Annotated in this window: 60 protein-coding genes (1 of these 60 running past the window's edge); 35 read left to right on the forward strand and 25 right to left on the reverse strand. The window is 38.1% G+C overall.

Annotated elements, in window-relative coordinates; translation table 11 throughout:
- Positions 1-354 precede the first annotated feature (354 nt).
- The 14 genes from mioC to OW492_RS15260 all read left to right on the forward strand — a co-directional run bounded on the left by mioC (position 355) and on the right by OW492_RS15260 (position 12,583).
- Entirely contained in the window at positions 355-819 is a 465-nt protein-coding gene (gene mioC / locus OW492_RS15195; RefSeq protein ID WP_290041223.1) for an FMN-binding protein MioC, read from the forward strand.
- A 371-nt stretch (positions 820-1,190) separates the two neighbouring features.
- Positions 1,191-3,080, forward strand: a complete 1,890-nt coding sequence (mnmG, locus tag OW492_RS15200) for a tRNA uridine-5-carboxymethylaminomethyl(34) synthesis enzyme MnmG (RefSeq protein ID WP_290041225.1) — start codon at positions 1,191-1,193, stop codon at positions 3,078-3,080.
- Positions 3,080-3,706, forward strand: a complete 627-nt coding sequence (rsmG, locus tag OW492_RS15205; RefSeq protein WP_290041227.1) for a 16S rRNA (guanine(527)-N(7))-methyltransferase RsmG — start codon at positions 3,080-3,082, stop codon at positions 3,704-3,706. The genes mnmG and rsmG overlap by 1 nt, the downstream gene beginning before the upstream one ends.
- 27 nt (positions 3,707-3,733) lie before the next feature.
- Positions 3,734-4,540 carry a ParA family protein gene (locus tag OW492_RS15210; RefSeq protein ID WP_113819599.1) on the forward strand — a complete coding sequence of 269 codons (807 nt, stop codon included), beginning with the start codon at positions 3,734-3,736 and terminating at the stop codon, positions 4,538-4,540.
- The gene (locus tag OW492_RS15215; RefSeq protein WP_290041230.1) at positions 4,530-5,438 is read left to right on the forward strand and encodes a ParB/RepB/Spo0J family partition protein; all 909 of its coding nucleotides are present in this window, start codon (positions 4,530-4,532) and stop codon (positions 5,436-5,438) included. Before OW492_RS15210 ends, OW492_RS15215 begins: the two co-directional genes overlap by 11 nt.
- A 219-nt stretch (positions 5,439-5,657) precedes the next feature.
- Positions 5,658-6,068, forward strand: a complete 411-nt coding sequence (locus tag OW492_RS15220) for an ATP synthase subunit I (protein ID WP_290041231.1) — start codon at positions 5,658-5,660, stop codon at positions 6,066-6,068.
- A complete protein-coding gene (atpB, locus tag OW492_RS15225; RefSeq protein ID WP_290041233.1) occupies positions 6,052-6,852 on the forward strand; it encodes a F0F1 ATP synthase subunit A in 801 nt (266 codons plus the stop codon). The genes OW492_RS15220 and atpB overlap by 17 nt, the downstream gene beginning before the upstream one ends.
- An 86-nt stretch (positions 6,853-6,938) precedes the next feature.
- Positions 6,939-7,196, forward strand: a complete 258-nt coding sequence (gene atpE / locus OW492_RS15230; RefSeq protein WP_025565310.1) for a F0F1 ATP synthase subunit C — start codon at positions 6,939-6,941, stop codon at positions 7,194-7,196.
- 39 nt (positions 7,197-7,235) lie between these two features.
- Positions 7,236-7,706 (forward strand): F0F1 ATP synthase subunit B, encoded by a 471-nt coding sequence (gene atpF, locus OW492_RS15235; protein WP_290041234.1) that lies wholly within the window; start codon positions 7,236-7,238, stop codon positions 7,704-7,706.
- An 11-nt stretch (positions 7,707-7,717) separates the two neighbouring features.
- Complete coding sequence (gene atpH, locus OW492_RS15240) at positions 7,718-8,251, forward strand: F0F1 ATP synthase subunit delta (protein ID WP_290041235.1); 534 nt, start codon at positions 7,718-7,720, stop codon at positions 8,249-8,251.
- A 12-nt stretch (positions 8,252-8,263) separates the two neighbouring features.
- Positions 8,264-9,805, forward strand: coding sequence for a F0F1 ATP synthase subunit alpha (atpA, locus tag OW492_RS15245; protein ID WP_290041236.1), 1,542 nt, complete (start codon positions 8,264-8,266; stop codon positions 9,803-9,805).
- Between the two features lie 48 nt (positions 9,806-9,853).
- Positions 9,854-10,720, forward strand: a complete 867-nt coding sequence (gene atpG, locus OW492_RS15250) for a F0F1 ATP synthase subunit gamma (RefSeq protein WP_290041238.1) — start codon at positions 9,854-9,856, stop codon at positions 10,718-10,720.
- Positions 10,721-10,750: 30 nt separating this feature from the next.
- On the forward strand, positions 10,751-12,148 hold the full coding sequence (atpD, locus tag OW492_RS15255; RefSeq protein ID WP_290041239.1) for a F0F1 ATP synthase subunit beta: 1,398 nt from the start codon (positions 10,751-10,753) through the stop codon (positions 12,146-12,148).
- Between the two features lie 15 nt (positions 12,149-12,163).
- The gene (locus OW492_RS15260) at positions 12,164-12,583 is read left to right on the forward strand and encodes a F0F1 ATP synthase subunit epsilon (protein ID WP_290041241.1); all 420 of its coding nucleotides are present in this window, start codon (positions 12,164-12,166) and stop codon (positions 12,581-12,583) included.
- Between the two features lie 287 nt (positions 12,584-12,870).
- On the opposite strand, the gene OW492_RS15265 is transcribed toward OW492_RS15260, so the two are convergent.
- Both OW492_RS15265 and OW492_RS15270 read right to left on the reverse strand, forming a co-directional pair.
- A complete protein-coding gene (locus OW492_RS15265; protein WP_113819609.1) occupies positions 12,871-13,029 on the reverse strand; it encodes a DUF4223 family protein in 159 nt (52 codons plus the stop codon).
- Positions 13,030-13,140: 111 nt separating this feature from the next.
- Complete coding sequence (locus tag OW492_RS15270; protein WP_290041244.1) at positions 13,141-13,833, reverse strand: DUF2161 family putative PD-(D/E)XK-type phosphodiesterase; 693 nt, start codon at positions 13,831-13,833, stop codon at positions 13,141-13,143.
- Positions 13,834-14,075: 242 nt separating this feature from the next.
- Between OW492_RS15270 and glyQ the strand changes: the two genes are divergently transcribed.
- The 3 genes from glyQ to OW492_RS15285 all read left to right on the forward strand — a co-directional run bounded on the left by glyQ (position 14,076) and on the right by OW492_RS15285 (position 18,674).
- Positions 14,076-14,984, forward strand: coding sequence for a glycine--tRNA ligase subunit alpha (gene glyQ / locus OW492_RS15275; RefSeq protein ID WP_290041245.1), 909 nt, complete (start codon positions 14,076-14,078; stop codon positions 14,982-14,984).
- Between the two features lie 11 nt (positions 14,985-14,995).
- Positions 14,996-17,062: a glycine--tRNA ligase subunit beta gene (gene glyS / locus OW492_RS15280; protein WP_290041246.1), complete on the forward strand. Its 2,067-nt coding sequence runs from the start codon at positions 14,996-14,998 to the stop codon at positions 17,060-17,062.
- A 355-nt stretch (positions 17,063-17,417) separates the two neighbouring features.
- Positions 17,418-18,674: a valine--pyruvate transaminase gene (locus tag OW492_RS15285; protein WP_290041247.1), complete on the forward strand. Its 1,257-nt coding sequence runs from the start codon at positions 17,418-17,420 to the stop codon at positions 18,672-18,674.
- 76 nt (positions 18,675-18,750) lie between these two features.
- On the opposite strand, the gene OW492_RS15290 is transcribed toward OW492_RS15285, so the two are convergent.
- The 5 genes from OW492_RS15290 to dnaA all read right to left on the reverse strand — a co-directional run bounded on the left by OW492_RS15290 (position 18,751) and on the right by dnaA (position 26,945).
- Positions 18,751-20,691: a methyl-accepting chemotaxis protein gene (locus OW492_RS15290; RefSeq protein WP_290041248.1), complete on the reverse strand. Its 1,941-nt coding sequence runs from the start codon at positions 20,689-20,691 to the stop codon at positions 18,751-18,753.
- A gap of 159 nt (positions 20,692-20,850) precedes the next feature.
- Positions 20,851-23,280, reverse strand: a complete 2,430-nt coding sequence (gyrB, locus tag OW492_RS15295; RefSeq protein WP_290041249.1) for a DNA topoisomerase (ATP-hydrolyzing) subunit B — start codon at positions 23,278-23,280, stop codon at positions 20,851-20,853.
- A gap of 7 nt (positions 23,281-23,287) precedes the next feature.
- Positions 23,288-24,367, reverse strand: coding sequence for a DNA replication/repair protein RecF (gene recF / locus OW492_RS15300; RefSeq protein ID WP_290041250.1), 1,080 nt, complete (start codon positions 24,365-24,367; stop codon positions 23,288-23,290).
- Between the two features lie 83 nt (positions 24,368-24,450).
- Entirely contained in the window at positions 24,451-25,554 is a 1,104-nt protein-coding gene (dnaN, locus tag OW492_RS15305) for a DNA polymerase III subunit beta (protein ID WP_290041251.1), read from the reverse strand.
- A 14-nt stretch (positions 25,555-25,568) separates the two neighbouring features.
- Positions 25,569-26,945, reverse strand: a complete 1,377-nt coding sequence (gene dnaA, locus OW492_RS15310; RefSeq protein WP_290041252.1) for a chromosomal replication initiator protein DnaA — start codon at positions 26,943-26,945, stop codon at positions 25,569-25,571.
- A gap of 516 nt (positions 26,946-27,461) precedes the next feature.
- Between dnaA and rpmH the strand changes: the two genes are divergently transcribed.
- From rpmH to OW492_RS15340, 6 genes are all read left to right on the forward strand, one after another.
- Positions 27,462-27,596 (forward strand): 50S ribosomal protein L34, encoded by a 135-nt coding sequence (gene rpmH / locus OW492_RS15315; RefSeq protein ID WP_084605455.1) that lies wholly within the window; start codon positions 27,462-27,464, stop codon positions 27,594-27,596.
- A 10-nt stretch (positions 27,597-27,606) separates the two neighbouring features.
- Positions 27,607-27,963 (forward strand): ribonuclease P protein component, encoded by a 357-nt coding sequence (gene rnpA, locus OW492_RS15320; protein WP_290041254.1) that lies wholly within the window; start codon positions 27,607-27,609, stop codon positions 27,961-27,963.
- Positions 27,930-28,193: a membrane protein insertion efficiency factor YidD gene (yidD, locus tag OW492_RS15325; protein WP_113819718.1), complete on the forward strand. Its 264-nt coding sequence runs from the start codon at positions 27,930-27,932 to the stop codon at positions 28,191-28,193. Before rnpA ends, yidD begins: the two co-directional genes overlap by 34 nt.
- Before the next feature lie 14 nt (positions 28,194-28,207).
- On the forward strand, positions 28,208-29,878 hold the full coding sequence (yidC, locus tag OW492_RS15330; protein ID WP_290041257.1) for a membrane protein insertase YidC: 1,671 nt from the start codon (positions 28,208-28,210) through the stop codon (positions 29,876-29,878).
- An 82-nt stretch (positions 29,879-29,960) separates the two neighbouring features.
- Positions 29,961-31,328 (forward strand): tRNA uridine-5-carboxymethylaminomethyl(34) synthesis GTPase MnmE, encoded by a 1,368-nt coding sequence (mnmE, locus tag OW492_RS15335; protein ID WP_290041258.1) that lies wholly within the window; start codon positions 29,961-29,963, stop codon positions 31,326-31,328.
- 224 nt (positions 31,329-31,552) lie between these two features.
- Positions 31,553-32,467, forward strand: a complete 915-nt coding sequence (locus OW492_RS15340) for a porin (RefSeq protein ID WP_290041261.1) — start codon at positions 31,553-31,555, stop codon at positions 32,465-32,467.
- Positions 32,468-33,279: 812 nt separating this feature from the next.
- Here the strand turns inward: OW492_RS15340 and OW492_RS15345 are convergent.
- Positions 33,280-34,194: a TIGR01777 family oxidoreductase gene (locus tag OW492_RS15345; protein ID WP_290041263.1), complete on the reverse strand. Its 915-nt coding sequence runs from the start codon at positions 34,192-34,194 to the stop codon at positions 33,280-33,282.
- 79 nt (positions 34,195-34,273) lie between these two features.
- Between OW492_RS15345 and OW492_RS15350 the strand changes: the two genes are divergently transcribed.
- From OW492_RS15350 to glpX, 3 genes are all read left to right on the forward strand, one after another.
- Positions 34,274-34,858, forward strand: a complete 585-nt coding sequence (locus OW492_RS15350; protein ID WP_290041265.1) for an aminodeoxychorismate/anthranilate synthase component II — start codon at positions 34,274-34,276, stop codon at positions 34,856-34,858.
- A gap of 65 nt (positions 34,859-34,923) precedes the next feature.
- A complete protein-coding gene (locus OW492_RS15355) occupies positions 34,924-36,144 on the forward strand; it encodes an aspartate aminotransferase family protein (protein ID WP_290041267.1) in 1,221 nt (406 codons plus the stop codon).
- Between the two features lie 71 nt (positions 36,145-36,215).
- Positions 36,216-37,226, forward strand: coding sequence for a class II fructose-bisphosphatase (glpX, locus tag OW492_RS15360; RefSeq protein ID WP_290041269.1), 1,011 nt, complete (start codon positions 36,216-36,218; stop codon positions 37,224-37,226).
- Positions 37,227-37,274: 48 nt separating this feature from the next.
- On the opposite strand, the gene coaA is transcribed toward glpX, so the two are convergent.
- The 5 genes from coaA to OW492_RS15385 form a co-directional block, all read right to left on the reverse strand.
- The gene (gene coaA / locus OW492_RS15365; protein WP_290041271.1) at positions 37,275-38,240 is read right to left on the reverse strand and encodes a type I pantothenate kinase; all 966 of its coding nucleotides are present in this window, start codon (positions 38,238-38,240) and stop codon (positions 37,275-37,277) included.
- Positions 38,233-38,874, reverse strand: coding sequence for a uridine kinase (locus OW492_RS15370; protein WP_290041360.1), 642 nt, complete (start codon positions 38,872-38,874; stop codon positions 38,233-38,235). Before OW492_RS15370 ends, coaA begins: the two co-directional genes overlap by 8 nt.
- A 109-nt stretch (positions 38,875-38,983) precedes the next feature.
- Entirely contained in the window at positions 38,984-39,592 is a 609-nt protein-coding gene (locus OW492_RS15375; protein WP_290041272.1) for a thiol:disulfide interchange protein DsbA/DsbL, read from the reverse strand.
- Positions 39,593-39,637: 45 nt separating this feature from the next.
- Positions 39,638-40,627 (reverse strand): serine/threonine protein kinase, encoded by a 990-nt coding sequence (locus tag OW492_RS15380; RefSeq protein ID WP_290041274.1) that lies wholly within the window; start codon positions 40,625-40,627, stop codon positions 39,638-39,640.
- Between the two features lie 239 nt (positions 40,628-40,866).
- The gene (locus tag OW492_RS15385; protein ID WP_290041275.1) at positions 40,867-41,214 is read right to left on the reverse strand and encodes a hypothetical protein; all 348 of its coding nucleotides are present in this window, start codon (positions 41,212-41,214) and stop codon (positions 40,867-40,869) included.
- Positions 41,215-41,375: 161 nt separating this feature from the next.
- Between OW492_RS15385 and OW492_RS15390 the strand changes: the two genes are divergently transcribed.
- The 4 genes from OW492_RS15390 to OW492_RS15405 all read left to right on the forward strand — a co-directional run bounded on the left by OW492_RS15390 (position 41,376) and on the right by OW492_RS15405 (position 44,923).
- On the forward strand, positions 41,376-42,272 hold the full coding sequence (locus tag OW492_RS15390; RefSeq protein WP_354669238.1) for a metal ABC transporter substrate-binding protein: 897 nt from the start codon (positions 41,376-41,378) through the stop codon (positions 42,270-42,272).
- Positions 42,262-43,134 (forward strand): manganese/iron ABC transporter ATP-binding protein, encoded by an 873-nt coding sequence (locus tag OW492_RS15395; RefSeq protein ID WP_290041277.1) that lies wholly within the window; start codon positions 42,262-42,264, stop codon positions 43,132-43,134. The genes OW492_RS15390 and OW492_RS15395 overlap by 11 nt, the downstream gene beginning before the upstream one ends.
- Positions 43,135-43,143: 9 nt before the next feature.
- A complete protein-coding gene (locus OW492_RS15400) occupies positions 43,144-44,004 on the forward strand; it encodes a metal ABC transporter permease (RefSeq protein ID WP_290041278.1) in 861 nt (286 codons plus the stop codon).
- A gap of 70 nt (positions 44,005-44,074) precedes the next feature.
- Positions 44,075-44,923 (forward strand): metal ABC transporter permease, encoded by an 849-nt coding sequence (locus OW492_RS15405; RefSeq protein WP_290041279.1) that lies wholly within the window; start codon positions 44,075-44,077, stop codon positions 44,921-44,923.
- A 28-nt stretch (positions 44,924-44,951) separates the two neighbouring features.
- Here the strand turns inward: OW492_RS15405 and OW492_RS15410 are convergent, their stop codons facing one another.
- From OW492_RS15410 to OW492_RS15430, 5 genes are all read right to left on the reverse strand, one after another.
- Positions 44,952-45,149, reverse strand: a complete 198-nt coding sequence (locus OW492_RS15410; RefSeq protein ID WP_290041281.1) for a DUF4250 domain-containing protein — start codon at positions 45,147-45,149, stop codon at positions 44,952-44,954.
- Between the two features lie 69 nt (positions 45,150-45,218).
- Positions 45,219-45,482, reverse strand: a complete 264-nt coding sequence (locus OW492_RS15415) for a YihD family protein (protein WP_290041282.1) — start codon at positions 45,480-45,482, stop codon at positions 45,219-45,221.
- Between the two features lie 23 nt (positions 45,483-45,505).
- Positions 45,506-45,787, reverse strand: coding sequence for a DUF1488 domain-containing protein (locus tag OW492_RS15420; RefSeq protein WP_290041284.1), 282 nt, complete (start codon positions 45,785-45,787; stop codon positions 45,506-45,508).
- A 6-nt stretch (positions 45,788-45,793) separates the two neighbouring features.
- Positions 45,794-46,612 carry a shikimate dehydrogenase gene (aroE, locus tag OW492_RS15425; protein WP_290041285.1) on the reverse strand — a complete coding sequence of 273 codons (819 nt, stop codon included), beginning with the start codon at positions 46,610-46,612 and terminating at the stop codon, positions 45,794-45,796.
- Between the two features lie 98 nt (positions 46,613-46,710).
- Positions 46,711-47,592 (reverse strand): LysR family transcriptional regulator, encoded by an 882-nt coding sequence (locus tag OW492_RS15430; RefSeq protein ID WP_290041287.1) that lies wholly within the window; start codon positions 47,590-47,592, stop codon positions 46,711-46,713.
- A 201-nt stretch (positions 47,593-47,793) separates the two neighbouring features.
- Between OW492_RS15430 and OW492_RS15435 the strand changes: the two genes are divergently transcribed.
- On the forward strand, positions 47,794-48,993 hold the full coding sequence (locus OW492_RS15435; RefSeq protein ID WP_290041288.1) for an MFS transporter: 1,200 nt from the start codon (positions 47,794-47,796) through the stop codon (positions 48,991-48,993).
- 148 nt (positions 48,994-49,141) lie between these two features.
- Entirely contained in the window at positions 49,142-50,155 is a 1,014-nt protein-coding gene (locus tag OW492_RS15440) for a class I SAM-dependent methyltransferase (protein ID WP_290041289.1), read from the forward strand.
- Positions 50,156-50,210: 55 nt separating this feature from the next.
- Here OW492_RS15440 and OW492_RS15445 read toward each other — a convergent pair whose 3' ends face one another.
- From OW492_RS15445 to OW492_RS15475, 7 genes are all read right to left on the reverse strand, one after another.
- Positions 50,211-51,359, reverse strand: coding sequence for a 5-(carboxyamino)imidazole ribonucleotide synthase (locus tag OW492_RS15445; RefSeq protein WP_290041290.1), 1,149 nt, complete (start codon positions 51,357-51,359; stop codon positions 50,211-50,213).
- A gap of 1 nt (position 51,360) precedes the next feature.
- A complete protein-coding gene (gene purE / locus OW492_RS15450; RefSeq protein ID WP_290041291.1) occupies positions 51,361-51,843 on the reverse strand; it encodes a 5-(carboxyamino)imidazole ribonucleotide mutase in 483 nt (160 codons plus the stop codon).
- A 176-nt stretch (positions 51,844-52,019) separates the two neighbouring features.
- Positions 52,020-52,589 (reverse strand): Sua5/YciO/YrdC/YwlC family protein, encoded by a 570-nt coding sequence (locus tag OW492_RS15455; protein WP_290041292.1) that lies wholly within the window; start codon positions 52,587-52,589, stop codon positions 52,020-52,022.
- A 54-nt stretch (positions 52,590-52,643) separates the two neighbouring features.
- Positions 52,644-53,198, reverse strand: a complete 555-nt coding sequence (locus OW492_RS15460; protein WP_290041293.1) for a topoisomerase DNA-binding C4 zinc finger domain-containing protein — start codon at positions 53,196-53,198, stop codon at positions 52,644-52,646.
- Positions 53,199-53,672, reverse strand: coding sequence for a DUF494 domain-containing protein (locus OW492_RS15465; RefSeq protein ID WP_290041295.1), 474 nt, complete (start codon positions 53,670-53,672; stop codon positions 53,199-53,201).
- A gap of 2 nt (positions 53,673-53,674) precedes the next feature.
- On the reverse strand, positions 53,675-54,589 hold the full coding sequence (gene dprA, locus OW492_RS15470) for a DNA-processing protein DprA (protein ID WP_290041297.1): 915 nt from the start codon (positions 54,587-54,589) through the stop codon (positions 53,675-53,677).
- A 219-nt stretch (positions 54,590-54,808) separates the two neighbouring features.
- On the reverse strand, positions 54,809-55,885 hold the full coding sequence (locus OW492_RS15475; protein ID WP_290041298.1) for a LysM domain-containing protein: 1,077 nt from the start codon (positions 55,883-55,885) through the stop codon (positions 54,809-54,811).
- A 94-nt stretch (positions 55,886-55,979) separates the two neighbouring features.
- Between OW492_RS15475 and def the strand changes: the two genes are divergently transcribed.
- The 3 genes in view from def to rsmB are tightly spaced (at most 29 nt apart) and all read left to right on the forward strand, a layout consistent with a single transcriptional unit that may run on beyond the window.
- Positions 55,980-56,492: a peptide deformylase gene (gene def, locus OW492_RS15480; protein ID WP_290041300.1), complete on the forward strand. Its 513-nt coding sequence runs from the start codon at positions 55,980-55,982 to the stop codon at positions 56,490-56,492.
- A gap of 29 nt (positions 56,493-56,521) precedes the next feature.
- Complete coding sequence (gene fmt / locus OW492_RS15485) at positions 56,522-57,475, forward strand: methionyl-tRNA formyltransferase (protein ID WP_290041302.1); 954 nt, start codon at positions 56,522-56,524, stop codon at positions 57,473-57,475.
- A 5-nt stretch (positions 57,476-57,480) separates the two neighbouring features.
- Positions 57,481-57,671: the 5' portion of a 16S rRNA (cytosine(967)-C(5))-methyltransferase RsmB gene (gene rsmB / locus OW492_RS15490; protein ID WP_290041303.1), read on the forward strand. 1,108 nt of this gene lie beyond the right edge of the window; only the first 191 of its 1,299 coding nucleotides appear in the window; its start codon is at positions 57,481-57,483; its stop codon lies off the right edge, out of view.

Below are 57,671 nucleotides of genomic sequence, written 5' to 3' on the forward strand. Positions count from 1 at the left end.
AGAGCGTGCCTTTCGGCTAGGCGGCGTATATTACGCGCCTTTCAAACAATGTCAACGTTAATTTTCAACTTTATTTCGAAGCGAACTTCGAAGCGTTTACTGCGTTTATTTTGTTCTCAAACTCGCTGGGTAACTTGCGTTCCGTCCCGTGTCTGTGGGGTCGCATTATAGGGATTAAGATCACATTGGCAAGCGTTTATTAACGTTTTTTTTGAATTTAAGTTTGAATGATTATTTAGCGAACAACTTGGGGGATTTTCATACTAATTTATCCATTTTTATGGTCTTTAACTGGTTATAATGATGCCTTTCATAATTGGGTTCATTTTTGTTTATATAGTGGAGACTTACATAATGAGTAATATCGATATATTAGTAGGAAGTACGTTAGGCGCTACTGAGTATGTTGCAGAGGCAACGCAACCTATTTTGGAAAAGGCTGGATTTACCACAGAAATACACTTTATACCTAATATAGAAGTATTAGATGTTACTTCTGAACAATTATGGTTAATTTGCATTTCTACACATGGTGCAGGAGATTATCCAGATAACTTTAAAGTATTTGCAAACCAAATAGACCAATTAGATAAACAGGCGCTTACTAATATACGTTTTGGTTTAGTTGGTGTTGGTGATTCGAATTACGATACTTATTGTTATGCAGCAAAAAAATTGGATCTATTATTAATAGCAAAAGGAGCATCGCGTATTGGAGAGTTATTCACCATTGATGTAGTTGAATCTCCTATTCCAGAAGATAAGGTCATAGACTGGATCCCAACTTGGATAAAAGATCTTAATAATTCTGCAAATTAATTTGTAAGTTACCCACAAGCTTCTGTGCATAATCCATTTATAACTCTTGAATTAGTTTTGTGTAATCGCTTTATAATAATGTGTATAAAAAGGCCTGTGTATAAAGGCTTTTTCTATACTCAGGTTGATCGCATTAAGATCCCTTATTATGCACACGATCGGATCTCTTTTAAGATCCTGATCTTTAATCAGATATAAGTGTTTTACACAGATCTTGCTTTGCTTAATAAGTGTAGTAATAAAAGATCTTTAAAGATCTATATATAATACTAATACTATTCTTTTGCTATTAAATCCGCTCTTCGCTTTCCTTTATTTTTTAAAAGAGTAAAATCCTGCTTTAAATTTTATATAGCTGTATTTGGAATATTATGATTTACCATGAACATTTTGACGTTATCGTAGTTGGCGGTGGCCATGCAGGCACAGAAGCTGCTGCTGCACCTGCTAGAATGGGATTAAAAACCCTATTATTAACTCACAATATTGAAACGTTAGGTCAGATGTCATGTAACCCTGCCATCGGTGGTATCGGTAAAGGACATCTTGTAAAAGAGATTGATGCTTTAGGTGGCTTAATGGCTTCGGCTATCGATAAGGGTGGTATTCAATTCAGAACACTTAATTCAAGTAAGGGACCTGCTGTTCGTGCTACAAGAGCACAAGCGGATCGTCTTCTGTACAAAGCAGCTATTCGTGAAAAATTAGAGAACCAAGAAAACCTCAAGATTTTCCAACAAGAAGTGGAAGATCTAATTATTGAAAATGATCGCGTTACTGGTGTAATCACTAAAATGGGTGTGCGTTTTTCAGCTAAAACTGTTGTTTTGACTGTGGGTACATTCTTAAATGGTTTGATTCATATTGGTATGAAGAATTATAGCGGTGGTCGAGCGGGTGATCCTGCTTCAGTTACTTTATCTGATCGTTTAAAAGAAATGCCTTTACGTATGGGACGTCTTAAAACTGGTACACCTGCTCGTATTGATGCTCGTAGCATCGATTTTTCTGAACTAGAAGTGCAACATGGTGATAATCCTACTCCTGTATTCTCTTTCCTAGGGAGTCGTGAAGAACACCCACGTCAAATACCATGTTATATCACCCATACCAATGAGAAAACACATGATATTATTCGTGAAAATCTTGATCGTAGCCCTATGTACTCAGGTGTTATTGAAGGTGTTGGACCACGTTATTGCCCTTCTATCGAAGATAAAATTATGCGTTTCGCAGATAAAAACTCTCATCAAATATTTGTTGAGCCTGAAGGGTTAACAACACATGAAGTTTATCCGAACGGTATTTCTACAAGCTTGCCTTTTGATGTTCAACTTAAGTTTATTCAATCGATGAAAGGTTTTGAAAACGCGTTTGTTACTCGTCCAGGTTACGCTATTGAATATGATTATTTTGATCCTCGAGATCTAAAATCAACCTTAGAAAGCAAATATATCAATGGTTTATTCTTTGCAGGTCAGATTAACGGTACAACCGGTTATGAAGAAGCTGGTGCGCAAGGTTTATTAGCCGGTATGAATGCAGGCTTACAAGTACAAGATAAAGAAGCTTGGGCACCCCGTCGTGATCAAGCATACATAGGGGTTTTAGTTGATGACCTATCTACTTTAGGTACTAAAGAACCTTACCGTATGTTCACTAGTCGTGCTGAATATCGTTTATTGTTACGTGAAGATAATGCCGATACTCGTTTAACTGAAAAAGGCCGTGAATTAGGCCTCGTTGATGACGTCCGTTGGAAAGCTTTCAGTGAAAAGCAAGAATCGGTAGAAAAAGAGTTACAACGTTTAAAAACGCATTGGGTAAACCCAGGTTCAACCAATGCAGAGCAAATTAATTCACTTTTGAAGACTCCAATGCAACGTGAAAGCACGTTAGAAGCAATGATACGTCGTCCTGAAGTGGATTATGAAACATTAATGAAAGTAGAAGGCCTTGGTCCTGCTATCGAAGATCCAATTGCAGCAGAGCAAGTTGAGATTAAGATCAAATATCAAGGTTATATTGATCGCCAGCTAGATGAAATTGCTAAGCTGAAGCGCCATGAAGATACGGTATTACCACGTGATCTTGATTATTCAGAGATCAAAGGCTTATCAAATGAAGTTACAGCTAAGTTGAATGATATTAAACCTGAAAGTATTGGCCAGGCATCTCGAGTATCAGGCATAACGCCTGCGGCTATTTCAATTTTGCTTATTCATCTGAAAAAGAGCGGCGTGCGTCGTAAGGCAGTCTAATGAGTTTACGTACTGAATTAGATGCTTTATTGGCACAAACAAGTTTAAATATCAGTGAACAACAAACAACACAATTAGTGCAACTAGTAGAACTATTAGCAAAGTGGAATAAAGCTTATAACCTGACTTCGGTGCGCGATCCTTCACAAATGTTAGTGAAACATATTATGGACAGCATTGTCGTATCTCCGCATCTATCGGGTAATAGTTTTATTGATGTTGGAACGGGTCCTGGTTTACCGGGTCTACCTCTGGCGATTTTAAATCCAGATAAACAGTTTGTGTTATTAGATAGTTTAGGTAAAAGATTACGTTTTATAAGACAAGCTATTTTAAGCTTAGGTCTAAAAAACGTTGAAATAGTACAAAGTCGTGTTGAAGAGTTTCAACCAGAGCAAGGGTTTGACTGTGTGTTAAGTCGTGCTTTTGCTTCATTAGAAGATATGTTGTCTTGGTGTCATCATTTACCCAACGAAAATGGGCATTTTTTAGCACTAAAAGGACAATATCCTGAATCTGAGATCACTCATTTAGATTCTAAATTTGAATTTATAGAGTCAGTTACCTTACAAGTCCCACAATTAGATGGTGAACGCTGTTTAGTAAAAGTTAAGCGTGTATCGTAGTGACTATAATTTTTTAGGTAGGTATTTGTGGGTAAAATAATAGCAATTGCAAATCAAAAAGGTGGCGTAGGTAAAACAACTACGTGCGTCAATTTAGCTGCTTCAATGGCGGCGACGAAACGTAAAGTATTAATTATTGATCTTGACCCGCAAGGCAATGCAACCATGGGTAGTGGTATCGATAAATATGAAGTTGCCCATACTGCCTATGATCTATTGATCGACGAACTACCGCTTGCTGATGTTGTAGAAACTGAAACCAGTGGTGGTTTTCACTTAGTTGCTGCAAATAGTGATGTAACAGCTGCTGAAGTTAAGTTAATGACTTTTTTCGCTCGTGAAACACGGTTAAGAACTGCTTTAGAAGGCGCTAGAGACGTTTATGATTATATTTTCATAGACTGCCCTCCTTCGTTAAATATGTTAACTGTTAATGCGATGACAGCAGCTGATTCAGTATTAGTGCCTATGCAGTGCGAGTACTACGCTCTAGAAGGCCTAACTGCGCTTATTGATACGATCAGCAAATTAACAGCCGTGGTTAATGCGGATCTTAAGGTTGAAGGGATCTTACGTACTATGTACGATCCACGTAATCGCTTATCAAGTGATGTATCAGATCAGCTTAAAAAGCATTTTGGCGACAAAGTTTACAGAACAATTATCCCACGTAATATTCGTTTAGCTGAAGCACCAAGTTTTAGTAAGCCTGTTATGTTTTATGATAAAAGCTCAACAGGAGCAAGAGCTTACCTATCTTTAGCTGGGGAAATATTGAGACGAGAAGAGCAATCTATTAGTACAGATCAGGAAGTCATTGAAGATGCTAAGTAAAAAAAGAGGGTTAGGTAAAGGGTTAGATTCTTTGTTAAGTAGCAGTACTGTTACGCGTAATAAACAAGTTTCACACGATATCCATGCTGAAAAGACACAGCAACTGGTGAGTAATGAGCAAGGCGCTTTACAGGATCTTGATATTAATCAGTTGCAAGTGGGAAAATATCAACCTCGTCGAGATATGGCTTCTGATGCTTTGCAAGAATTAGCAAATTCTATTCATGCTCAAGGCATTATTCAACCCTTAGTAGTTCGTGAGACCGGTCATCAAAAATATGAGATTATAGCAGGTGAACGTCGTTGGCGTGCTGCTAAAATTGTCGGCTTATCGTCTATTCCTTGTTTGATTAAAAACGTTGAAGATGATGCAGCAATCGCGATTGCTCTTATCGAAAACATTCAACGTGAAAACCTTAATGCCATGGAAGAAGCTATCGCATTAAAACGTATTGTTGATGAGTTTGAATTAACCCATCAAGAAGTCGCGAAAGCAGTCGGTAAATCACGCACTGCAGTGAGCAATTTGTTACGTCTAAATCACCTTAATCAAGATGTGCAATTATTGCTAGAGCATGGTGACTTAGAAATGGGCCACGCTAGAGCATTATTAGCTTGTGAAGGTGAGTTACAATCAGAGCTTGCAAAAAGTGTGGTAAGCAAAGCATTGAGCGTACGTGATACTGAAAAATTAGTAAAACAAGCGCAAGCGCCAGAGAAAGTGAAAACTCCCCCTTCAGTTTGTCCAAAAACTGAGTCATTAGTTACAACTTTAGAAAATAAATTCGGCCTCAAAGTTACTGCTAAAAATAGTCAAAATGGTCGAGGAAAATTGGTTATAGATTACACTTCTATTACTGACTTAGATGCATTGATCACATTAATTGAAAAAAGTTAATCGATCTTAGCCATTATTAATCTGAATCAAATTCGAATTAAGCCATTTACTAGTAATATAACCAAATAAACTAGCAGACCTGTTGTCTTCTAATTCAATGGTTATATTGCATTGAATGGCTTTGTCGGTATAATTTGCGCAGGTTTTAGCTTGTAGGAAAAGTCTGGTTGAATAAATCATTTTTCTATACTTCAAGTTAGCTAGTAAAGGGAAATCAAAGTGGTTGATAAACTAGCAAAAAAAAGTCAGGTTTCTGGATTGAAATTGGTGGCTTTTCAATTTTTATTAGTGCTATTTTTTGCATTGATTTCAACAGTGTTTTTTTCGAATAAAGCTGGGTATTCAGCATTATTTGGAGGGATCACTTTTTTACTTCCTAATCTCATTTTTGTACTGTTAGCATTCGCTCATGCGGGGGCTAGGCAGGCTAAAAAGGTGCTTAGGGGGTTTTACGCAGGGGAGGCTATAAAACTCTTTTTAACTGTGTTGTTACTCGTGGTGTTTTTGAAATATGGAGCGTTATCATTGACTGCTTATTATATCTCTTTCTCATTATTAGTAGTGTCGCAGTGGTTAGCGCCTTTCTTTTTTTATAACAACGATGGGATAAAACATGGCTGGTCAAGGTGAAGCTCTAACATCATCAAGTTATATTCAACATCATTTAACAAACCTTACGTGGAGTGTTGATGGTGGTTGGAATGCACATGATGCTGGTTTTTGGACTTTTCACGTCGATTCTCTACTGGTTGCAGTAGGCCTCGGTGTATTATTTCTTTGGTTGTTTCGTAGTGTTGCAAAACGTTCGACTGTTGGTGTACCTGGTAAGTTACAGTGTTTCATCGAAATGGTTATCGATTTTGTAGATGAGAATGTAAAGGATACTTTTCATGGCAAGAATGCCCTGATAGCACCCTTAGCATTGACTATTTTTGTCTGGGTTTTCTTAATGAACCTGATGGATTTAGTCCCTGTTGATTTACTGCCTCACGCTGCGCAAACCATCGGGATACCTTATCTTAAAGTTGTACCTACAACTGATTTAAACGTTACACTTGGTATGTCATTAAGTGTGTTCGCTTTAATCATTTATTACACTGTCAAAGTTAAAGGTGTAGGCGGTTTTGTTAAAGAACTAACTATGCAACCATTTAACCATTGGGCATTTATTCCAGTAAACTTCCTTCTTGAAGCTGTAACGCTATTAGCGAAACCTGTTTCATTAGGTCTACGTTTATTCGGAAACTTATATGCTGGTGAGTTAATCTTTATATTGATAGCTTTATTGGGTTACTGGCAATTACCACTGTACTTCCCGTGGGCCGTATTCCATATTTTAATTATTGTTCTACAAGCCTTCATCTTTATGATGTTGACGATTGTATATCTCAGCATGGCGCATGAAGATCATTAATTATTTGGGTATAACATTAATATTTACTTTTTAAGTAATTACTTTTAAACATTAAAACAATTTATTTTATTTTTGGAGAATTTTTCATGGAAACAGTATTAGGTTTTACTGCAATCGCTGTAGCACTTCTAATTGGTTTAGGCGCTGCTGGTACAGCTATCGGTTTTGGTATCTTAGGTGGTAAATTCCTAGAAGGTGCTGCACGTCAACCTGAAATGGCACCTATGTTACAAGTTAAAATGTTCATCGTTGCTGGTCTTATCGATGCAATCGCGATGATCGGTGTTGGTATTGCATTATTCTTCACTTTTGCAAACCCATTTGTAGCTCAACTAGCGGGCTAATAACGGATCCTAATTAACTTAATTAACTAAGGAGCTGTTATGAATATAAATGCAACCCTAATTGGCCAAGCAATCGCATTTGCGATATTTGTTTGGTTCTGCATGAAGTACGTGTGGCCACCACTTTTAGATGCGATTGAAGCGCGTCAAAAGAAAATTGCGGATGGTTTAACTCAAGCTGAACGTGCAGGAAAAGATCTAGAACTTGCGCAAGCTAAAGCAGCTGAAAAGCTGAAAGAAGCTAAAGCACAAGCAGCAGAAATAATTGATCAAGCTAATAAGCGTCGTACACAAATTGTTGAAGAAGCTAAAAGCGAAGGTGAAGCTGAGCGCAGTAAAATTATTGCTCAAGGTGAAGCTGAAGTAGAAGCTGAGCGTAACCGTGCTCGTGAAGAGTTACGTCAACAAGTTGCTACGTTAGCGATAGCTGGTGCTGAGAAAATCATTAAGCGTTCTATCGATAAAGAAGCGAACAGCGATATTATTGATAAATTAGTTGCTGAACTATAAGGAGCTAGCTTATGTCTGAATTGACTACTGTAGCTCGTCCTTATTCAAGAGCCGCTTTTGAATTTGCTGTGAGTAATAACAACATTGAAGCTTGGTCTGCAATGCTGTTTTTTGCCTCTGAAGTTGCACAAAATGCAACCATGGCAAATGTATTAACACGCGATAAAGCACCACAAGAGTTAGCTGAACTGTTTATTAATGTTTGTGGCGACCAACTCGATGAGAATGGTCAAAACTTTATTAAAGTATTAGCTGAAAATGGACGTTTGAGTGTTTTGCCTCGCGTTGCACAACTTTTTGCTGATTTAGAAACAGAGTATAAAAAAGAGGTCGACGCTGATGTCGTTTCTGCTTATGCCCTTTCTAAAGAACAACAAAAAGAATTAAGTGTTTCGCTAGAAAAACGTCTCGCACGAAAAGTAAACCTAAATTGTAGTATTGATAAGTCATTAATTGCCGGAATGGTAATTACTGCTGGAGATTTAGTGATTGATAGCACAGCTAGCGGTCAACTAACTCGTTTATCACATACTTTACAATCTTAATGGGAAGTTAGCATGCAACTGAATTCCACTGAAATTAGCGATCTTATCAAGCAACGAATTGGACAATTCGAAGCGGTAAGCGAAGCGCGAAATGAAGGTACAATCGTTTCTGTAAGCGATGGTATTATTCGCATCAACGGCCTTGCTGAATGTATGCAAGGTGAGATGATCGAACTGCCAAATGGTAGCTTTGCTATGGCACTTAACCTTGAGCGTGACTCGGTAGGTGCGGTAGTAATGGGACCTTACCGTAACCTTAAAGAAGGTGAAAAGGTAAAATCAACTGGTCGTATTCTTGAAGTACCAGTAGGTAAAGGTCTTCTTGGTCGTGTTGTAAACACAATGGGTGAGCCAATTGATGGGAAAGGACCAATCGAAAACGATGGTTACTCTCCAATTGAAGTAATTGCACCAGGTGTAATCGATCGTAAATCAGTTGATCAACCAGTTCAAACTGGTTGGAAATCAATCGATTCAATGATTCCAATCGGTCGTGGTCAACGTGAACTTATCATTGGTGACCGTCAAGTAGGTAAAACTGCTATTGCAATCGATGCAATCATTAACCAAAAATCAACAGGTTTATACTCAATCTACGTAGCAATTGGCCAAAAAGCGTCAACTATCGCTAACGTAGTACGTAAACTTGAAGAGCATGGCGCATTAGAAAATACTATCGTTGTTGTTGCATCTGCTTCTGAAGCTGCTGCACTACAATACCTAGCACCATATGCTGGTTGTTCAATGGGTGAATACTTCCGTGATCGCGGTGAAGATGCACTGATTGTATATGATGACCTTTCTAAGCAAGCTGTTGCTTACCGTCAAATTTCACTACTGCTTAAACGTCCACCTGGTCGTGAAGCATACCCTGGTGACGTTTTCTACCTTCACTCACGTCTACTTGAGCGTGCTTCTCGTGTAAGCGAGCACTACGTTGAAACATTTACTAAAGGCGCAGTGAAAGGTAAAACTGGTTCATTAACAGCATTACCAATCATTGAGACACAAGCGGGCGATGTATCTGCATTCGTACCGACTAACGTAATCTCTATTACTGATGGTCAGATCTTCTTAACAACTGAACTATTTAATAATGGTGTTCGTCCAGCTGTTGATCCAGGTATCTCTGTATCGCGTGTTGGTGGTTCTGCTCAGTGTAAAGTGATTAAGAAACTTTCTGGTGGTATCCGTACTGCACTAGCGCAATACCGTGAATTAGCGGCGTTTGCACAGTTCGCATCTGACTTAGATGAAGCAACTCGTAAACAGCTTGACCATGGTAAAAAAGTAACTGAATTAATGAAGCAGAAACAATATGCTCCAATGTCAGTTGTTGAACAAGCGTTGTCATTATTTGCTGCAGAGAAAGGCTTCTTAAATGATGTCGATGTTGAAAAAGTATTAGACTTTGAAGCATCTTTAATCTCTTACGCTAAAAATGAGCATGCTGAGTTCTATGCTCAAATTAATGAAACTGGCGCTTACAGCAAAGAAATCGAAGGGCAATTCAAGGCTATCTTGGAATCTTTCGTTGCGACGCAAACCTGGTAATTAATTAACAACAATTGTTGTTAATTAAGCATTAATTAGGAGTAAGAAATGGCCGGCGATAAAGAAATTAGAAATAAGATCGCGAGTGTTAAAAACACTCAAAAGATCACTGGTGCGATGGAAATGGTAGCTGCATCTAAGATGCGTCGTGCGCAACAGCGCATGGAAAGCAGTCTTTCTTATGCATCTACTATGCGCAAAGTGATCGGTCATATCGCACTAGGTAACTTGGAATACCATCACCCTTATCTTCAAGAACGTGAAGTTAAGCGTGTTGGTTACATTGTCATTTCAAGTGATCGTGGTTTATGTGGTGGTTTAAACATTAATTTGTTTAAACCGGTTATCCAAGAAATGAAAAAACACAGCGAAGCTGGTGTTGAAGTTGATTTAGCCGTTATTGGTTCTAAAGCAGCTAGTTTCTTTGGTGGCTTAGGCGCTAATATTGTTGCACAAGCAACAAGCTTAGGTGATGCACCAACCGTTGATGATTTAATCGGTTCGGTAAAAATCATGTTAGACGCTTACGACGCAGGAAAACTTGATCGCTTGTATATAGTGAACAATAAATTCGTTAGTACCATGGTACAAGAACCTACTGTCAGTCAATTATTACCTCTGCCTAAAGCAGAAAACGATGATGAAGTAGCTGCCCATCACTGGGATTACATTTACGAAGGTGACGCTAAAGATATTTTAGACTCGTTATTAGTTCGTTATGTTGAATCTCAAGTGTATCAAGCGGTAGTTGAAAACTTAGCGTGTGAACAAGTTTCACGTATGGTTGCAATGAAAGCTGCAACAGATAACGCAAGTGACTTGATTGATGATTTACAACTTGTTGCCAATAAAGCACGTCAAGCTGCAATTACTCAGGAGCTTTCTGAGATTTGTGGTGGTGCGGCTGCGGTATAATTTTAAAATAAAGATTTTAGAGGATCAGAAATGAGTTCAGGTAAAATCGTACAGATTATCGGTGCTGTTGTGGATGTTGAATTCCCACAAGATAGCGTACCGAATATATACAGTGCACTGATCGTGACTGAAAAGAACCTTACAATGGAAGTACAGCAACAAATTGGCGGCGGCGTAGTACGTTGTATCGCAATGGGTGCTTCAGAAGGTTTAAGTCGTGGTTTAGAAGTTACTGATACTAAACATGCAATCACAGTACCTGTTGGTACGGCTACATTAGGCCGTATTATGAATGTATTGGGTGAGCCAATTGATGAATGTGGTCCAGTTGTATCTGAAGAGCAATATGAGATTCACCGTGCAGCACCTTCTTATGAAGAGCAGTCGGCATCAGCTGAAACACTAGAAGTTGGTATTAAAGTTATCGACTTAATCTGCCCATTCGCAAAAGGTGGTAAAATCGGCCTATTCGGTGGTGCTGGTGTTGGTAAAACAGTAAACATGATGGAACTTATCAATAACATCGCACTTAAACATTCAGGTTTGTCTGTTTTTGCTGGTGTTGGTGAGCGTACTCGTGAAGGTAACGATTTCTACCATGAGATGCAGGAAGCAGGCGTTGTAAACGTTGAAAAACCTGAAGAATCAAAAGTAGCAATGGTTTACGGTCAAATGAATGAGCCACCAGGAAACCGTTTACGTGTTGCCCTAACTGGTCTTACTATGGCTGAGCGTTTCCGTGATGAAGGTAAAGACGTACTATTATTTGTTGATAACATCTACCGTTATACTCTAGCGGGAACAGAAGTATCTGCACTATTAGGCCGTATGCCATCAGCCGTTGGTTACCAACCAACTCTTGCTGAAGAGATGGGTGTATTACAAGAGCGTATTACATCGACTAAAGTAGGTTCGATTACATCTATCCAAGCGGTATACGTACCTGCCGATGATTTAACGGATCCATCTCCAGCAACAACCTTTGCTCACTTAGACGCAACTGTTGTACTTAACCGTAATATCGCATCTATGGGTCTTTACCCTGCGATTGACCCGTTAGATTCGACTTCTCGTCAACTTGATCCATTAGTTGTTGGTCAAGAACATTACGATATTGCTCGTGGTGTTCAAGGTATTTTACAGCGTTATAAAGAGCTGAAAGATATCATTGCTATTCTAGGTATGGATGAGCTTTCTGAAGAAGATAAGCAAATCGTATCTCGTGCACGTAAAGTTGAGAAATTCTTAACTCAGCCTTACCACGTAGCAGAAGTATTTACAGGTGACCCTGGTATTTATGTACCACTTAAAGACACATTAGCTGGCTTTAAAGGTCTAATTGCTGGTGAATACGACGACATTCCTGAGCAAGCGTTCCTATACGTAGGTGCAATTGAAGAAGCTGTCGAAAACGCTAAAAAAATGTAATAGCTGGAGGTAACTATGGCTAAGGCAATGACCACACATTTAGATGTTGTAAGTGCAGAAAAATCACTCTTTTCAGGGTTGGTTGCTCACTTATCAGTATCTGGTCAAGAAGGTGAACTAGGCATTATGCATGGTCACACACCATTATTGACACCGATTAAGCCAGGAATGGTTCAATTAGTGAAACAAGATGGTGGCGAAGAAGTCATTTATATCTCAGGTGGTTTTCTTGAAGTACAGCCTGGTGGCGTTACTGTTTTAGCTGATACTGCAATTCGTGGTCAAGATCTTGACCAAGCGAAAGCAGAAGAAGCTAAACGTGCTGCTGAAGCGCAAATGTCTAACCCTAATAAGGATATCGACTTTGCATTAGTAACGGCTCAACTTGCGCAAGCAGTTGCTCAGTTACGTGCTATTAAGTTAACACGTAAGTAGATATTTACACTTTCATTAAAAAGGCGGCCTATGGGTCGCCTTTTTTTTGCTTATTTTTCGGCTAAATAAATGTAAGTTATTTATTTTAAGACAGAAAACTTAGGTAATTTTATCTAATCAAACTTAGTTTTTTTAAAATAGAGATTGAATTGAGGTTTTAAAATAAGTCGTGAGGGATATGTAAAAAGAGATTAATTATTAGAGTAGAAAAAGAAGCAGTAACTTATAAAATTAAAGCGCACTCTAGGAGTTACGCTTTATTTTTAATATCAGAAAGATATTAAATATTATTCACCACATGCACCGATAGCAGCAGGAATAGATAGTTGTGGAACTAGTAGGTAGTCCATAGAACAATCTTTAGCACTGTTGTAAGTAGTACCAGTACAACCAGCAAGAAGAACAACGGCAACAGCAGCAACGGCGAATTTAGCGATAGATTTCATAATGAGTCCTTATATTATATATGTATATTAACAATCAATGTATTGTCAACTGGACGCAAGATATCACAAAAAAAACCTCAATTAAATAATTAATTTATTTTTATTAATTATTTAATTGATTGATATTTTTTGTTTTTTCTTCCAATCAATTAATTCCAATTTCCCCTTTTCAGATAGGGTATATAGACCACGTTGTATTTTATCAAACCAAGCATAATGATTATTATATAGAAATTGTGTTGCTTGTGGTTCATCAATAGCTTTATTGATTGAAGCACCTGAGGTTGGTGGTGATTGTAATAAGTATTCAGCGATTCGAATGGCACGTTGTCTATAGGCTGTTAGTCCTGCCGCGCTATTAGTTGAACCGCCCTTTTGAGTATCACCTTGACGTAAATTAAACTCTTTTAACAGGGCTTTTTGTTTACGTTTATTCTTTTTTGGAGTGTAGTCTTTAGGATCATTGATCACTTCTACATATTGTTGTGTTTTTTGTATATCTACGACAATTAAGCCCAATCCTAAACGAGCAATTAATTTTTTAAGTTGTTTCTGCTTATTTTTATAAATAGTGGCTTGTTTAGGAATTGCAATATAGACGTTATCAGCAAGTGTAAAACGCTCTACAGCTTGTAATAAAAGAGTAATGTTAAGTGTTAATTTTAATTCAATAATTAACATCTCTTGGTCTTTGATTGCCACGATATCGCAGTTTTTTACTTCCCCTTTCACCTGATAGCCTAAATTGCTTAAAAAATGCTTTATAGGTAAATACAGGTCAGATTCTTGTAGTTTTATAGGCATATGTATTCATTAATAGCTGATGGTGTTACTAGGGAATAGATAAAATATAACATATTCATTTGTCTGTTTTACTGATATTAACCTGTAAATCTCCAAGGTGTTTATAGTAGATATTTTATGCTGCTGATTATTTTAAGTATTGACTTGCCAAGTTAAGCGATGTAATTGATTGTCATTGGTATAATTGTCGCCAAATGGGTATAATAAATTTCATTTTTTCTAATTAACTCGAAGCCTAAATCATGCAAAAATTCGATACAAAAACATTCCAAGGGCTAATTCTTGCTTTGCAAGACTTCTGGGCTCGTCAAGGTTGTGCCATTGTACAACCACTCGATATGGAAGTTGGGGCTGGCACATTCCATCCTCAAACATTCTTACGTTCAATTGGTCCTGAGCCAATGAGCAGTGCTTATGTTCAACCATGTCGTCGTCCTACCGATGGCCGTTACGGTGAAAACCCTAATCGCTTACAACACTATTACCAATTCCAAGTTGTATTAAAGCCATCGCCTAAAAATATCCAAGAACTATATTTACAGTCGCTAGAAGAGATCGGTATCGATACATCGATTCATGATATTCGCTTTGTAGAAGATAACTGGGAATCGCCGACACTAGGTGCGTGGGGTTTAGGTTGGGAAATATGGTTAAATGGTATGGAAGTGACACAGTTTACTTACTTCCAACAAGTTGGTGGACTTGAATGTTCTCCTGTAACGGGTGAAATTACTTACGGTTTAGAGCGTTTAGCAATGTATATCCAAGGGGTCGATAGTATTTATGATCTTGTTTGGACTGATGGGCCAATGGGTAAAGTTACTTACGGTGATATTTTCCACCAAAATGAAGTTGAACAATCAACTTATAACTTTGAACATGCTGATGTTGATGCACTTTTTGTACAGTTTGATCAATGTGAAAAAGATAGTCAAAAGTTAATTGAAGCTGGTTTACCTTTACCTGCCTACGAGCAAGTAATGAAAGCATCGCATGTATTTAATTTGTTAGATGCGCGCCATGCGATCTCTGTGACAGAACGCCAACGTTATATATTACGTGTTCGTTCACTTTCAAAAGCAGTTGCAGAGGCTTATTACAGTGCACGTGAAACACTTGGTTTCCCACTTTGTAAAAATTTAGATAAATAGAGGCAAGTTTAATGTCACATGAAAATTTATTGATTGAGTTGGGTACAGAAGAGTTACCACCGAAATCACTTCGTAAACTTGCTGAATCATTTGCTAACAATGTTGAAGCAGAATTAGTTAAAGCTGAATTAGCTTTTGATAAAGTTGAATGGTTAGCTTCTCCAAGACGTTTAGCAGTAGTAGTTACTAACTTAGTAGCCGCACAAGCTGATAAAATTGTAGAAAAACGTGGACCAGCAGTTAATGTCGCATTTGATGATTCAGGTATAGCGACTAAAGCCGCGCAAGGTTGGGCTCGTTCAAACGGTATTAGTGTTGAACAAGCTGAGCGCCTAGTGACGGATAAAGGTGAATGGCTATTATTTAAGTCATCAGTTAAAGGCCAAGAAATTAGTCAGCTAATTCCTGAGATCGCGGCGACTGCATTAAGTAAACTACCAATCCCTAAACCAATGCGTTGGGGAAGTGAAAGCACACAGTTTATTCGTCCTGTGCATACAGTGACAATGTTATTTGGTAGCAAGCTAATCCAAGGTGAGTTGTTAGGTGTTGCTTCAGACAGAGTTATCCGAGGACATCGTTTCCTAGGTGAAGCTGAGTTAACGTTAAATCACGCAGACGATTACCAATCATTACTAGACGATTCTGGTAAAGTGATTGTTGATTATGAACGTCGAAAAGCAATCATTCGTGAGCAAGTAGAAGCTGTTGCTGCGCATGAAAACGGTGTTGCGGCTATTGATGAAGAATTATTAGAAGAAGTAACGTCATTAGTTGAATGGCCTGTTACGCTGGTGGGTTCTTTTGAAGAGAAATTCTTAGCCGTTCCTTCTGAAGCGCTTATCTACACAATGAAAGATAACCAAAAGTACTTTCCAGTACTAGATAAAGAAGGTAATTTATTACCTCGCTTCATCTTTGTTTCAAATATTGTTAGTCGTGATCCTAAACAAGTTATTTCAGGTAACGAGAAAGTAGTTCGTCCTCGTTTAGCAGATGCTGAGTTCTTCTTTGAAACAGATAAAAAGAAAACATTAGAAAGCCGTTTAGGCTCTCTATCAACTGTATTATTCCAAAAACAACTGGGTACATTAAAAGAGAAATCTGAGCGTATTAGTGAAGTTGCTGCAAAAGTTGCGGCTAAAATTGATGCTAATACTGAGCATGCACAACGTGCAGGCCTATTATCTAAAGCAGACTTAATGTCTGAGATGGTGATGGAATTCCCTGACGTTCAAGGTGTAATGGGGATGTATTACGCTCGTTTTGATGGTGAACATGAAGATGTTGCTGTTGCATTAAACGAGCAATACTTACCACGTTTTGCTGGTGATAAACTACCAACTTCTTTAGTTGCCTGTGCTGTGTCTTTAGCTGATAAGTTAGATACATTAGTGGGTATCTTTGGTATTGGTCAAGCTCCAAAAGGTGATAAAGACCCGTTTGCTTTACGTCGTGCGGCCATTGGTCTATTACGTATCATTACTGATAAACAGTTAGACTTAGATATCGTTGACCTGGTTGAAATCGCTAAAGTCCAATATGGCGATAAATTAACTAACGACAACGTAGTTAATGATGTTGTTGATTTCTTGTTCGGTCGTTTCCGTGCAACTTATCAAGCTGGTGGATATTCAGTTGAGCTTATTCAATCTGTTTTAGAGCGTCGTCCTACTAAACCTGTAGACTTCGAAAAACGTATTAAAGCAGTAGCTAAGTTCCAAACTTTACCAGAAGCTGCACCTATTGCTGCTGCAAATAAACGTATTAGTAATATTCTTGCTAAAGTAAATGATGAAATTAACAGTGAAGTTGATGCAAATTTACTCCAAGAAGACGCTGAAAAAGCACTTTCTGAAATTTTAGAGGCTCTAGAAAGCAAGCTAAGCCCTTTATTTGAAGAAGGAGACTACGAGTCAGCCTTGTTCGAGTTAGCTAGCTTAAAATCGCCTGTAGACGATTTTTTCGATAGCGTGATGGTAATGGCGGACGATTTGGCAGTAAAAAACAACCGTTTAGCCCTTTTAAACCGTTTACGTAACTTGTTCTTACGAGTTGCTGATGTTTCTGTTTTGTAATTTATCGTAATAATAAAACATTAATCTCAACAAAAAAGCTCAGTTTTTACTGAGCTTTTTTGTTTCACGTGAAACAGGTTTAGACTATTTTGGCTTGTTTAATTTGAACTTTTGATGTGAGTTTTTACCTATTTCATAATGGCCCTCATCATTAAAAACCTTATTTTTCTCCTTTATATTTATGAATATTCGCTCTGCTTATATTGATCAGTAGGATAAAATAAACAGGTAAAAATTTAAGATGAAGCTTTTTTATTGCTTATAAGATCAGTGGTAAAAGTACAAAATCAGGTTTCACGTGAAACAAATTATTTTGAAACTGCATAATTAAAATTTATATTTAGGATTGTTATAAATGCCCTATTCAACTTTTGGAAATAAATTTACACAGCATTCTGGCATCAATGAGCTAATGGACGACTTAAATAAAGGTGTAAAAGGTGGCGATGATATTTTAATGTTAGGTGGCGGAAACCCTGCTAGTATTCCGTCTATTCATCAACGACTCACTGATTTAATGCAGGAGTTATTAGACCAAGGGAAACTAATGGATACCCTTGGGAACTATGATGGACCACAAGGTAAAGATGCATTTATTAATGCATTAGTAGAATTGTTCAATGATCTATACGATTGGGATTTATCTACAGACAATATCATGTTAACAAATGGTAGCCAAAATGCGTTTTTCTACCTATTTAATTTATTAGCGGGTGATTTTTCACAGGGTAAAAAACGTAAAATTTTATTCCCTCTCGCCCCAGAATATATTGGCTATGCCGATGCCAGTGTCTCTGAAGATACTTTTGTCGCTGTTCGACCTAAGATAACAGAACTACCAAACCAACAATTTAAGTACCACGTTGATTTTGATGCATTGAATATAACAGATGATATTGGTGCTATTTGTGTTTCTAGACCAACTAACCCAACGGGCAATGTATTAACTGATGCAGAGATTGAAAAGTTAGATAAGCTAGCTAAACAACATAATATTCCACTGATTATCGATAATGCTTATGGCACTCCTTTTCCAAATATTATCTTTGAAGAGGTAAAACCTCACTTTAACCTTAATACTATTTTATGTTTAAGTTTATCTAAGTTTGGTTTACCAGGTGCACGTTGTGGGATAGTCATTGCTAATTCAGAAGTTATTAAAGCAATGTCTAATTTATCTGGCATTATGGCTTTATCACCAGGTGGTATCGGCCCTGAAATCGCACTACCATTAGTTAAAAGTAAAGAGATTATTGAATTGAGTGATCAGGTTATTAGGCCTTTTTATAAACAAAAATCTGAAGTTGCTATTAAACTATTATCTGAAAAAATACACAGTAAAAATTTCAGAATTCACAAATCAGAAGGTGCATTATTTCTTTGGCTTTGGTTTAAAGATTTACCTATCACTTCACATGAACTATACCAGCGCTTAAAAGAGAGAGGCTTGATTGTTGTTTCAGGTCATTACTTTTTCCCTGGTTTGGATCAAGGTTGGCAACACACCCAAGAATGTCTTCGACTTAATTACGCACAAGATAGCGACGTAGTAGAGCGTGGCATTAATATATTGGCTGATTTAGTCAATGAACTCTATACAGAAAACGTCTAATTTTTATTGAAATGTAAAGTGTGTTTCACGTGAAACACACTTTATTTAATACCTTCCTCTTTATTTTTTCTTACTTTTAACGCTTTAATTGCGTGATTAAATTATTCAATACTTCACTAATATCTTTGATGATGCTGCTGGATTGGTTAATCTCTTGGAGATTATCGCTGACTTGTTGTGCATGTTGTTTAATGGCATTGGTATTTATTACAACTTGCTCAATGGTTGCAGTCTGCTCTTCTGTTGTTGTTGCGATGGTATTATTGAATAGGTAAATATCATTAATTATATTCGATACTGATTTTAGTTGTTCTTGAGCTTCTAAACTATGGTTGGCGCAATCGATGGCTGCATCACTTTGCTGTAGGACAAATTCATTTGCTTGGTTTGCCGTATCAACTAATTGGTTAATGATATGTTGAATCTCTTCCGTTGAACTAGAGGTACGAATTGCTAATGCTCTTACTTCATCTGCAACTACTGCGAACCCCCTCCCTTGTTCACCAGCACGTGCAGCTTCAATGGCTGCATTAAGTGCGAGTAAATTGGTTTGGCTAGAGACGTTATTAATGACTTCTAATACATTATTAATTGAGTAAGTATCTGCCGTTAACTTTTTAACAATTTTACTGAGAGAAAGAATATTGTCTGATAATTGCTTGGTTTTTTGCACTTCACTGGCTAAAACAAAATCTGCTTTATTAACTAATTTAACCGCTTGATCTGTTTGTTTACTGGTATCCACTGCATTTTTTGTAATTTCAGTAAAGGAATCCGATAAAGCAATGATTGAAGTATTTACCAATTCGGTTTGTTGGTGCTGTTGCTGGCTGCTCTGTTGCGCCTGTATTGCTCGCTTTTGCAAAAGGTGACTAGCATTAAGAGCTTGTTCTGATTGCGATTGTAAGGAGGCTGTGAGCTCTTTTAAATAGGTTTGTAACCTAACACTCCTATTATTAACAATATTAAACTCAGAAAAGCGACTATTTACCTTAAGTGCTTGTCCAAAGTCCCCTGATGTTAATGCATCGAAAAAAGGCAGTAATCTGCGGATGAACTGTAATGTTTTAAATTGTAAGTTCGCTGATAATACGATCATTAATGTAAATAACAGCAATGTACATGAGCCGATTAAACGTACTTTTTCGGTTATTGATTGTTTTTGTCGATCAACAATAGTTGAATATTCAGTAAAGGTTTTTATTAAGGTAGATAATTGAACACTTAATTTAGTGCGGCTATCAATGACGGAAGACAACATAGTTCGAGTATTTGATAACTCTTTTGGGTAACGAATGGTTAAGCTTTTCAACTCCCCTATTACCTCTAACGTTAAATCGACAGTTTCCGGTTGATCAAAACTGAACTCATCTACTGTTTCTGTATAAAATAAATTAAGTGTAGGTAGTTCGCTGATGCTTTTTAAATGTTCCATAATAGTATTATTTTGTTCAATCAAATTATGTTTAATCGTATCGCTTTTTTGTTCTATATAACTTTGTCTCAATACCGCTATTTGGTGTAAATTTTGATTTATGTTTAATAACAGTCGGTAATAGTTTTGTCTTATATTTAAATTAACTTCTGATTTATTAATTAAACGGCCTAGATCAGTGATATAACCTTGTCGTTCTATCTCATTATTAATGAGCAGTAGATCAGGTGTTGCTGCTAATTTTCCTGCTTCTCTGGTACCTGCAATTGCCTTTTCTAATTTAACTATCTCTTTGGTTATTGACTCTGATTGTGTTGAGTTAAGCCAGTCAATTGGGGTCGTTTTTAATATTTCTAATTTATTTTCTGCATTTAATAATTTTTGAGTATCCCCATTTCCCAAGTATTGTTCCAATGAGATAGCAATGTCGTTTTCCAATGTGGATTTTATTGCATGATAAGACTGGTTTATTTGATAGGGTTTATCAACCTCTTGCCAAGCCCATATGATAAATCCTGAAATAAATAATAGTAAGGCAGCAATACAGCTACAAATAATTTTCGTAAGTAAGTTAATCGACATAATGCGCTCTTCATAATAGTGACAGGCGCATAGTAGCCATCAAATATGGCAATAATATTTCTTGATATCTATAATTAGGTATTAATTTCTAAAATTTTAATTAAAAAAAATCCAGCTTAAAAGCTGGATTTTTCAGATAATTCATCGATATTTATGTAATTAAATATCTATATTACCTACACGCAATGCATTCTTTTCAATAAACTCACGTCTAGGCTCTACATGGTCACCCATTAATGTAGTAAATAATTGATCTGCACCTACCGCATCTTCAACAGTCACTTGTAGCATGTGACGTGTATTAGGGTCCATGGTCGTTTCCCATAATTGACTTGGATTCATTTCACCTAGTCCTTTATAACGTTGGATATATAAACCACGTTTAGATTCATGCATTAACCAGTTAACTGCTTCAATAAAGTTATCAATTGGTTTAGTACGTTCACCACGTTGAATATAAGCACCTTCTTCCAATAGGTTTTGGATTTCTGTACCTAATGTCACCAATGCCTTGTATTCAACTGAACCAAAGAACTCTTCATCAAAAGTGTAAACAGTGTCAACACCATGTTTACGTACAGTGAAGATAATCTTGTTAGATATTTCATTATCTGATTTAGCAATCTCTGCTTTGTAGATCGTCCCTTCTAACTCTTCACGGTTTAACACTTCAACAATTTCTTCAACCCAAGGAGTTACTACATCTGTCTTAGCTAAGCCTCCAGCGGTTAATTCTGGACGATAAATTAATTTATCAAGGACAACGTTAGGGTAACGACGAGATAGTCTTACAATCGTATCCTGAGCGTTACGGTAGCGATCGATCATACCTTGTAACGCAACACCAGAAATACCTGGAGATTCATTATTCACATGTAAAGATGCACCATCCATAGCTAATGAGGTTAAGTAAGCTTGTAATGCTGGATCATCTTTAATGTAAGTTTCCTGCTTACCTCTTTTCACTTTGTATAAAGGAGGCTGAGCAATGTAGATGAAACCATTTTCGATCAGTTCAGGCATTTGGCGATAGAAGAAAGTTAACAACAGTGTACGGATGTGAGAACCATCCACGTCGGCATCGGTCATGATAATGATACGATGGTAACGCGTTTTCTCAGGGTTATATTCATCACGTCCAATACCACAACCAAGTGCGGTGATCAGTGTTGCTACTTCCTGTGAAGATAACATCTTATCAAAACGCGCTTTTTCAACGTTTAGGATTTTACCTTTAAGTGGCAAGATAGCTTGGTTTTTACGAGATCGGCCTTGTTTCGCACTTCCGCCAGCCGAGTCCCCTTCCACTATGTATAGTTCAGAAAGCGCTGGGTCTTTCTCTTGGCAATCTGCTAGTTTACCTGGCAAACCTGCTAAATCTAATGCACCTTTACGACGCGTCATATCACGGGCTTTACGCGCCGCTTCACGTGCTCTTGCTGCATCAACAATTTTGTTAACAATGATTTTAGCTTCGGTAGGATTCTCTAATAAGAAATCCTGTAGGCGTTCATTCATTGCACCTTCAACAATCGGACGTACTTCTGATGACACTAAACGGTCTTTTGTTTGTGAAGAGAATTTTGGATCAGGTACTTTTACTGAAATAACCGCCGTTAAACCTTCTCGAGAGTCTCCACCTTCAGTTGTCGTTTTGTTTTTATTATTTTTGACTTTAGCCAATTCTTTTTCAATATAAGAGTTTAAAGTACGGGTTAGAGCACCACGGAAACCTGTTAAGTGGGAGCCACCATCTCGTTGTGGAATATTGTTTGTGAAACAATAGATGTTTTCTTGGAAACCATCATTCCACTGCATTGCAACTTCAACTGCTGTGCCATCTTCATGTTCTGTATTAAAATGAAATACTTTATTATGAATAGGTGTTTTGTTTTGATTTAAGTATTCAACAAATGCTTGTATACCACCTTCATAATGAAAGTGGTCAGATTTATCGTCTTCACGTTTGTCAATTAACTTTATTGAAACACCTGAGTTTAAGAAAGATAGTTCACGTAGACGTTTTGCTAAAATGTCGTAATTAAACGTCGTTTTAGAGAAAGTAGATGGGCTTGGCCAAAAACGAATTTCTGTTCCTGTTTGGTCAGTATCACCAATAACCGCTACTGGTGCATCTGGTTCACCAAGTGAGTATGATTGTTGATGAATGTGTCCACTACGTTTAATAGTTAAACGTAACTTATCTGATAAGGCATTTACTACTGAAACACCAACACCGTGTAAACCACCTGATACTTTATAAGAGTTATCATCAAATTTACCACCTGCGTGCAGAACAGTCATAATAACTTCTGCTGCCGATACACCTTCTTCTTCATGAATATCTACTGGGATACCACGGCCATCATCTCGTACTGATACACTACCATCGCTATGAATAGTACAAATAATATCGTTACAGTGACCTGCCAAAGCTTCATCGATTGAGTTATCTAAAACTTCGAAAACCATGTGGTGTAGACCGGTACCATCATCGGTATCACCGATATACATGCCAGGGCGTTTTCGAACGGCATCTAACCCTTTTAGTACTTTAATACTTGACGAATCATAACTATTCTCAGCCATAAAACTTTCACCTTTCTACTGTAATTTTCCCCTGTTTCACGTGAAACAGGTTGCATTCTGTAAATAAATCATCAATTCCATTTTCACTAATGGCACTGATAAATACTTGAGCACTAGACTCTTTAATATGTTTTGCTAATACCACTTGTTTGTTTTTATCTAGCTCTGAACTAAAGTCATCTATTAAAAAAACACATTGCTTATGATCCACTGCGTTTAAAAATAAACCTTGTGCTAATCGTAATGCGTAAACAAGTAACTTTAATTGTCCTCTTGATAACACATCATCAACAGGTAAGCTTTTGATTTTTAATTTTAAGTCGGCTTTTTGTGGACCAATACTCGTATAACCTAATTGCTTATCTCGATGAAAATTATCGGATAAATATTCAGCTAACGATTTGTTATTTTTATCCCATCCACAAAAGAATTTACTTTCGATAGTAAACTCAGGCAAAAAATCTTTAATAGTTTGTGTTATTAAAGGCTGTAATTTTGCAAAATAATCAGCCCTCTGAGCGCTTATCTGCTCACTCAAGACACAAAGTTCATTATCCCATACTTGAAGCTCTTTGTAAGCGTTACATTGCTTTAAAGCGGCATTCCTTTGTTTTAAAAGTCGCTTTATGCGAGCCCAGTTACTGTAAAACATCGGATCATGGTAAAAAACACCCCAATCTAAGTAGGCGCGACGATTCTTAGGGCTACCAGACAATAAAGTATAACTTTCTGGAGTGATTAATTGCATCGGAATATATTGGGTTAGAGATGCTAATTTCTTGACTATTTGACCATCAATTTTAAGAGTAGTTTCACCGCCTTTAGACTTTTGTAGTCCAATCGGAAATACACGATCTTGATGATTAATTTCACTGTAAATTGTGAAATGAGTTTGTTCGTATTGAATGACTCTATTAGTAAGATGGGTGCGAAAAGAACGCCCTAGTCCAAGAAAGTAAATTGCTTCTAATAGAGAAGATTTACCACTGCCATTATCACCAATGATCAGGTTTACTTTTGCATCAAAAGTAAGAGAAGCAGTCTCGATATTACGGAACTGATTAATGATTAATTTCTGTAACGACATTAATCAGTTTCCTGAGTGAAGTAGCATGCAGTAATTGTTATCGCCATCTTGTCGATATCATCAGTAGATAAGATATTAGACTGCTATAAACGCATTGGCATTAATACATATAGTGAGTCATCACTATCAAGCGACTCAATTAACGCACTGTGGTCTGAAGTGCTAAATGTTATTTTAACTTGTTCACTTTTTAATGTGTTTAGTACATCTAATACATAGCTTACATTAAAGCCTATCTCTAATTCTGCCGATTGGTAATCAACATCAATATACTCTTCAGCTTCTTCTCGCTCAGGGTTATTAGCGGTAATTTTTAAAAGATTTTCAGACAAGGTTAAACGTACGCCACGGAATTTCTCATTAGATAAAATAGCAGCTCGACTAAAAGCTTGTTTAAGTGTTTCACGACTAGAAATAAGTTCTTTATCACCATTACGTGGAATAACTCGACGGTAATCAGGGAAGCGCCCGTCCACTAACTTGGTGGTAAACACAAAACCATCAATCACTGCACGTAAGTTATTTTTGCCCAATTGAATTGTGACATTTGCTTGGTCTTTATCAAGTAGCTTAACTAACTCTAATACCCCTTTACGAGGCACAATTACAGATTGCTCTTCAATGGCTTGATCAATGTTAATGGCACATGAAGCTAAACGATGACCATCGGTTGATACACTGCGTAAAGTGTTGCCTGATACTTCAAAAAACATACCATTTAGATAGTAACGAACATCTTGACTCGCCATTGCAAACTGAGTGAACTCAATTAGCTTTTTAAATTCGTTTTGTGGCACAGTTAATTCAATCAGACTCTGCCAAGATTCAATATTCGGGAAATCGATTGAAGGCAAAGTTGATAGTAAGTACCTACTACGCCCTGATCTTACAGTAACGCGTTCATTTTTCACTTCAAAAGTGACTTCGCAAGGGTCTGCTAAACCACGGCATATATCCAATAGTTTACGTGCTGGTACGGTAATAGCACCCTCTTCAGAAGCTTGCTCTAATGGTATTTGAGCCATTAATTCAACTTCTAAATCAGTACCTGTTAAGTTTAAAAAGTTATCTTTTACTTCAATCAGGATATTACCCATGATCGGTAAAGCTGGGCGACCACCTGCAACCGAGCCAACCACAAGTTGTAATGGTCTTAATAATATTTCACGGGAAATAGTAAACTTCATGAGATAAGCCTTTTTTACATCGATAAGGTGCGAATAAGTATTTTATAGTCTTCTTGAATATCGTTATTTTCACGACGTAGTTCTTCAACTTTACGACAAGCGTGTAATACCGTTGTGTGGTCACGACCACCAAAAGCTTCACCTATTTCAGGTAAGCTATGTTGTGTTAACTCTTTAGCAAGTGCCATAGCAATTTGACGTGGGCGCGCAACGGTTCGTGTACGTCGTTTTGAAGACATATCTGAAATTTTAATACGGTAATGTTCAGCGACTACTTTTTGAATATTATCTACAGTCGTTTGCTTAGTGTGCACCGCTAACATATCACGTAATGCATCCTGTACCAGTGAGATAGTGATATCTTGACCGGTAAATTGAGCTTTAGCTGAGATGTTGGCAATCGCGCCTTCTAATACACGAACATCAGTAATGGTTAAACGCTTAGCAATAAAGAAGGCTACATCATCAGGCAATGTTAAACCACGTTCTTCTGCTTTACTGATCAAGATAGCAACACGCGTCTCTAATTCAGGTGGATCGATTGGAATAGATAAACCCCAACCAAAACGAGTACGTAATCGTTCATCGATACCTTCAATCTCTTTTGGAAAGCGGTCACTGGTTAAAATAACCTGCTGGTGGCCATCTAACATAGAGTTGAATGTTTGGAATAATACTTCCTGTGAGCGTTCTTTACCTGCGAAGAAGTGAATATCATCTATTAATAGTGCATCAAGAGATGCGTAATACTCTTTAAACTGTTCAATGGTATTGTTACGAATTGCATTGATCATATCTTGTACAAACCGTTCAGAACGAATATACACTACTTTGCTTTCAGGGTTTTCTGAAACAATGGCATTACCTACAGCATGTAATAAATGCGTTTTGCCTAAACCTGGATGTGCATATAAAAAGAGTGGGTTGTAAACACCGCCTGGATTTTCTGCAATCTGTTGTGTAGTAGCAATAGCAAAATTATTCGATTTACCTTCAACAAAGTTATCAAAGGTATATTTTTTAATTAAATTACTTTTATGGGCGATATTTAAAGATTTTGATTCGCCTTCCCAAGGTTGGTTTGTATTTTGTACCGGTGCTGCTTTTGATACTGTTGGATTATTCGTTGCAGCATTTGCTGTGCCGACTAATAAACGTATTTTAATGCTGAGATTAGGATCGACTTCATGTGCCAAGGTTTGCAATTTAGTTTCAATGATATCCATGTACTTTTCTCGTACCCATTCACTAGTATATTTATTTGGCGAGTATAATGACAAAGTATGATTGTCGTATTCTGCCTGTAAAGGGCGTAACCAAGTACTAAAGTCTCCAGCTGATAGCTCGTCTTTTAATTGTGCTAAACATTCTTGCCAAATAGCCAGGGACATTGTGGAACTCCAGTAGATTCATTAGGGCGGATAATTCTACCGATAAGATCGTCATGATGCCATAAGATCAAGCAACAAAAAGAAAAAAAAGATCCTTGAAATTTATCTCATTCAGTGGTTAAAGCATCCACAAGGTTCTAACTAGGTAACATCAAGGGCACAGAACTTTATCCACAACATACTTATTTAACTATTTACAAATCTTAATTTATAAGATCGCGGAAGATCCTTGCTTATTAGTGTCGCTTATATATAATCGCGCCACCCTAACTTTTGAGTTTGGCTCGTAGTGTTTATTTATTTCTTTATTATTTAATTCTAAAGAAAATGAATTTAATCTACCAGAAAGAAGCATCTCTGATTGACTTTTAGTCGATCAATCAATAGAATTCGCTCTCTTTTTAATCGGCTGACGCTTTCGATTAATATTGGTTAATGACTTTCCGAAGTGATTAAGCACTACTAGATTGAAAAAATTAGCTACTGTACAGTACTTAACAATAAGTGGAAAAGAGCATGAAACGTACTTTTCAACCAAGCAACACAAAGCGTAAGCGTTCACACGGTTTTAGAACTCGTATGGCGACTAAGAACGGTCGTGCCGTATTAGCTCGTCGTCGTGCTAAAGGCCGCGCTAGCTTAAGCGCATAATTTACCAGACGTGGTGAATTATTCGTTTTCTCGGGAGTTACGTCTGTTAACTCCCGAAGATTTTCAACCTGTATTTAAAAATGCTATTCCAGCAGTATCTCCGCATTTAACTCTTCTTGCTAGAAAAAATACCTTTGAACATCCTCGTATTGGTATGGCTATTCCTAAAAAGCACATTAAACATGCTGTAGGTCGTAATCGTATCCGTCGCATAGTAAGAGATCATTTCCGTCTTCAACAACATGAGCTTCCTAACATCGATATTGTCGTTGTTGCTAAAGCTGGTATTGCTGATTTATCAAATCAAGAGCTTCATAAGGTATTAGATAAGTTATGGCGAAAATTAGTGCAGCGTTGCAATGGATAGCAATTAAATTCATTCGTGGTTATCAGCTAGTTATAAGTCCCATTCTTGGACCTCGTTGTCGTTTTACGCCAAGTTGTTCACATTATGCGATAGCTGCCATAAAGAGTCATGGTATGATAAAAGGATGTTGGCTAGCCGCTCGTCGTCTTGTAAAATGCCATCCCTTTAATGAAGGAGGATATGATCCTGTACCTCCTTGTTGCGCAACTAAAAATAAACCTAAACCTTAGAGATCGAATACGTTATGGAATCACAACGCAATTTACTTTTCCTCGCACTATTGTTTGTTAGCTTTTTGCTGTATCAAGCATGGGTTACCGAGCAAAACCCTCAGCCAGTTGCTGCAGCGCAAACGACTGAACAAAGCACTTCACAATCATCAGTACCATCGACTAGTAATCATAGCGCTGATATTCCAGCTTCTTCTGAAGACCATTCTTCTGTTGCAGCACAAGTACCAACACAAGCGCCGACTAATGCAATTACTGTATTAGAAAATGACCAACTACGTTTAGAAATAACCTTAGTAGGCGGTGATGTTGTTGTTGCAGACCTAATTGAACATGATGACGAGTTAGATTCTGGTGTTCCATTTCGTTTATTAGAAAATGCAAACGGCTTTACCTATATTGCACAAAGTGGATTGATTGGTAAACAAGGCCCAGATGCAAACCCTAAAGGTCGCCCTTACTACAGTACAAATAGTAAAGAAAACGTTTTAGCGGATGGTGAAGATTCTGTATCTACTGCGTTACGTTATGTAGACCAAGCTGGTAACGTATTTACTAAAACGTTTACTTTAAAACGTGGTGAATACAACGTAACAGTTGATTACACAATTGAAAATAAATCAGCGAGTGATGTAAATGTTCAATTATACGGTCAATTAAAAGAATCGTTAAAAGAGCACTCTACTAACTTAATGATGCCTGTTTATCGTGGTGGTGCATTCTCAACAGATGATACTAAATACAGTAAATACACATTTGACGATATGGTTGAGCGTAACTTAAGTGAGACGACTCAAGGTGGTTGGGTAGCGATGCTACAACACTACTTCGTTTCTGCTTGGGTACCTAATGCTAATGATAATAATGTGTTATACACTAATGTTATTCAAAACAAAGATGCAGCTATTGGTTTTAAATCACCAATCAAAACGATTGCACCTAACAGTACTGAAAAATTCTCTACTAACTTATGGATTGGTCCTAAGTTGCAAGATGAAATGTCACAAGTGGGCGAAAGCTTAGACTTAACTGTTGATTACGGTTGGTTATGGTGGCTTGCACAACCATTATTCAAACTGTTGTTATTCTTCCAAGGTATTGTGGGTAACTGGGGTGTTGCAATCATCTTAATTACATTCACAGTGAAAGGCCTTTTATACCCACTGACAAAAGCACAATACACGTCAATGGCTAAAATGCGTCTATTACAACCTAAAATTCAAGCGTTACGTGAGCGTTACGGAGAAGATCGCCAGAAAGTATCAAAAGCAATGATGGAAATGTACAAAGAAGAGAAAGTGAACCCATTAGGTGGTTGTTTCCCTATCTTGTTACAGATGCCTATATTCATCGCTTTATACTGGTCATTAATGGAGGCGGTTGAACTACGCCATGCACCATTTATGTTCTGGATCCAAGATTTATCGGTACAAGACCCATACTACATTTTACCTATCTTAATGGGTGTGAGTATGTTCTTTATTCAGAAAATGTCTCCAGCAACAGTTCAAGACCCAATGCAGCAGAAGATTATGAAGTTTATGCCAGTGGTATTTACCTTCTTCTTCTTATGGTTCCCAGCTGGTCTAGTACTTTACTGGTTAATGAGTAATATCGTGACACTAGTACAACAAACCGTTATTTATCGTCAATTCGAAAAAAACGGCTTAAGTGCTAAGAAATAATTCTATTATTTAGTAATTGATAAAAGGCGACTATAATAGTCGCCTTTTTTATTGGCTTCATTTTTTAAGTTAGGAACAGAACATGATAAAAGCTACTGATACTATTGTTGCTCAAGCAACTGCGCCAGGGCGTGGTGGTGTAGGCATTGTGCGCGTTTCTGGTCCTGATGCAGAAGCCGTAGCAGAGATTATTTTAGGTAAAAAGCCGAAAGTACGTTATGCCGAGTACTTACCTTTCTATGACCAAGATAAACAAGTTTTAGATCAAGGAATTGCGTTACTCTTTAAAGGACCTAACTCCTTTACTGGGGAAGATGTACTTGAACTACAAGGCCATGGTGGTCCAGTGGTGATGGATATGTTGATCAAAGCTATTCTAACTATCAAAAACCTTCGTAGTGCAAACCCTGGTGAGTTCTCTGAGCGTGCATTTATGAATGACAAGCTCGATTTAGCGCAAGCAGAGGCAATTGCTGATTTAATTGAAGCAAGTTCTGAGCAAGCCGCTAAAAGTGCACTGCATTCGTTACAGGGTGAATTTTCTCATAAAATTAATGATCTTGTTGAAAGTCTAATCTATTTACGTATCTACGTTGAAGCTTCTATTGATTTCCCTGAAGAAGAAGTGGACTTTTTAAGCGATGGTAAAATTGCCAAAGACTTATATCAGATTATTGATAACCTAAATGCGGTAAAAGAACAGGCAAAACAAGGTGCTATTTTACGTGATGGTATGAAAGTCGTTATTGCTGGCCGCCCTAATGCCGGAAAATCTAGTCTACTTAATACATTAGTAGGTAAAGAAAGTGCGATTGTAACCGATATAGCAGGTACAACACGCGATGTAATGCGTGAACATATCCATATTGATGGTATGCCTTTGCATATTATTGATACAGCTGGCTTACGTGAAGGTGCCGATGAGGTTGAACGTATTGGTATTGAACGTGCTTGGACAGAAATAAAAAATGCTGATCGTATTTTATTTATGTTAGATGCAACGACAACTAATGCAGAAGATCCGCATGAGATTTGGCCTGACTTTATCGAAAAATTACCTGCAGATGTTGGTTTAACTGTGGTACGTAATAAGGCAGATTTAACTGGTGAATCATTGCAAATGACTGAGCATGATAACCACCCTGTTTACCGTATTTCAGCGAAAACAGGCTTAGGTGTTGATCAATTAAAACAACATTTAAAAGATATTATGGGTTATCAAGGTAATACTGAAGGTGGTTTTATGGCTCGTCGTCGTCACTTGCAAGCGATTGATCAAGCTGAGAAACATCTTTTAGAAGGTAAGATTCAATTAGAAGAATATAAAGCCGGTGAGTTACTTGCCGAAGAATTACGTCTCACGCAGCAACACTTAAGCGAAATCACTGGAGAGTTCACCTCTGATGACTTATTAGGACGTATATTTTCTAGCTTCTGTATTGGTAAATAAAATTACCATTTTCCATGATATATGAAGCCGCTGTATTGCGGCTTTTTTATTTCCACCCTTCTATTATAACTCCTACAAAGAAATTGAACTTTTTAAAATGTAATATATCCGCAATATTTTTGTCATATTCAATCCCTAGACTGCTTCTCCGTAAACAGCAATAAGCTGCAAAACAAAAAATTATATTCCTTAAATATTATTTGAAATCTAAACACGGATGAATCATGAAAAAAACACTATTAGCAACAGCAATTTTGGCGGGTCTTGTTTCTGCAACGGCTCAATCTGCAACTGTATATGATCAAGACGGTACTACACTTAAAATTGGTGGTCGTGCTGAAGTACGTGCTGAGTTTAAAGATACTGGTGATGGTTCTGTTGAAGATAAAAGCCGTGCTCGCATTAACTTTGGCGGCAAAACTCAAATTACTGACAACCTAACAGGTTTTGGTTTCATGGAATACCAAATCGAACCTGGTGAAACAGTTGATAACCGTTACTTATTTGCTGGCTTTGGTACATCAATTGGTGATTTCTCTTACGGTCGCCAAGATACTGCTAACGTACAAGTTTCTGATATGACAGATATTGCTTCTGTTCATTCAGGTTACCAACAAGTATTTGATGCTTCATCTGATAAAGAAAACACAACTTTCTTATATTCAGGTACATTTGCTGATTCAGTAACAGTGCAAGCTAACTTCACAGGTTCTGATGAAGATGATCAAGATTCTGTTGCTATCTCTGCCCTTTACTCTAGTGACTTCGGTTTAGACCTAGGTATCGCACATACAGATGCACAAACAGATGAAACACAAACAACTATCGCAGCAGCTTACTCTGTAGGTGATTTCTATGGTGCTGCTTCATACGCAACGGGTGATGCATTTAATGAGGCAGATGAAATTTCTGATATGACGTCAATCGAAATTGCACTGCAATACAAGTTTACTAAGCAATTCCGTATGATTGGTATTATTGCTCAACAAGAGATTGATGATGTAGATACTGCTGATTTCTATGCAGTTGAAGGTCAGTACCGTTTCAACAAATTAATCCGTACATACGTAACTTACCAATTTAACCAAATTGATGATGCAGAAGATTCTTTAGTAGCGGGTATCCGTTACAACTTCTAATCAACTAATAAGTTAGATTTAAAATAAAATCCCGGGCATTGCCTGGGATTTTTTGTTTGTACTGCTCACCTTTTAGCAGTTATTCAACAGCTCCCACCCGCTAATAGTTGTATTTTTATACCATTAACCAATTTAGAATAATAAATATCTTACCGTATGTTTTTATCTTGTGAGAGATCGACCATTGCTAAGAGAGGTTATTGCATTATTTAAAACAAGTTTAATACTCTTTTAATCAATAAATATTATACTAAGTCATTGTTATTAAGTTGTTTGTTGTTTTTTTGTTCTGTGATGCAATATAAAATTTCTTCTCTTATGCCATTATTATTTAGAAAAAGGTCGTATTCTTTGTCTCGCAAAGGGGAAACGCTTTACAGGATGTAAACAATGACTCGATGCATTGCTAGGATGGCAATTAGGACCTCTCAGGATGAGAGTTTATAAAACAGGATGTTTTATAATTAGGGAAAGCAGGACACTTCAGGATGAAGTTATTAGTGACTACTAGGATTGTGGTTATTAAGCCAGGATGGCAAAGAAGGACACCTCCTAAGGAAAGGGAGATGACGGGTAAACAGGATGTTTATCTCATAAGGATGTAACAAGGAACGAGCCCAAAGGATTTGGGAAGTGGACGCCTAGTATGGCATTAGTCAAAGGGATGTAACGCAGGGAGCATCAACTATCATGGATCAGATAGATTAGACTAAAATAAGGGCAGCTTCGGCTGCCCTTTCCTATTTCTGCAATATTAAAAAATACTTATCTGAATAAACTTCAATTATAAATACTGTCCCATACTTCTATTATTAGCCTTGTAATTGATGCTTTAAGCTCTCTTCTAATAAATCATATTGAAAAGTAAACCCTGCATCTAATAGTTTAGTTGGTCGAACATTGGTACTTGAAAGCAATAACGCTTCGCCCATTTCAGCAAACAGTAATTTAACCATAAGTGCAGGTAAAGGTAAGATACAAGGTCGGTTTAAAATATTGGCTAATATCACTGAAAAGTTTCGGTTAGTGACCGGATGAGGAGAAACTAAGTTAACTGGGCCTGATAATTCCACATTACGCATAATAAATAAAATAGCATTAACCTGATCGGTTAAGTCTATCCAACTCATTATTTGTTCACCTTTACCGATTTTACCGCCAACACCCATTTTAAAAGCAGGCAACATTTTAGCTAATGCTCCCTCTTGTTTGTTTAATACAATTCCTGTTCGTAAGTTAACGACTCTAGTGCTATTAGTCTTTACTCGGTGGCTAGTTTGTTCCCATTGAGCCGCTAATTGGCTTACAAATTCATCACCTTGTGGTGAACCTTCATCGACTGGTTGCTGACCACTATTCCCATAAAAGCCAATGGCGGAAGCGCAAATGAACAGACTCGGAGGCGTATCGCTGTTATTAATAAAATCAACGATGAGTTGTGTTGACTGGATACGACTATCAGTTATTTTCTGTTTTACTTTTTCAGTCCAACGTCGATTAGCGATGTTTTCACCTGCTAAATGAATAATGATGTCCGGTTGAGGTGCTGAATTGAGGTGTATTTGCTGTTGGTCGATCAACCAATAAGGTTCCGTGTCGCTTACGGTTCGTTGCAAAGTATAGACTTGATAACCCTGAGAAGTTAATAAAGGGGTCAAAGCGCGACCAACTAAACCTGATGCACCAGTGATCAATACTTTTTGTTTTGTTTCAGCTTGTTGAGTCATTAATGCCCCTTAATGTTATTAGGATTAGATACGAGACTAATGGTAAAATGGATCTTTATGTTCTAGATGGCCACTATTTATGCTGTTAATGATTGATAACTATGATTCCTTTACTTATAACTTAGTTCAGTACTTCGGAGAACTAAAGCAACAAGTAATAATAAAGCGAAATGATCAAATTAACTTAAAAGAAATTGCAGATTTAAACCCCGATCATATCGTTATTTCACCGGGCCCTTGCACTCCCAATGAAGCGGGTGTGTCATTAGCAACGATAGAGCGTTTTGCTGGTGAGATACCAATATTAGGTGTTTGTCTTGGCCATCAAAGCATTGCCCAAGTATTTGGTGCAAAAGTAATTAGAGCAAATAAAGTAATGCACGGTAAGAACTCATTAATAGATCACGATAATCGCGGTGTTTTTGCTGGTTTAGCTAACCCATTGAACGTAACGCGTTATCATAGTTTGATTGTGAAGGAAGATACATTACCTGATTGCTTTGATATTTCAGCCAGAGTGATAGAAAGCCAAGAAATAATGGCGATTCGTCATAAACATATGGCGTTAGAAGGGGTACAATTTCACCCTGAAAGTATTCGCTCAGAACAAGGACTCTCGCTCCTGAATAATTTTATTGAGCAATCTATTGGATTGTCAAAATAAGTGCGTATATTAAGCTGTTATAACCCCTATTTTATGACTGTTTCAAATTGTTAAAGGAATTCTTTATGTCAAACACTCACATCACCCGTCCGTTATTCGATCAAGTTATGGTGCCAAACTATGCTCCGTTAGAAATGATCCCTGTACGCGGTGAAGGCTCTCGAGTGTGGGACCAACAAGATAACGAATACCTTGATTTAACAGGTGGTATCGCTGTTAATGCGCTAGGTCACGCGCACCCTGAATTAGTCACAGCACTAACAGAGCAAGCTCAAAAATTATGGCATGTTAGTAATATTTATACTAATGAACCAGCGTTGAGCTTGGCGCAAAAATTAGTGGATAATACATTTGCTGAAAAAGTGTTTTTTGCCAACTCAGGTGCAGAAGCGAATGAAGCAGCGTTAAAGCTTGCGCGTCGAGTTGCTTTTGATCAAGCAGGCACTGATAAAACAGAAATTATCGCATTTTATCAAGGTTTTCATGGACGTACATTCTTTACTGTTACCGCTGGTGGACAATCGGCTTACTCTGATGGTTTTGGCCCTAAACCTGCGGATATAACGCACCTTGAATATAATGACTTAGCAGCACTCGAAAAAGCAATTTCAGATAAGACCTGTGCAGTGATTCTAGAACCTTTACAAGGCGAAGGTGGTGTTTTGCCTATTTCACCTGATTTTGCACAAGGTGTTCGTGCTTTATGTGATAAACACAATGCATTAATGATCTTTGATGAAGTGCAAACAGGTATGGGTAGAACAGGTGAATTGTTTGCTTATATGGCGTTGGGGGTCACGCCAGATATTGTGACTTCTGCAAAAGCATTAGGGGCAGGTTTTCCAATTGCAGCCATGCTAACCAAAAGCAACCTAGCAGCGCACTTTAAAGTAGGCACACATGGAACTACATTTGGTGGTAACCCTTTAGCTTGTGCTGTTGCAGGTAAAGCATTCGATTTAATAAATACACCAGAAATGTTGGATGGTGTTAAGCGTAAAGAGCAGTTAATTCGTCAGCATTTACAAGAAATTAACCAAGAATTCTCAGTATTTAAAGAGGTTCGTGGTGCTGGACTGCTATTAGGTGCTGTATTAAATGAACAATATCAAGACCAAGCAAAAACCTTCTTTTTAGGAGCTGCTGAACAAGGTCTATTAATCTTAGTTGCTGGTGCTAACGTATTACGTTTTGCACCTGCTTTGAATATTTCAGATGAGCTTATCGAACAAGCGATGCTGAAACTAAAACAAGCTGTAAAAATTATCGTTAATAAAGATGCATAAGAGCAAGGTTTGTTATTAATTTTTTAATAACACTTTGTTTTAATTAGATTTAAAAATTGGGAGCTCATAAAATGAGACGCGAATTAGCAATAGAATTTTCTCGAGTAACAGAAGCCGCTGCACTTGCTGGCTACAAATGGTTAGGTCGAGGTGATAAAAACACAGCAGATGGTGCTGCGGTTGAAGCAATGCGCTTGATTTTCAACCAAATTGATATCGATGGCGAAATTGTGATTGGTGAAGGCGAAATTGACGAAGCGCCAATGCTGTATATTGGTGAGCATGTTGGAACAGGATCTGGCGATGCTGTGGATATTGCTGTTGATCCAATCGAAGGTACACGCATGACCGCAATGGGTCAGTCAAATGCATTAGCTGTATTAGCAGTAGGCGAAAAAGGTAGCTTCTTACGAGCACCTGATATGTACATGGAAAAATTAATTGTTGGTCCAAATGCTAAAGATGCTATCGACTTAGAACGTTCTCTTGAGCAAAATCTGAAAGCAATCGCATTTGCATTAGGTAAATCTCTTTCTGAGTTGACTGTTGCTACATTAGCTAAACCACGACATGACCGTATCATTAAAGATATGCAAGGCATGGGCATTCGTGTATTTGCTATTCCAGATGGTGATGTTGCTATCTCTGTTTTAGCTTGTATGCCTGATAACCAAGTTGATGTTTTGTACTGTATTGGTGGTGCACCTGAAGGGGTTATTTCGGCTGCTGTTGTACGAGCATTAGATGGCAACATGCAAGCTCGTTTAATTCCTCGTCCAATGGTTAAAGAGCCATCAGAAGAGAATATTAAAATTGGTAAAGAAGAAGTAGCGCGTTGTGAAGCTGCTGGTATCGAAGTAAACAAAGTCTTAAAATTAGAAGACTTAGTGAAAAACGATAATGTTATCTTCTCTGCAACGGGTATTACTAAAGGTGACTTAGTAGAAGGCGTATCAATTGACGGTCGTCTAGCAACGACTGAAACGTTATTAGTACGTGGTAAGTCGCGTACAGTGCGTCGTATTAAGTCTACGCACTACCTAGACCGTAAAGATCCAAACTTAAAAGATATTATTCTTTAAGTTCATTAGACATTAAAAAGGCGCAATTAGCGTCTTTTTTATTGTCTTTTATTTACGCAATTGCACCTGGCTGACCTGGTGGTTGGTTGATTTTTTCAGAATTAAATTAGCTCTATCGCGTGTTGGACGTATATTTTCCTCTAAATTCACACCGTTAATCTCATCCCAAATTTTCGATGCAATGCCTACTGCTTCCCGTTTACTCATTTTCGAATAACTATGGAAATAAGCGTTAGGATCAGTGAAAGCCCCCTCTCGAAATTTTAAGAAACGCTGTATATACCAAGTTTTTAATAGATCGGTTTCAGCATCAACAAAAATAGAAAAGTCGACAAAATCAGAAACAAACGTACGATGTGATTGATCACCCTCAGTTGAGGCTGCTGTTTGTAGTACATTTAGCCCTTCTAAAATAACGATATCAGGCTGTTCAACATGCAAAGATTGATCAGTCATAATGTCATAAGTTAAATGTGAATAAACCGGTGCTGTCACTTTCTCTTGTCCAGATTTTATTGCCGAAACAAAATCAATTAAAGCTTTAATATCAAAGCTTTCTGGGAAACCTTTCTTATGCATTAAATTACGTGCAACTAACTCTTTATTAGGGCGTAAAAAGCCATCTGTTGTCACTAAGGCCACTTTTGGGTGTTCTGGCCAGCGTGATAACAACGCTTGTAGAATACGTGCAGAAGTACTTTTACCAACCGCAACACTGCCGGCAATTCCAATAATATAAGGGACTTTTTCATTATGTGAGTTAAGGAATTTATCTCGGACCGTATGGCGATATTGCCGCGCACCTACGTACAAGTTAAGTAAACGCGACAAGGGTAGATAGATATCAATGACTTCTTGCATGGATAAAGATTCATTAATCCCCTGTAATTGTTTGATATCCTCTTCTGACAAAGTGAGCTTTACATTGTCGCGTAGGTCAGCCCATTCATCGCGCTCAAACTGTATGTATGCACTATGGCGGTTTTCTGGGTTAAACGCTGAATGGCTATTCATTGTCGAGCTGAGCTTCTTCTAGATAAATTGATCTGCTGTTACCAATAGGGTCATCTGCATAGAGGTGGTATTGTCCAGCTGGTTTAATTAACAATTCAAATAGATTAACTAAGGCTTCCTGTGATTCTTCAATATTAACTTGTTCATGTAGGCGTTTACGTGCTGTTTCAAAATTACTTTTCACCCAACAACTGTAATCGTATAAATCTAGATAAGCTTCTTGTAACAGATATACCCCCTCGATCAGGATTATATCGATATCATTAAAGTGGTAATCAACGGTACGAGGTGATTCTGCATCATCTAAGTTAACTGATGTCTTAATGCTACCAAATAGTTTAAGTGGAAGAATTAACTCTTCAAACATCTCATCAAAACGGTATGCATTTAGGTAATATTCTTCTGGACTGTTCATTATATTGAAGCGAACATCCTTACTGGCTTCCCAATCATCGGTGTGAATTACCGCGACATTCAGGCCATCTAATCTTAAAGCTGCTGCAATTTTTTCGGTTAGTTCACGTTTGCCACTGCCCTCAATTCCACTGATAGCAACAATCTGAGCCTTAGTAGACTCTTTGTTGTTGTGCAGTTCTTTAATAGCACTTTTCATTTGTGCTGAATTATTAAACATGGTTTTCAACGGTCATCTCCCCTTTTTGACGCCGCTATTATGCCATAAAAATGAAAAAAGCCACTAATGTGGCTTTTTATTTTAAATTGGGGTGTTTAAAACTAGGTTTTTAGTCTGTTTTTTTAGTTAAAAATTTAACTAATTCAACGAATTCTTGAGTACTTTTAACTGAACCTGTATTTACTTTGTACTTACCGTTAACAATTAGAGTTGGTACACCACGCACTTTAAATGTTTCAGTATTACGTTTCATTTGTGCTGCCATACCGTTTACAGGGAAGCTAGCTAAAGCACCTTTTGCTTCTTTTTCTGAGATGCCAGCCTTAGCAAAGATATCAAGTATATCTTGTTCGTTATTGATCGCTTTACGTTGTACGTGGATTTGATCAAAGATAATGCTAGTTACTTCTTCTTTCACATCTAACAGATCTGCAGCAGCATAAGCTTTAGTGACTTCGTCTGCCATTGCTCCACCTAAGAAATTAACGTGGCTTTTCTTAACAGCTACATCAGCAGGTAACTCTTTTTCAAGGTTTTTCATTAGCGGTTCAAACTTGAAACAGTGTGGGCAATAGAAAGAGAAAAACTCTAATACTTCAGGTTTATCAGTCGCTGTTTGTTTAATAACGTCATAGTGAGTACCTTCTTCAAAGTCTGCAGCTTGAACACTTAACGGCAGTAAAAACAAACCGATTAATAGAGCAAAAACCTTTTTCATTATGTGATCCTTTATTATCATTGTTGTGATTTTATGATGTAAAAATTAATAGTGTGGCTGAAGCATGATAGGTGCTTCATCTAATAATACTAACTGTTGTTGTAACGATTGTAACCACTCTTTCCAATATTGTTCTGTTATAAACCATGGAAAGTTACGAGAAAACGCCGGATCTTCCCATCGATTATGAATCCATGCAGTGTAATTAATCATGCGTAGAGTACGTAGGACTTCAATGTAAGCTAATTGTTCCGTTTCAAACTCATATTCTTCTTGGTAACCTTCTAAAATCATAGAAATTTGTAATAACTGCTCATTTCGATCGCCATGTAATAACATCCACACGTCTTGTACCGCAGGACCCATTTTACAATCATCGAAATCTACCCAGTACGGTTGCCCTTCTTTTAGTAAGATATTACTGGCGTGCGCATCACCGTGTATAGCGATCATCGTCAGCTTAGGTAGTTTTTTTGTGGTGATTTTATAGTGTAAATCTTGCAATGTTTGAAATACGTCTGCATGAATACTTGTAGGTATAAATTGACAGTTTCTTAATGCTTCAATGGCCGTTTTTATGGTGCTGTCGATAGATAACGAAGGACGCTGGGTAAATTGATGCTGAGCGCCTACTTTATGTAATTTACCCAACGCTATGCCTACTTCATACAAACTATCTACATCATCCACGGCGAGTGAACGTGCAGATAAATTTTCAAATAATGCAAAGAAATAACCAGCAAAATTATGCAATGTACTGCCATCAATCTCTAAAGGTGCTGATAACTGCAGGCCTGCTTCAGTGAGTTTTTTAGAAAATACATGGTCTTCTAGTAATTGTTGTTCATTCCAACGTTCTGGACGATAAAACTTTACCACATAACGCTGTTGTTGCTCATCGGTGAAAGAAAAAACTCTATTTTCATAAGAGTTGAGTGCTAACAAGCCTGTCTCAGGGTAAATACCAATACTCGCGAGTGCATCTAGTTGGCATTCAGGGGTTAATTTTTGATAGGTTTGGCTTGTATTTGACATTATATTTCTCCAATAAAAAAGGCGCAGCCAATGTATTAGCGCGCCCCTATAAAATATTTATTTTTTTATACGTAAAATGTTAATACGGTCTATATAAGATAACAAATTCATGAGTGATTGATATAGCTGAGCTTAAATAATTTACTTAAGTTTCGAGTGGTTTTGAGAAGATACTTGATACTTTTTGGGAGAAAATTAAAGTACTCAAATATTGAGTACTTTATATAAGAAAGAAAATACTACAGTGTTTCAGTACAACCTTTGGCAGTCATTACAGGTGTTGCTATCTCTTTAGCTGTGTCGTAGCTTGTTTGCATTTTTTCTGTTGCCGTTGCAGTACTGATGCCTGCAGTTGTTAATAGGCTAGAGCTGCTTTCTAGGCTAGTCATTTTTGCTTCATAATCCACAAACGTTTGTTTGATCTCAGCGCAAGTTAAGCTTGGGAAATTAGTTTCTAGTAGGTTATTGGTTAAACTAGTTACTGTGCTTGTTGTATCTGTTGTGCTGCTATCAGTTGTTTCTGTATTGGTAGTTTGACAACCAGCAAGTAATACACCACCTAATAAAATTAACGCTGTTTTTTTCATTTTGACCCCATTTGTAATTGATAGATAAACCAGTGTATTTTTTTATGCAAAAACAATCAATCTGTAACACCTATCAAGTTGATAATGAATATCATTTGCGATTGAAATATTGAACTGCTATCTTTAGTTTACTTATTAAACTAATTGGATAGGCGGGTTGTATGTTAAGAACTTTATTTGTTGTGTTGATGCTTATTTTTCAGGCTCAAGCAGGGTATGCAGCATCGAATGACAAATTTAAAGTGGTGACCACTTTTACTGTTATAGCTGATATGGCAAAAAATGTTGCCGGTGATGCCGCCATTGTAGAGTCAATTACTAAAGCTAATGCGGAAATCCATAATTATCAAGCTACACCGGGTGATTTACGTCGTGCGCAGGGCGCAGATATGATCCTTTATAACGGGTTAAATCTAGAGCTATGGTTTGATAAATTTTTTAATAACTTAAAAAATGTGCCAAAAGTGATTGTTTCTGATGGTATTGAACCGATGGGTATTACACAAGGGGCTTATTCTGGCAAACCGAATCCACATGCTTGGATGTCAGCTCCTAATGCATTGATTTATGTTGATAATATTCGAGCAGCACTCGTTGAGCACGATCCAAGTCACGCAGCAACTTACAATGCTAACGCTAAGCAATATAGTGAGCAGATTATTGCTGCGGTTGCACCTTTCAAAGCCCAAATTTCAGCAGTACCAGAGCAACAACGCTGGTTGGTGACCAGTGAAGGCGCATTCAGTTACCTAGCGCGAGATTATGGTTTAAAAGAGCTATACCTATGGCCAATGAACTCAGATGCTCAAGGCACACCACAACAAGTTAAAGAGGTCATTGATACGATGCGTTTAAATAATATTAATGCAGTGTTTAGTGAAAGTACGGTCTCCGCTAAACCAGCCCAGCAGGTAGCAAGAGAAACGGGGGCGTTATACGCGGGTGTCCTTTATGTTGATTCATTGAGTAATACAGATGGTCCTGTCCCTACTTATATTGACTTGTTAACGACGACATTAAGTCGGATTGCAGCGGGAGTAAACCAAGATGCTAAATAAACAAACAACAGCAAACAATATAAAAGTAAATGATATTACAGTAACTTATAGAAATGGCTTTACCGCTATTCATGATGCCAGTTTTACTTTACCTAAAGGCTCTATCACTGCGTTAGTGGGTATCAACGGCAGCGGTAAATCGACTATCTTTAAGTCTATTATGGGCTTAGTGAATTTAAAAACTGGTTCAGTAAATATCTTAGGTTTATCAGTCAAACAAGCACTAAAGAGCAACATTGTTGCTTATGTCCCCCAATCAGAAGAGATCGATTGGGATTTCCCTATCTTAGTGGAAGATGTGGTGATGATGGGGCGTTACGGGCATATGAATATGTTGCGTATGAGTTCAGCTAAAGACCGTGAAATGGTTGATCAAGCTTTACGTCGTGTGAACATGCAAGACTACCGTCACCGTCAAATTGGCGAGTTATCCGGTGGCCAGAAAAAGCGTATATTCTTAGCACGCGCATTAGCACAAGAGAGCCAGGTCATTTTATTAGATGAACCTTTCACAGGTGTTGATGTAAAAACAGAAGAGCACATTATGCAATTGCTAAAAGTATTGCGAGAGGAGGGTAAAGTCATTTTAGTATCAACGCATAACTTAGGTAGCATTCCTGAATTTTGCGATAGAACGGTCTTTGTTAATCGTACTGTGTTGGATGAGGGACCAACTGAGAAGGTCTTCACACCAGATAATATACAAAAAGCCTTTGGCGGTGCGCTTCGTCACTTTGTGTTAAGTGGTGATCTGTTACATACCGATGATGATAAACGCCAAGTTACCGTGATCAGTGATGATGAACGCCCAGTTGTTCTATACGGAGAGCAACATACTAATACCGTGCTGAATCAGCTATAGGAGGGGGGGATGTTGGAATATTTATTAGAACCTTTTAGTTACGATTACATGGTAAATGCGATTTTGGTGAGTGCATTAGTCGGTGGTGTTTGTGCTTTTTTATCTGTGTACTTAATGCTGAAAGGTTGGTCATTGATCGGTGATGCTTTATCACACTCTATCGTTCCAGGGGTTGCGGGTGCCTACATGTTAGGGTTGCCATTTGCAGTTGGGGCGTTTTTTTCAGGTGGTTTAGCAGCAACAGTGATGTTGTTTCTAAACCAAGCCTCTAGATTAAAAGAAGATGCCATTATAGGCATTATTTTTACCTCATTTTTTGGTTTGGGATTGTTCATGGTCTCTTTGAGTCCAACATCAGTGAATATACAAACCATCGTCATGGGCAATATTTTGGCAATCACACCTTATGATACCTTGCAGTTAGTCATCATCAGCATGGTCACTCTAGCGGTATTAACCGTGAAATGGCGTGATTTTATGGTGCTGTTTTTCGATGAACAGCATGCAAGAAGTATTGGCTTGAATGCCAATGCGTTAAAAATTATCTTTTTTACCTTATTAAGTGCATCAACAGTAGCCGCGCTGCAAACAGTAGGAGCCTTTCTAGTGATTGCGATGGTCGTGATCCCAGGTGCTACGGCTTATCTGCTTAGTGATAAATTCAGTAATGTCATTTTTATCAGTATTAGTATCGGTACGTTAAGCTCATTAATTGGGGCATACCTAAGCTATTTCATCAATGGAGCGACTGGCGGCATTATTGTTTTATTGCAAACCTTTATCTTCTTATCTGCTTTCTTTTTCTCGCCTAAGTATGGCTTGATTAGTAATAGAAAAAAGCAGAAATCATTAACCGTTAAGCAAGGATAATTACATGACAGCATTATTTGAAAACTTAACGTCTCCTTTTGCCTTTGATTTTATGTAACAAGCGTTTGTAATGGTGCTGGTTTTAGCGGTACCAACTGCGATATTGTCATGCTTTTTAATCTTAAAAGGGTGGTCATTGATGGGTGATGCAATTTCTCATTCAGTGTTACCAGGTATTGTGATCGCTTATGTGTTGGCTATCCCTTTTGCCATCGGTGCTTTTGTCGCAGGTATCGGGTGTGCTGTTTTTACTGGTTACATTAAAGAAAATAGCCGTTTGAAAGAAGATACGGTAATGGGAATCGTTTTCTCAGCGATGTTCGCTTTAGGCTTGCTATTAATCACTAAAATAGAGACAGATGTTCACCTTGACCAAATATTGTATGGCGATCTATTAGGTAGTAGCTGGAGCGGCATTATGGAAGTGGCGATCGTGAGCTTAGTAGTGTGTACTTTCTTGTTTGTACAAGGTAAAAACTTATTATTATATGTATTTGATAAACAGCATGCACAGGCAATAGGGTTGTCCGTTAGATTTCTACACTATGCGTTGTTATCAGTGTTGTCGATTACGATTGTATTTGCGTTAAAATCGGTAGGTATGATTCTAGTGATTGCTATGTTAATAACACCTGGGGCGATAGCTTTTTTAATGACACGTAACTTTTACAAGATGTTGGTGATTAGTGTTGGAGTTTCTTGTAGCTGCGCAATATTAGGGATCTACTTGAGTTTCTTTATCGACAGTGCACCCGCACCAACTATTATTATGTTGTTGGCAACATTATTTATTGGCGTGTTTAGTTACAGCAGTTTAAAAGTTAAAAAATTAACTCAACATACTGTTAAACATGAGAAGAAACACTCGGCTAAAGGCGCATGGTTAGGTTATCCGTGTCGTCTTCGAAACCACTGTTAACAAACAAAAGCAGGGTATCTATAGTTCGCTAATAGGTACTTTGCTTAAATTGATGATTGCTTAAATCATAAATAAAGCCAGCACTCGCGAGCCGCTCTTTTAACAGTGCTTTATCCATTTCGTAAGTTGCACACAAGTCATCCAATGTTTTTTGCTCATTTCTCAATTTCATATTAACAATGCTTAATAACATATTAACATCCATCTTTTTGTAGTTCTCTAACATTGCGCTCTCCCTGTCTAGTGATTGCCCCAACTACATTAAATTAGTTAATATTGTTTAATGCACTCGGTATTATAGTAAACCTCTTGCCTTCAATAATGCACTTTGAAAATCATCTTCGCAATCTTTTGCAATCCCTGGAATCATTTCATCTTTATCAGTTTGGTCCATTTTTAGGTGATAAATAATTACTTCATCAGTTAATGTATCGATTGGTCCATCAAAACCTGATTCAGTGGCAATGTGCTTTAACAGCGTTAATAAATCTAGATCTTGGTGTTTTAACCAATATGGTTTTATTAACTCTAATATCTCGTTAATACGGTGACTCTGCATAATTAAAACCCTTTATTAAATGGTTAACAATGGTTGAGCTCTATACTCCCATTATCATTAAAAGCTTGCTGATTAATCAATGCTTCAGCGAGATCTTCAATATCAAATCGCGCCGCTTCAAACAGTGCTAATGCAGCTCTCTCATTAGCAGTTGCTGGTGGCGTATTCGGCTGATCAAGTGCGTTTAATGTTATCCAAGAGATGACACAATGAATTAAGCGTCCTTGGCATTGAGCGTGAAACTCCACTTGCTGCAAATCATGGTTATAGTATTCGTTATCAGAAAATAGAATGTTTTGATTCATATTAAGTTAACCAGCTAAATTATGACGTAATTCATTTAAAACTTGCTTTGCACCTGGTTTTACACCGCGCCAAATCGCAAAGCTTTCTGCCGCTTGTCCTACTAACATGCCTAACCCATCAATAGTGAGTCGTGCTCCATTGTCTTTTGCCCAAGCATTAAATGCGGTTACTTGTGCATTATAAGTCATGTCATAAATTGCCGTTTCAGGGGTAATTAAGCTGCTAGAAATAGCTGGTAAACTGCCATGTAAACCTGCAGAAGTTGAATTAATAATAAGATCAAAGGGGCCACTTAATTGATCGAAAGGCTGTGCATTAATATTGCCCAATTGTTCAAAAATAGATACCAAGTTTTGTGCCTTTTCAAAGGTTCGGTTAGCGACCGTTAACTGTGCAGGGCTTTCAGCTAGAAGAGAGCTACATACACCGCGAGCCGCTCCACCAGCTCCTAGCAACAAGATGCGTGCTCCAGTGAGATCAACATGATTGTTTTTTAAATCTAAGACCAAACCTGCACCATCAGTATTATCACCAATAATTAAACCGTCATCGGTTTTCTTTAGGGTATTCACTGCACCAGCTAAACGTGCGCGATCTGTTAAAGATTGTGCAAACTGAAAGGCTTCTTCCTTGAAAGGAGCTGTAATATTACAGCCTTTTGCATCGCTATTGAAAAAGGCTTGTACGGAAGCAGTAAACCCATCAACAGGCGCTTCAATAATACCGTAGGTCATTTGTTGTTGTGTTTGATTGGCAAATAATGTGTGAATAAAAGGCGATTTGCTATGTTTAATAGGGTTGCCAAAAACAGCGTACTGATCCATGTGAGCTCCAATTTCAATAAGTTTAGTCTGAGTTTAATTTAACATGTCTGCTTTGTTCAGTGTATCGACACAAGATATTTTTATTTACTGAAGATGACCTATAACGATAATTTTGGTTGTATATAGTCGATAAAAGCAGAAATACGGCGCGCAATGGCCGACGATTTATAATATACGGCATTGATTTGCTCACGGTCGTGACTCACCTGTTTTTGATCTGCTAGTAAAGGGATTAACAGACCTGCTTCGATATCTTTTTGCACCATAAAAGCAGATAAGCAAGCAATGCCATTACCTGCAATAGCTAACTGTCGAACACTTTCACCATTACTTGATGTGATGCTTGGCTGAATACCATTAAAGCCTTTAAGTGGCCATTGGTTAAGTACTTTTGCACCAGATAAGCCAAGCAGTTGATGATCTGCTAACTGGGCCGTGGTTTGCGGAACCCCATGAGTCGAAAGGTAACTTGGGGCTGCCACAATGTGTAATAAGCTTCTTCCTAATGGTCGAGCATGTAAGGTTGAATCTACTAAACGACCAATACGAATTGCCACATCGGTTTTTTTTTCTAACAGATCCACTATGCCTTCGTTACTGGTTAATTCTAGTTGGATATCAGGGTATACCTCTGAAAAACCTTTAATAAGTGGAATTAACTGATGAAAAATAAATGGGCTGGCGGCATCGACTCGTAACCGGCCTTTGGGTAATTCACCACGTGATATTAAGTCTTCTTCAGCCTGTTGAAGTTGTAATAAACCTTGTCGTACTGATTGAATAAATTGCTGACCTTCATCGGTTAACTCTAAACGTCGTGTGGTGCGATTTAAAATAGAAACACCCAATTGTTTTTCTATCTTGCTGACGGATCGCGACACGCGCGCTACTTGAATATCCAGTCTATCAGCCGCGGCAGAAAATCCTCCGTTATCAATAACGGCAAGTAAAATGGTTAAGTCATCTGATCGGGTTTGCATAGCGATACTCTCATGGGAACACTTTTGTAGTTATAGCAAAAGTAATTTGTAATGGACACTGTTTATGTCAATAAATAGCTTGTTCATAATGCGGCCTCAATGATTAATGACTTGATCTTAATTTTGTTTAATTTGCTCCACACTGATCTTGACGAGTGAGCTGATTGATTGAAAAGAGATCGCTAACAAGAGAGAACAACAATGCCATTAGCTTTATTTGCATTAACCCTAAGCGCCTTTGCGATTGGGACAACAGAGTTTGTTATCGTAGGGTTAATCCCAACGATGGCGATGGATTTAAATGTATCGTTACCTTCTGCAGGGCTATTAGTCAGCTTGTATGCATTAGGTGTTGCGGTTGGTGCGCCAGTATTAACTGCATTAACAGGGAAGTGGAATAGGAAATATGTGCTGTTATCGGTAATGGCATTATTTGTAATGGGTAATCTACTTGCTTGGCAAGCTCCAGGGTATAACAGCCTTGTTATGGCGCGAATTATGACAGGATTAGCACATGGTGTGTTTTTCTCTATTGGGTCAACCATTGCGACTGGTCTTGTTTCAAAGGAAAAAGCCGCCAGTGCTATTGCTATTATGTTTACTGGGTTAACCGTTGCATTAGTCACAGGTGTGCCATTAGGTACATATATTGGTCAACATTTTGGTTGGCAAGCAACCTTCTTAACAGTTGCTTTATTAGGTCTGCTAGCATTAATTGGTAGTGCGCTACTTGTTCCTAACAACTTAAAGCAAGCAACAGCGACTAAACTTTCTACGCAGTTAAAGGTACTTACTCAACCACGTTTATTGTTGGTATATGCGATTACTGCGTTGGGTTATGGTGGTACATTCATTGCCTTTACTTTTCTCGCACCAATCTTGGAGCAAGTCTCTGGTTTTGATGCCAGTGCGGTAAGCTTAATTATGTTGGTGTACGGTGTCTCTGTTGCCTTCGGTAATATTATGGGCGGTAAAATGGCAGATAAAATGGGGCCAATTAAAGCATTAACTATTATTTTCTTTGGCCTAGCGAGTGTGTTGATCATCTTTAACTTCACTGCGTTCAATCCCATTACAGCAGTGTTAACTATCTTAGTATGGGGGGCATTTGCTTTTGGTAATGTCCCTGGCTTGCAAGTTTATGTGGTTAAGTTAGCTGAAAAATATGCTCCCGATGCCGTTGATGTTGCTTCAGGATTAAATATTGCTGCTTTCAATGTGGGGATTGCTTTAGGTGCATGGGGTGGCGGTATTATCGTGGATAACGCTGGGCTAATGCATACGCCCTGGGTTGGTGCTGTGATTGTTGTCATCGCTTTATTGTTAACCCGTTTAAGTGGTGTGTTAGATAATAAGGCTAAGTCGTCAAATACAAGCTCAATACAGTCGAATATGGCTTAATTTCATCAAAGTCGATAGAGGCGAACCCAGCTTATCAACATAAGCTGGGTTTTTGTTTTGTTGCTGGAGACGGTTTGCTAGAATAGCCTTTCATTATCTGGCATTCATTTTTGCTAAATAGCTACTTTCCTTTACTGAGTTTTTGATTATGCCAATAACTGCTTTATTAACCGCTGCCTTAGCGAAACGTGAATTCCTTATTAATAACCTTTCTGTTGAGCAACAACCTAAAACAGACTGTTTTCGTGTTTTTCATGGCACAGTAGAAGGGGTAAATGGGCTTAATATCGATCGCTACGGTGATGCCTGGTTAATTCAAACCTTTCATGAAACCTTAACTGAAGAACAGTTAACAGATATTAAAACGGTATTGTTAAGCGTTGCTGATTTACCTCTGATTTATAACGATAGGTCTAATAAAAATTCTCGTATTATTAATGAATTAGATGAAAAAGCTGACGCTTTTGCGCAAAGTGATCAAGTGATCTCTGAAAACGGCGTGTTGTTTACCAGTAAATTGCGCCATGAAGGGCAAGATCCGCTGTTATTTTTAGATATGCGTGTTGGCCGTGAATTCATGAAAAAGCACAGTCATAAAAAGAGTGTGCTAAATCTATTCTCTTACACTTGTGGAATCGGCACTGCAGCGGCAGTAGGTGGTGCAAAGCGAGTTGTGAATGTAGATTTTTCTTCCTTTGCGCTAGCTGCAGGACGTAAAAATGCGCAACTCAATGACGTAGAATCAGTTTGTCAGTTTATTCAAAGTGATGCTTTCCCTGCACTACGCCAGTTAGCTGGACTTAAGGTAACGAGTCGTAATAATAAAAAACTACCAAGCTACCCTAAAATGTCTGCTTCACAGTTTGATTTAGTCTTTTTAGATCCACCTCGTTTTGCTAAAAGTGCTTTTGGTACGGTTGATTTAGTTAATGATTACCAAAGTTTATTTAAACCTGCAGTACTAACGACTAAAACGGGCGGTACGATTATTTGTTGTAATAATGTAGCTAAAGTTGACAAGCAAGCCTGGTTTAAAAGCTTAGTGCGTTGTGTTGAAAAGCAGGGAAGAGAAGTAACAGCAGTAGAATGGTTAGACTGTCATGCTGATTTTCCTTCTTTTGATGATAATCATCCATTAAAAATCGTAGCGTTAACGCTTTAGCAGACATAAAAAAGCCGAGTTTAAAACTCGGCTTATATTCCTACATTCGCTTATATTAATTTTCTAATAAACGCTGTGCAGTCGCTTTTACACCAGGATAATCTTGCTCAGGTAGTATTTCAGCCAACTGCAGTAACTTATCTGCTAATGCAGCATCCGATTCCGCTGACACATTGATATGTCCCATTTTACGACCTGCGCGTTGTGCTTTGCCATACCAGTGGCTTTTAACATCACTGATACTCAGTACTTGTTCGCTGATATCCGCTTGCCCTAACACGTTGATCATCACACTGACTTTCTGTAGCTGAGTATCACCTAATGGTAAACCAGCAACGGCACGCATGTGGTTTTCAAATTGGCTACAAGCTGTGCCTTGTTGAGTCCAGTGACCTGAGTTATGTACACGTGGTGCAATCTCATTAACCATTAACTGACCGTCAACATCAAAGAATTCGATGGCCAATACACCCACGTAATTCATTTCTGTAGACAGTTTGTTAAATGCATCAATAGCTTGTTGTTGAATGTTAAGTTCAATCTTAGTGGCTAATGATAGCGTTAATACGCCATTAGTATGTTGATTTTCAGTCACAGGGTAGATCGCAATATTGCCCGCTTTATCACGTGCACCAATCACTGATACTTCACGGTTAAAAGGGATCATTTTCTCTGCGATGATACTATGCGGGAAATTTTCAGTTCCTGCTGCAATAAACTCAGCCATTTCAGACCAAATAGCATCTAACTGATCAACCGACTTTAAGCGCCATTGGCCTTTACCATCATAGCCCGCTTGACAGGTTTTAATCACTAATGGTAAGCCAAGTAACGATACAGAATCTACTAAGTGTTGCTTTTCTGTGATCAGCTTGTAAGGAGCGGAAGGGACGCCTGTTTTGTCAAGCAGTGCTTTTTCAATACTACGGTCACCACCAGCTTTGATTGCTGCTTTACCCGGAAAGAACTTACCGCTGTCATTACATAGAGCAAGTACGTCATCAGGTATATGCTCAAATTCACAGGTGATCACATCAACTAACGCGATAGCTTGTTCAAGAGATTGTTCATATGACTGTAATGTTAGTGGATGAAGCACTTGTTTTGAGCCAACATCATAAGCACGTACGTTTAAGTTTAACGGTGCTGCTTCTAAGCTCATCATACGTGCAAGTTGTCCTGCACCTAATACTAGAATATTCATATTAAACCGCTGGGTCTGGATTAGCTAATACTGTGTCTGTTTGCTTCTGACGGAACTCATCAACTTTAGCAAGCAGTTCTGGTTGTTGGCATGCAAGAATTTGAGTCGCTAATAATCCCGCATTGGCTGCGCCAGCTTCACCAATAGCCAGTGTACCAACGGCAACGCCTTTAGGCATTTGGCAAATTGATAATAACGAGTCAATGCCTTTAAGTGCTTTAGACTGAACTGGAACACCTAATACAGGTAAGCTAGTAAAAGCAGCAGCCATTCCCGGTAAGTGCGCAGCACCACCAGCCCCGGCAATAATTACTTTAATGCCGCGCTCAGCAGCACTAGAAGCGTAATCAGCTAGTAGTTGTGGAGTACGATGTGCAGAAACAACACGAGTTTCATATTCAACACCAAAAGAATCCAACATGTTTGCCGCGTGTTCCATGGTCGGCCAGTCAGACTTAGAGCCCATGATAATACCAACTTTCATACATACTCCTGTAATAGGGAATTATTTATAATGCGCGCGATTATATACCCGTTAGCCTACAAGATGCAAAGTTCGACTAGTTAATTAGAAGGGGGAGTTTTGAGATAAAAATATTAAAAACCTCCACATATAATCGTGAAGGTTTTGGTTCATAGAGTCATGGGTCTTGAAGTGACTTAACGTAGACGCTTACCTGTCACTGCATCATGAATTTGTGAGGGATTCTCTAAACCTGATACGGGTTGATTAACTACATAATTCAGTAATGGGTGGTTAGCAAACATCTGCTCCACTTGCTCTCCTGTAATACAAGATTTTTCACCTGATAAATTGGCGCTGGTGGAGATAATTGGCTTGCCAAATTCGTTACATATCGCTTGTACAACAGGGTGTTGAGTAACACGTACAGCTATACTGTCGAAATCACCGCTGACTAACTTAGACAGTGAAGCTTGTACAGGTACAACCCACGTAAAAGGACCTGGCCAAGTCGCCTTAATTTTATCCAGTTGCTCGGAGCTAAGTGATGAAAAGTCAGCATAGTTTTCTAACTGCTCTATATTAGCGGCAATTAAGATTAAACCTTTATGGGCAGGGCGTTGTTTTAAGTCGAGAATTTTTTGAATGGCAAGGTCGCTATCTGGGTCACAACCTAATCCAAACACGGATTCTGTTGGATAAGCAATGACACCTTCTGCTGTTAAAGCTGAAAGCGCTTGAGAAAGCTGGTTTTTATTGATTGTCATTAACAGTCCTACTTATTACTGGCTTAAGCCGTTTTAATATCAAACAGCCAATAATTATATAGGCTTACTACGATAACCACACCCTTTTTTAGGACAAAGCATACGGGTAGCGGTAGCGGTTTTTCGTTCAACTAATATTGGCCACTTACACTCAGGGCAGAACTCATTAACAGGTTTGTCATTCACCGCATATTTGCAATCGGGGTAGTTATCGCAAGCATAAAAAGTTTTCCCAAAACGCGATTGTCGGGCAACTAGATGACCTTTTTTGCAGCTTGGGCAGGCAACGTCAGCTTGCGTTTTTTCAGGTTGAGTTGTTTGTTCGGATAGTTGCGCGGTGTGTTCGCAGGTCGGGTAGTCACTACACCCAATAAATAAACCAAAGCGACCTTGTTTTAAAACCAATTCCTTTTGGCATAAAGGGCAACTTGTGCCTGTGAGCACTTTCTTTATATCACTTTTTTCGTGCAAAGGGCGTAAGTAGTCACACTCAGGGTAGGCGCTACAACCTAAGAAGGGGCCTTGTTTACCATTTCTGATATGCAATGCAGACTCACACTTTGGGCATGGTTCAGTGACTTTTTTATGGTGTGTCGTCAGGCTGCTCATTTAATGAATCAGCCCCTCTTCAAAGTCCATTACCATTGATTCTAATTGTAGGAATGCATCGTCACTTACTGGATCATTAAATAATACCATCAGAATTAACCACTTAACGTCTTCAAGAATTAATTCACCGCTATCTAATGCCATGATGCAGTCGATCACCATTTCACGGGTATGAGTGGTGAGGATTTTGGCTTCTTCTAAGTAATTAATGTAATTACGACAAGTCAGCGAAATTTGACGCTGTTCTTGCTTGTTATAAATACGGTGAGAGGTGGCTTTCTCGGCGGTCGCGCGGCTTTGAGGCTCTTGATTATGCATGTTAGCTAGATTGTCTAACCAAGCTAATGCCTTGGTTATATCAGACTTTTGAAAGCCTTCTTGCATTAATTCATCGGTCACCTCTTGCGTATCAAGCTCCATCGTTTGGTCAACTTGGATATAACTTTCAAAGAGATACATGATAATTTCGAACATAGCTAGCCTTTTAACTTAGTATAACCTTGCGGTTGGACGGTAATTATACCATTTATCTCTAATTCTATTAACTGATTTTGTAAGCTCACCACATCTAATCCACTTCGTGCTAGTAAAGTCTCAAAACTGGTTAGGTTATAATCGATTAATGCCACTAAAGGTGACTGCTTACTTACTGCTGGTGGTACTGTATTACTGGTTATTTTTGGCAACTGTAAAGCCGGAAACTCATTAATAATATCATTACACTCTAAGACTAATTTTGCTCCTTGTTGAATTAATTTTAAGCAGCCGCAAGCTTGTGGATTATCTATTGAACCTGGTAATGCAAAAACTTCTCTGTTTTGTTCATTAGCATAACGTGCTGTGATTAACGAACCACTTTTTACTGAGGCTTCAATCACTAATGTTCCCAAGCTTAACCCTGAAATAATGCGATTTCGTCGAGGAAAGTTACTTGGATAAGCAGGGGTATCAGGCCAAAACTCCGACACTAATAAACCTTGTTCACTAACTTGTTGAGCGAGCTCAAAATGTCGTTTAGGGTAAATGTTATTTAAACCAGTACCTAAAACAGCAATGGTTGAGCCTAGACCTTTTAAGGCGCCTTTATGTGCCATACCATCAACACCAATGGCTAACCCACTGGTAACTGTTAAGCCAATGTTAGACAATTGCTGTGCAAGATCGTGTGCTTTCTCCTGCCCATAGGGGGTACAGCTTCTGCTACCCACAATAGCGATTTGTGGCGCATTAAGCAGTGCGATATTCCCTTTAACAAATAACAACAAAGGACCACTACTAATTTGCTTCAATAGTGCGGGGTAGTTTGGATCGTCATAACTAATAATATATTGATTAAGTAAAGGCTGATGCCAAGACAAACATTGTTCAATATGCGCTTGGTTAGGATGCAAAAAGGCATTAATTTGCGCTTCATTTAACTTAAGCTTAGCTAATTGTGCCGCATCGAGTTGAAACAGTGATTGGATAGAATAATGTGCAAGTAACGAAAATATTTTACGTTTTTGTATTGCTGGAATAGCATCAAGTGCTATCCAGCAATAAAGAGGATTATTGGTTATATCATCTTCAAATAATGAACCTTGAATAGTAACCTACCTTAATAAAAAGGCTTAAAACGCTAGCCCTTCAATTTTATATGTCGAGCCTATAACATCAGTACCACGCATTAAAATCGCAATACTTAGTTTTTCATAGACTTTAAATACCATTAATTCACCCACACGTTCTGCTGGTAGGGTTAAATCAGGATCGCCGATTTGGTCAAAGGCATCACCATCATCTTGATAAATTATGTCATCATTTACCAGAATGGCTTGTCCTGAGCGTAAAATAGAGAACATTGAACCGATCTCTACGTCATCTCGTGACCCTTTATCAATCACCACAACATCCCATTTACCAATTGCTGATGGCCCATTTAACGATGATAAAATGTGACCTTTTAATGATTTACTTACTGGCTTAGGAATGAAATAAGCTGGTAATGTTTCATATTCAGGAATCGGCAAGATTAAGTCACCTTGGCGCGCTTCTCTAGAGCTTCTAATCAAGCTTAGTGGAGTTACCTTATCTGTTTTATCAACATTAGGGCTTTGTGACACTTGCGCTTGACCGATAAAGAGTAGTTCAGAGCCTAAATTTTCGCTATATTTTCCCTTGAAGTTATCGCCTAAACGGTAGATTCCATACAATTTATTCTCATCATATTGGCCTTGACCGTAAAAAATATCACCTTCAAAGAAACGTGGCGAACCAACTGCATCGCCTAATACTTTAGGTGAATCCTCTACTAACTCAGGCGCAATAACATGGTCTTTTGTTAAAAAGGCTGACAATCTATTCAGTGGAATGATAGGAATAGCTTGGTCTTTATCTTGAATGCGTGGTGTTGGAGAAAGCTTTTTAAGGCGTTTACGGGATAGTCGTGGTTCACCATCAACCCAGATAAGATTTAATACATCACCAGGGTAAATAAGGTGTGGATTTTCAATTTGGTTGTTGTTTTCCCATAGACGAGGCCATAACCAGGGACTATTTAAAAACAGTGCTGAGATGTCCCATAGTGTATCTCCTTTTTTCACTGTATATGTTTCTGGATGATCTGCTTTTAGTTTCAGCGTGTCAGCAAGCGCCGTCATTGATAACACAACACCAATGAGGAGCGATGCAATAAGTTTTAATTTCATAACAATCCTTGCTCTGTGATTAATAAAACTGTTTTTTATAATAGGAAATGACTAGAATTAACTTTTTAACATTAATTATGAGAGCGATAATACCATGGCTTTACTCGAAGTATTACATTTTCCAGATGATCGTTTAAGAACGGTTGCTAAACCTGTCGAAGAGATCACCCCTGAAATCAAGCAATTCGCTGCAGATATGATTGAAACCATGTATGACGAAGATGGTGTCGGCCTTGCTGCAACGCAAGTAAATGTACATCAACGTATTGTGGTTATTGATGTCTCTGCTGAACGCAATCAACCACTAGTATTGATCAACCCAACTATTTTAGAAAGTGATGGTGTTGAAATTTCTGAAGAAGGTTGTCTATCTGTACCAGAAACTAATGCTGAAGTGCAACGTGCTGAATTTGTTACTTTAGAATATCAAGATTTAGATGGTGAAACACAAGTTGTTAAAGCTGACGGTTTATTTGCGGTATGTATTCAACATGAATTAGATCATTTAAAAGGTAAACTATTCATTGATTACCTTTCACCGTTTAAGCAAAAGCGCGTTAAAGCAAAATTAGAAAAACTAAAACGTCAGCAGAAAAAATTCTCATAATTATTCATTCAACGGTTTAAGGTTATTTTGTGGAAAAACTAAAACTCATTTTTGCAGGCACCCCTGATTTTGCTGCTAACCATTTGCAAGCATTGATTGATGCTAAGTTTGATATAGTCGGAGTATATAGTCAGCCTGACCGCCCAGCTGGGCGTGGCAAAAAACTCACGGCTAGCGCTGTTAAAGAAGTGGCTTTAGCGAATGATATTGCAGTTTATCAACCAGAAAACTTTAAACAAGCTGAGAGTGTTGAGCAATTAGCTTCATTAAATGCAGATTTAATGATCGTCGTCGCTTATGGTTTAATTTTACCAACTAGCGTGTTAACTACACCTCGCTTAGGTTGTTTAAACGTACACGGCTCATTATTGCCAAGATGGCGAGGGGCTGCACCTTTCCAACGCGCCATTTGGGCAGGCGATAAAGAAACAGGTGTGACCATCATGCAAATGGACGAAGGTTTAGATACTGGAGACATGCTGAAAAAAGTCAGCTGCCCGATTGATGCCCATGAAACTAGTGCCTCTTTATATGCAAAAGTCGCAGAGCAAGCACCGTCAGTATTGATTGATACTATTAAACAGTTACAAGCTGGTGAATTAGTTGCTGAAAAGCAAGACGAAAGCGCTGCGACCTACGCTAAAAAATTAAGTAAAGCAGAAGCTCAAATCAATTGGCAAGATGAAGCGCAATTTATCGATCGCTGTATTCGTGCCTTCAATCCTTGGCCTATTAGCCACTTTCAATGGGCAGGACAGGTAATAAAAGTACACCAAGCTAAACTTATTGACGCTGAGACAACTGCATCAGCTGGCTCGGTAATAAAAGTCGATAAACAAGGTATTCAAGTTGCGACGGGCAAAGGTGTTTTAAATTTAGAAGTTATCCAATTAGCAGGCAAAAAAGCGATGCCTGTCGCGGATGTTTTAAACTCTCGTCATGATCTGTTTAGTACATCAAGCAACTTACTCGAACAAGGTTAATAATAATGAATGTACGTGCGATTGCCGCTAAAGTATTAAATCAAGTGGTAGAAAAGGGGCAATCGTTATCACAAGCATTGCCAGCCATACAACAAGAGCTCACACCTAAAGATAAAGGGCTAGTACAAATGCTCTGTTACGGTGTACTACGTACTTTGCCTCGCTTAGATTTCTTTTGTCGCTCATTAATGAAAAA

It is taken from the genome of Psychromonas sp. 14N.309.X.WAT.B.A12 (assembly GCF_030397575.1).
GTDB lineage: Bacteria > Pseudomonadota > Gammaproteobacteria > Enterobacterales > Psychromonadaceae > Psychromonas.

Bases quoted from the DNA above. Each gene is read 5' to 3' on its own strand.
- OW492_RS15455 (WP_290041292.1), bottom strand. From the start codon at position 52,589: ATGACAATCAATAAAAACCAGCTTTCTCAAGCGCTTTCAGCTTTAACA.
- OW492_RS15260 (WP_290041241.1), top strand. From the start codon at position 12,164: ATGGCTAAGGCAATGACCACACATTTAGATGTTGTAAGTGCAGAAAAA.
- atpG (WP_290041238.1), top strand. From the start codon at position 9,854: ATGGCCGGCGATAAAGAAATTAGAAATAAGATCGCGAGTGTTAAAAAC.
- mnmG (WP_290041225.1), top strand. From the start codon at position 1,191: ATGATTTACCATGAACATTTTGACGTTATCGTAGTTGGCGGTGGCCAT.
- OW492_RS15475 (WP_290041298.1), bottom strand. From the start codon at position 55,885: ATGAAATTAAAACTTATTGCATCGCTCCTCATTGGTGTTGTGTTATCA.
- OW492_RS15375 (WP_290041272.1), bottom strand. From the start codon at position 39,592: ATGAAAAAGGTTTTTGCTCTATTAATCGGTTTGTTTTTACTGCCGTTA.
- dnaA (WP_290041252.1), bottom strand. From the start codon at position 26,945: ATGTCCCTGGCTATTTGGCAAGAATGTTTAGCACAATTAAAAGACGAG.
- OW492_RS15435 (WP_290041288.1), top strand. From the start codon at position 47,794: ATGCCATTAGCTTTATTTGCATTAACCCTAAGCGCCTTTGCGATTGGG.
- gyrB (WP_290041249.1), bottom strand. From the start codon at position 23,280: ATGGCTGAGAATAGTTATGATTCGTCAAGTATTAAAGTACTAAAAGGG.
- OW492_RS15415 (WP_290041282.1), bottom strand. From the start codon at position 45,482: ATGCAGAGTCACCGTATTAACGAGATATTAGAGTTAATAAAACCATAT.
- mioC (WP_290041223.1), top strand. From the start codon at position 355: ATGAGTAATATCGATATATTAGTAGGAAGTACGTTAGGCGCTACTGAG.
- def (WP_290041300.1), top strand. From the start codon at position 55,980: ATGGCTTTACTCGAAGTATTACATTTTCCAGATGATCGTTTAAGAACG.
- OW492_RS15215 (WP_290041230.1), top strand. From the start codon at position 4,530: ATGCTAAGTAAAAAAAGAGGGTTAGGTAAAGGGTTAGATTCTTTGTTA.
- OW492_RS15380 (WP_290041274.1), bottom strand. From the start codon at position 40,627: ATGTCAAATACAAGCCAAACCTATCAAAAATTAACCCCTGAATGCCAA.
- atpA (WP_290041236.1), top strand. From the start codon at position 8,264: ATGCAACTGAATTCCACTGAAATTAGCGATCTTATCAAGCAACGAATT.
- purE (WP_290041291.1), bottom strand. From the start codon at position 51,843: ATGAAAGTTGGTATTATCATGGGCTCTAAGTCTGACTGGCCGACCATG.
- OW492_RS15340 (WP_290041261.1), top strand. From the start codon at position 31,553: ATGAAAAAAACACTATTAGCAACAGCAATTTTGGCGGGTCTTGTTTCT.
- yidC (WP_290041257.1), top strand. From the start codon at position 28,208: ATGGAATCACAACGCAATTTACTTTTCCTCGCACTATTGTTTGTTAGC.
- atpH (WP_290041235.1), top strand. From the start codon at position 7,718: ATGTCTGAATTGACTACTGTAGCTCGTCCTTATTCAAGAGCCGCTTTT.
- mnmE (WP_290041258.1), top strand. From the start codon at position 29,961: ATGATAAAAGCTACTGATACTATTGTTGCTCAAGCAACTGCGCCAGGG.
- OW492_RS15460 (WP_290041293.1), bottom strand. From the start codon at position 53,198: ATGAGCAGCCTGACGACACACCATAAAAAAGTCACTGAACCATGCCCA.
- OW492_RS15265 (WP_113819609.1), bottom strand. From the start codon at position 13,029: ATGAAATCTATCGCTAAATTCGCCGTTGCTGCTGTTGCCGTTGTTCTT.
- OW492_RS15430 (WP_290041287.1), bottom strand. From the start codon at position 47,592: ATGCAAACCCGATCAGATGACTTAACCATTTTACTTGCCGTTATTGAT.
- aroE (WP_290041285.1), bottom strand. From the start codon at position 46,612: ATGGATCAGTACGCTGTTTTTGGCAACCCTATTAAACATAGCAAATCG.
- OW492_RS15395 (WP_290041277.1), top strand. From the start codon at position 42,262: ATGCTAAATAAACAAACAACAGCAAACAATATAAAAGTAAATGATATT.
- OW492_RS15390 (WP_354669238.1), top strand. From the start codon at position 41,376: ATGTTAAGAACTTTATTTGTTGTGTTGATGCTTATTTTTCAGGCTCAA.
- atpE (WP_025565310.1), top strand. From the start codon at position 6,939: ATGGAAACAGTATTAGGTTTTACTGCAATCGCTGTAGCACTTCTAATT.
- OW492_RS15420 (WP_290041284.1), bottom strand. From the start codon at position 45,787: ATGAATCAAAACATTCTATTTTCTGATAACGAATACTATAACCATGAT.
- OW492_RS15285 (WP_290041247.1), top strand. From the start codon at position 17,418: ATGCCCTATTCAACTTTTGGAAATAAATTTACACAGCATTCTGGCATC.
- OW492_RS15290 (WP_290041248.1), bottom strand. From the start codon at position 20,691: ATGTCGATTAACTTACTTACGAAAATTATTTGTAGCTGTATTGCTGCC.
- OW492_RS15350 (WP_290041265.1), top strand. From the start codon at position 34,274: ATGCTGTTAATGATTGATAACTATGATTCCTTTACTTATAACTTAGTT.
- glpX (WP_290041269.1), top strand. From the start codon at position 36,216: ATGAGACGCGAATTAGCAATAGAATTTTCTCGAGTAACAGAAGCCGCT.
- glyQ (WP_290041245.1), top strand. From the start codon at position 14,076: ATGCAAAAATTCGATACAAAAACATTCCAAGGGCTAATTCTTGCTTTG.
- OW492_RS15385 (WP_290041275.1), bottom strand. From the start codon at position 41,214: ATGAAAAAAACAGCGTTAATTTTATTAGGTGGTGTATTACTTGCTGGT.
- rpmH (WP_084605455.1), top strand. From the start codon at position 27,462: ATGAAACGTACTTTTCAACCAAGCAACACAAAGCGTAAGCGTTCACAC.
- atpB (WP_290041233.1), top strand. From the start codon at position 6,052: ATGGCTGGTCAAGGTGAAGCTCTAACATCATCAAGTTATATTCAACAT.
- yidD (WP_113819718.1), top strand. From the start codon at position 27,930: ATGGCGAAAATTAGTGCAGCGTTGCAATGGATAGCAATTAAATTCATT.
- OW492_RS15400 (WP_290041278.1), top strand. From the start codon at position 43,144: ATGTTGGAATATTTATTAGAACCTTTTAGTTACGATTACATGGTAAAT.
- OW492_RS15345 (WP_290041263.1), bottom strand. From the start codon at position 34,194: ATGACTCAACAAGCTGAAACAAAACAAAAAGTATTGATCACTGGTGCA.
- atpF (WP_290041234.1), top strand. From the start codon at position 7,236: ATGAATATAAATGCAACCCTAATTGGCCAAGCAATCGCATTTGCGATA.
- OW492_RS15410 (WP_290041281.1), bottom strand. From the start codon at position 45,149: ATGTTAGAGAACTACAAAAAGATGGATGTTAATATGTTATTAAGCATT.
- OW492_RS15355 (WP_290041267.1), top strand. From the start codon at position 34,924: ATGTCAAACACTCACATCACCCGTCCGTTATTCGATCAAGTTATGGTG.
- dnaN (WP_290041251.1), bottom strand. From the start codon at position 25,554: ATGAAGTTTACTATTTCCCGTGAAATATTATTAAGACCATTACAACTT.
- OW492_RS15445 (WP_290041290.1), bottom strand. From the start codon at position 51,359: ATGAATATTCTAGTATTAGGTGCAGGACAACTTGCACGTATGATGAGC.
- OW492_RS15405 (WP_290041279.1), top strand. From the start codon at position 44,075: ATGGTGCTGGTTTTAGCGGTACCAACTGCGATATTGTCATGCTTTTTA.
- recF (WP_290041250.1), bottom strand. From the start codon at position 24,367: ATGTCGTTACAGAAATTAATCATTAATCAGTTCCGTAATATCGAGACT.
- coaA (WP_290041271.1), bottom strand. From the start codon at position 38,240: ATGAATAGCCATTCAGCGTTTAACCCAGAAAACCGCCATAGTGCATAC.
- OW492_RS15465 (WP_290041295.1), bottom strand. From the start codon at position 53,672: ATGTTCGAAATTATCATGTATCTCTTTGAAAGTTATATCCAAGTTGAC.
- OW492_RS15440 (WP_290041289.1), top strand. From the start codon at position 49,142: ATGCCAATAACTGCTTTATTAACCGCTGCCTTAGCGAAACGTGAATTC.
- OW492_RS15270 (WP_290041244.1), bottom strand. From the start codon at position 13,833: ATGCCTATAAAACTACAAGAATCTGACCTGTATTTACCTATAAAGCAT.
- OW492_RS15370 (WP_290041360.1), bottom strand. From the start codon at position 38,874: ATGTTTAATAATTCAGCACAAATGAAAAGTGCTATTAAAGAACTGCAC.
- glyS (WP_290041246.1), top strand. From the start codon at position 14,996: ATGTCACATGAAAATTTATTGATTGAGTTGGGTACAGAAGAGTTACCA.
- atpD (WP_290041239.1), top strand. From the start codon at position 10,751: ATGAGTTCAGGTAAAATCGTACAGATTATCGGTGCTGTTGTGGATGTT.
- rsmG (WP_290041227.1), top strand. From the start codon at position 3,080: ATGAGTTTACGTACTGAATTAGATGCTTTATTGGCACAAACAAGTTTA.